The sequence below is a fragment of the Methylobacterium aquaticum genome (genome assembly GCF_016804325.1).
Taxonomy (GTDB): Bacteria; Pseudomonadota; Alphaproteobacteria; order Rhizobiales; family Beijerinckiaceae; genus Methylobacterium; species Methylobacterium aquaticum_C.
In genome coordinates this window covers 5,292,157-5,349,147 of sequence record NZ_CP043627.1, presented here as the reverse complement: position 1 = coordinate 5,349,147, position 56,991 = coordinate 5,292,157, and the positions used below count along the sequence as shown (strand labels likewise).

Below are 56,991 nucleotides of genomic sequence, written 5' to 3'. Positions count from 1 at the left end.
AGCTCCACCGCGACAAGGCGGCCCGCGGCTACTCGACGGAAGCCGTGACCGACGTGATCCTGCATCGGATGCCCGATTACGTCACCACGATCTGCCCGCAATTCACCAACACCGACATCAACTTCCAGCGCATCCCGACGGTCGACACCTCGAACCCGTTCGTCGCCCGCTGGATCCCGACCGCTGACGAATCGATGGTGGTGATCCGGTTCCGCGATCCGCGGGGGATCGACTTCCCCTACCTGATCTCGATGATCGCCGGCAGCTTCATGTCGCGGGCGAACTCGGTGGTGATCCCCGGCGGCAAGCTCGACCTCGCGATGCAGCTGATCCTGACCCCGATGATCCTGCGCCTCGTCGAACGACGGCGCCGCCTGCTCTGACGACGGAGGCGGGATCCTCCTTCGGGCAGGGTCGAGCCTCCTTCGGACAAGGCTCCGGCGCCCGCCGGCTCGGCTTGTGCTCGGGACAGGATGGCGTAAGAGTCCGGCCATCCGACGTGCCTCGGGGGGAAGGCACCCTGGGGGACGAGACCCCGTGTTGCGAGAGTCCGGTGGATGGCGAGTGACGGGTCGAGCCGTGAGGCGCACGAGGCCGGGGGCCGGGCGGAGCTGCCCTACCGGCTGAGGCAGCAGGCGCTGATGGGCGCCTTCGCCCGCATGGCCCTGCAGACCCGCGACCTCGACGGGCTCCTGGCGCGGGCGAGCGAACTCTGCGCCGAGGCCCTGGGCGCCGCGTGCTGCCAGGTGCTGGAATACCGCGCCGGCGACCACGCCTTCGTGATCCGGGCCTGTACCGGCCTCGGCGACGAGCGCGTCGGGACCGGCTTCTCCGCCGCCGACGAGGCCACGCCCGCATCCTACGCCTTCCGCACCGGGGCCGGCGTGCTCGCCAACGGGATCCAGCCCGGGGCCGAACACGACGGCGCGCGCCTCCATCTGCCGGAGGCGCTCGCGCCCGCCGGCTTATGCCACGCGGTCAACGTGCCGATCGCGCTCGGCGACGAGAGCCGGCGCGCCTACGGCGTGCTCGAGGCCTGGGGGACCGAGGGCCACGGCTTCGACCGGGCGGACCAGGAATTCCTCGCGGGCTTCGCCGGCCTGATCGGCATCGCGGTCGAGCGTCACCAGGGCGATGCGCGCCTGCGCGACGCCCTCGACCACCAGGTCCAGCTCACCCGGGAGATGAGCCACCGGGTCAAGAACAGCCTCGGCGTCGTGGCGGGGCTGTTGCGGCTCCAGGCCCGCGACGCCCAGTCCGACGAGGTGCGCCACGCCCTCGAGGATGCGGGGGCGCGCATCGCCACGGTGGCGGAGGTCCACGACCACCTCTGGCGCGGCATCCACCAGCTCGGCATGGTCGAGCTGGCGGATTTCCTGCGCGAACTGGTGGCGAAGCTCCAGGAGGAGGCCCCGGGCCACGGGCTGGCCTGCCAGGCCGACCCGAAGGTGATCAGCGCCGACCAGGCGATCCCGATCGGCCTCGTGGTGAACGAGCTGGTGACCAACGCGGTCAAGCACGCCTATCCGCACGGCACCGGCCCGGTGCGGGTGAGCCTCGCCGTCGAGGCCGAGGGCCTGCGCCTCTCGGTCCGCGACGACGGCATCGGCCTGCCGCCGGGCTTCGACGTGTCGATGCGCCAGCGCTCGCTCGGGCTCAAGATCATCGCCAGCCTGATCCGCCAGCTCGACGGGCGCCTGAGCATCGCGTCGGACGGGCCGGGGGCGCATTTCGTGCTGGATATCCCGCTGGCCTGACGGCCTACGCTCGGCGCCTCACGCCGCTCGCACCGGCCTGACCGGCACCTGCTCCTCCAGCGCCGGCAGCGCGTCCATCACGCGGGTGGCCGGGAAGGTGACGATCACCTCGGTGCCCTCCCGCGGGCGCGACTTCAGCTGGAAGCCGCCGCCATGCAGGTCGACGAGGCCCTTGACGATCGGCAGTCCCAGCCCCGAGCCCTGCTCGGCGGTCTTGATCGCGAGCGAGCCGCGGCCGAAGGACGACATCACCGTCGGGATCTCCTCCTCGGGGATGCCCGGGCCGGTATCCTTCACGCTGACATACTGGCCCCCCGACGAGGTCCAGCCGACCTTGATGGTGATCTCGCCCCCCGGCGGGGTGAACTTGACCGCGTTCGACAGGACGTTGAGCACGATCTGGCGCAACGCCCGCTCGTCGGCCCAGAGCCGAGGCAGGGTCGGGTCGATCAATTCGCGGAAGGTCTGGTTCTTGGCGCGCGCCCGCAGCGCCATCATGTGGCGGCTCTCCTCGACCACGTAGGCGAGGTGCAGGGCCTCCTCGTTCAGCTCGTAGCGCCCGGCCTCGATGCGCGAGAGGTCGAGGATCTCGTTGATGAGGTTGAGCAGGTGCAGGCCGCTGTCGTGGATGTCGGTCGAGTATTCCCGGTACGAGGCCGAGGAATGCGGGCCGAACACCTCGTTCTTCATCACCTCCGAGAAGCCCAGGATGGCGTTGAGCGGCGTGCGCAGCTCGTGGCTCATGGTGGCGAGGAAGCGGGATTTGGCGAGGTTGGCCTCCTCGGCGCGCCGGCGCGCCTCGTCGGAATTGGCCTTGGCCTGTTCCAGCTCGCCGAAGATCGCGTCCTTCTCGGCCCGCGACTGCAGGACCGAGACGGTCGAGGCGTGCAGGTGGTTCGACAGGAACAGGAAGAACAGCTGCGCGCAGACCGCCATGCCGACGAGCAGGACCGATTCCGCCTCGCGCGACAGGACGAGCAGCGCGGCGGTGGCGGCGCTGAGCGGCAGCAGGCCCGCATAGGCGGCGAGCGGCACCGTGGCGGCGAGCATCGTGGTCACGGCGGCCACGATGACGAGGACGACCATCACGAAGGTGCGGGCGTTCGACGGCTCGACCTGGAACAGCATCAGGACGAGGAGCGCCCAGGCGACGCTCTGGATCGCCTCGCCGGCGATCACCCGCCGGCGCGAGGCCGGCAGCGACAGGGAGGCCGGGTCCTGCCGCAGGAAGGAGCGGGCGAGCGCGGTGTTGCCGGCGATCGCCCCGAGCACGCCGGCGCACCAGGCGCCGCTGAGCAGCGCGGGCGCCCAGAACACCGAGGCCGCGGCGATGCAGCAGGTCAGCACCACCAGCGGCAGGAACGCCCCGATCCGGTATTGCGCGTAGACGCGCAGCAGCTCGTAATCGAAGGCGCGCTCGAGCCCGATCGAGGAGGTCAGCCGTTCGCGGACCGAGCGGACGTCGCGGGCGACCTTGCGCCGCCTCGCCGCCTCCTCCGCCGTCGGGCCGCGCCCGCGCTGAACCATTTCCGCCGTGACTTCGGACATCGCGATCGGGTCGAGCCGCTCCCTCGCCACCACAGGGCATGGTCCGAACCCCGGGCGATCGGGCGATGATCGAGACCGGCAGCCGGGCCGGGAGAGGCTGACCGAACTTCGTTAAGGTCCTCCTGCCGAAACCCCACGAATGCGAGGCATCCCCCGTCCCGCCCTGCCGCTGCGGCACACGCGGGCGGGTGCGCCAGCGCACATCGGCCCCGCTTGCCGAGGGTGCAGGAGCGGCCGCACACACGCAGGACTGGAACCATTCCAGCCTCTCGTCGGAAGCGCACGATGACGAAGCTCACCCTCAACGGCCGGACCTACGAGGTCGAGGCCGATCCCGAGATGCCGCTGCTCTGGGCGATCCGCGACCACCTCGACCTCACCGGCACCAAGTACGGCTGCGGCATCGCGCAATGCGGCGCCTGCACGGTCCATCTCGACGGGCAGCCGGTGCGCTCGTGCCAGACCCGGCTCGGTGATGTCGGCGAGGCCAAGATCACCACCATCGAGGGGATCTCCGGCCCGGTGGCCGAGGCGGTGCGGACCGCCTGGCGCCAGCTCGACGTGGTGCAGTGCGGCTATTGCCAGTCGGGCCAGATGATGTCGGCGATCGGCCTTCTCTCGGAGAACAGGAAGCCCTCCGACGCCGACATCGACGCCGCCATGGACGGCAACGTCTGCCGCTGCGGCACCTACCAGCGCATCCGCGCGGCGATCCACGACGCCGCCCGCTCCCTCGCCTGACCGGGACGCCGCCATGCTGAACTCTCGCCTCACGACGCGCGACAGCGCCATTCCGTCCCGCCGCGCCTTCCTGGGCGGCACCGCCGCCGCCCTGGTGATCGGGCTCACCCTGGATCCGAAGGGCGCCCGGGCCGCGGGCGGCCCCGACCTGTCCAAGGCCCCGGCGAAGCCCAACGCCTTCGTGCGCATCGCCGCCGACGACACCGTCTCGGTGGTGATCAAGCACCTCGACATGGGCCAGGGCAACACGACGGGACTCGCCACCATCGTGGCCGAGGAGCTCGACGCCGACTGGGCGCAGATGCGCGCCGTCTTCGCCCCGGCCGATGCCAGCCTCTACAACAACCTCGCCTTCGGGCCGATCCAGGGCACCGGCGGCTCGACCGCGGTGGCGAATTCCTGGATCCAGCTGCGCAAGGCGGGGGCCGCCGCCCGCGCCATGCTGGTCGCGGCCGCCGCCGACGAATGGAAGGTGCCGGCCGGCGAGATCACGATCGAGAAGGGCGTGCTGCGTCACGCCAGCGGCAAGGAGGGCCGGTTCGGCACCTTCGCGGCGAAGGCCGCCATCCAGCCGATTCCCGAGAATCCGGTGCTGAAGGACCCCTCCGCCTTCCGGCTGATCGGCACCAAGCTGCCGCGGCTCGATTCGCACGCGAAGACCGACGGCAGCGCGCAATACGCCCTCGACGTGCGCCGTCCGGGCCAGCTCACGGCGCTGGTCGCCCGCGCCCCCCGCTTCGGCGCGACCCTGAAGAGCGTGGACGACACGGCCGCCAAGGCGGTGCCGGGCGTGGTCCAGGTCGTCAGAATCCCGAGCGGCGTCGCCGTGGTGGCGCGCGACACCTGGTCGGCGATGAAGGGCCGCGAGGCCCTGAAACTGACCTGGGACGATGCCGGCGCCGAGCGCCAATCGACGGAATCGCAAACCGCCGCCTACAAGGCGATGGCCGACAAGCCCGGTCTCGTCGCCTCGAAGCGGGGTGACGCGGCCGGCGCCATCAAGGGCGCGGCCAAGGTGCTGGAGGCGGAATTCTCGTTCCCCTACCTGGCGCATGCCCCGATGGAGCCGCTCAACGCCACGATCGAGCGGGCGGGCGACGGATCCTACGACATCTATGCCGGCTCGCAGTTCCAGACCATCGAGCAGGCGGTGGCCGCGGGCATCCTCGGCACCACCGCCGACAAGGTCCGCATCACCACCCTCTGGGCCGGCGGCTCGTTCGGCCGCCGCGCCACGGCGTCCGCCGACTACATCGCCGAGGCCGCAGCGATCCTGAAGGCCACCGGCGAGACCGCCCCGATCCACCTCGTCTGGACCCGCGAGGACGACATCACCGGCGGCTATTACCGCCCCGCCGCCTATCACCGCATCCGCGCCGGCCTCGATGCCAAGGGGGCGATCACGGGGTGGGAGCACCGCATCGTCGGCAAGTCGATCATCATCGGCACGGCCCTCGAGGCGATGATGGTGAAGGACGGGGTCGACGCGACCACGGTCGAGGGCGCCTCCGACACCCCCTACGCCCTGCCGGCCTACCGGTTCGAGGTCCACAATGCCCGCGAGGGCGTGCCGGTGCTGTGGTGGCGCTCGGTCGGGCACTCGCACACCGCGCAGGCGATGGAGGTGTTCGTCGACGAACTGGCCCATGAAGCGGGCCAGGACCCGGTGGCCTACCGCCTCGGCCTCCTCAAGCAGGCGCCGCGGCTCTCCGCCGCCCTGACGCTGGCGGCCGAGAAGGCGGGCTGGAGCGCCCGCGAGCAAAAACCGGGACGCGGCTACGGCGTCGCCGCGCACGAATCCTTCGGCTCCTACGTGGCGATGGTGGCCGACGTGACGGCGGAGGCCGGCAAGGTGAAGGTCAACCGCATCGTCGCGGCGGTCGATGTCGGCGTGGCGGTGAACCCGGACATCATCCGGGCCCAGGTCGAGGGCGCGGTCGGCTTCGCGCTCTCGGCGGTCCTGCGCAACCGGATCACCTTCAAGGACGGCGAGGTGCAGGAAAAGAACTTCGACGCCTACGAGCCGACCCGGATGAGCGAGATGCCGAAGGTCGAGGTCCATATCGTACCATCGGCCGCCGCCCCCACCGGCATCGGCGAGCCCGGCGTGCCGGTGCTGGCACCCGCGATCTCGAACGCGGTCTTCGCCGCCACAGGCCAGCGCCTGCGCTCGCTGCCCCTCGACCTCACGGCCTTGCGCGGCGTGTGATCGCGCCACGCGGCGCTCCCCGGGGGTGTGGTGCGCGACGTGTGATCGCGCACCACACCCTTAACCCCCGCCCTATATGAAGGGCATGACTTCCAGTTTTGGACCCGAGACGACTTCAGGGTGCGGCGCGAGCCGCACCCTTTTTTCATCCGCGCCGGACTTCGCCGCGACCGCCGAGCGGGTGCGCGCCTGCCGGCTGTGCCGCGAGGCGCCGTTCCACGGCCCTCCGCTCCCGGTCGAGCCGCGGCCGATCGTCCAGGGCACGTCGCGGGCCCGGATCTGCATCGCCAGCCAGGCTCCGGGCAACCGGGCGTTCCAGAGCGGGCGGCCGTTCCAGGACCCGTCCGGCACGCGCCTGCGGGCGTGGCTCGGCCTCGACGAGCCGGCCTTCTACGATCCCGACCTCGTGGCGATCGTGCCGATGGGCGCCTGCTTCCCCGGCCACGATTCCAAGGGCGGCGACCTGCCGCCGCGGCGCGAATGCGCCGAGACTTGGCGGGCGCCCCTGCTCGCCGGGCTGCCGGACCTGGAGCTGATCCTGTTGATCGGGCAATACGCGCAAGGCTGGCATCTCGGCCGCCAGCCTGGTGGCCTCACCGGCACGGTGGCGCGCTGGCGCGAGATTTTTTCGGAAGGCCAAAGCCCCCGCCTGCTGCCGCTGCCTCATCCCTCCTGGCGCAACACGCCGTGGCTGAAGAAGCATCCGTGGTTCGAGGCGGAGCTGCTGCCGGTGTTGCGGGAGGAGGTGGCGCGTCTGGCGGCATTGGTCGGACGGGAGACACCGGGGTGACCGATGGCCTCGTCTGCCGGATGGACGCGACCGTCCCACTCCACAGGGTCATCCCGGGCCGCGTAGCTGAGCCCGGGATCCAGACACTCAGATGGAAAGGAATGAAGCGGTAGGCCGTCCGCTCGGTCCTGAAACACCTGCGGTTCTGGGCGTGCCTTCGGCACTCCGGGCTCCGCTGTGCGGCCCCGGAATGACGGGGAGGGTGTGGCCGGCTGGGCTTGATTCCGAGCCCCACTCCCCCGATGGGAGCGTACGCATCCTACGTACGGAGGGTCCCGTGCCCGAGCCCATCAGCCCCCGCGACCGCCTGATCGTTGCCCTCGACATGGCGAGCACCGACGAGGCCGAGCGCCTGGTCGACCGGATCGGCGACGCCGCGAGCTTCTACAAGATCGGCTACCGCCTCGGCTATGCCGGCGGCCTCGCCCTCGCCGAGCGGCTGGTCCGGGGCGGGCACAAGGTCTTCCTCGACCTCAAGCTCCACGACATCGGCAACACCGTCGAGGAGGGGGTGCGGTCGCTCGCCGGGATCGGCGCCACCTTCCTCACCGTCCACGCCTATCCGCAGACCATGCGGGCGGCGGCGGCGGGGCGCGACAAGGCGGGGAAGGGCCTGAAGATTTTGGGCGTCACGGTGCTCACCTCCTACGACGACGCCGATGCGCGCGAGGCCGGCTACGCCCTCCCGGTCGCCGACCTCGTCGCGGCGCGAGCCGCCGCCGCCGCGGCGATCGGCATCGACGGCCTCGTCTGCTCGGCGGCGGAGGCCGCGCAGGTGCGGGCGGTGGTCGGGCCCGACCGGCTGATCGTCACGCCGGGCATCCGGCCGGCCGGCGCCGAGATCGGCGACCAGAAGCGGGTCGTGACCCCGGCCGAGGCGATGCGCTCGGGCGTCGACCACGTCGTCGTCGGTCGCCCGATCACCGGCGCCGCCGACCCGCGCGACGTGGCCCGCCGCATCGTCGACGAGATGGCGGCGGCGCTCTGAGCGGGCTTACCTCCGGCGCGGGCGGAGCGGTCCGAAGAAGCCGCTCCATTCCATCCCCAAGGCCTGGGCGCGCTCGGCCAGCACGCCGGGCACCGCCAGCAGGCTCGTCACCGGGGAGGCCAGGATGCCCGGGTCGTTCAGGAGACGCCCGACCTGTCGTCCGCGCCACCAGAAAAGCCCGAACAGCAGGGCCAGCATCAGGAGCAGGCCCCAGGTCGCGAGGCTCTGCCCGAAGACGTACAGGCCGTAGGGCGGCGAGAGGGCCGTGCCGAGCCGGGACAGGCCGAGGACGACGACCGGCAACAGGATCAGGAAGCCCAGCAGTTCCAGCGGCAACCGCCGGAACACCCGGAGGGCCGCGTTCAGGTCCTCGACCGACACGTCGTCGAGCGACATCCGTTCATCGTCCACAGCCTGCGTCATGGAGCCTCCTGGCTTTGCGGCACTGCCGTCGACCATGGCGCCACCCCCGTCGAGGAGGCAACAGCCCTCGCGGGCGTCCGGCCTCCCGGAGCCTGTCCACCCGCCATCTCCCTTGTCGCTTTATCGGCGCGGTCACACCCCCTAGAACGAGCGCGACGACAACGGGAGGAACCGCATGGCGCAAGAACATTCGGCGAAGGGATACTGGGTCGGGCGCGTCGATGTCTCGAAGCCGGAGGCCTACAAGAACTACGTCGCGGCCAACGGCGCCGCCTTCGCCCAATTCGGCGGGCGCTTCCTGGTGCGCGGCGGCCAGTTCGAGCCGGTGCTCGGATCGAGCCGCACCCGCAATGTGGTGATCGAATTCCCGAGCTACGACCAGGCGCTGGCCTGCTGGCACTCGCCCGAGTACCAGGCCGCCCGCGCCAAGCAGGAGGGCGGCGCCGAGATCGACCTGATCGTGATCGAGGGCTACGACGGACCGCAGCCGGGCGAGGGCTGACCGGTCGGGCCGCGCTCGGACCGCGTGCCTCACCTGCGCCCGGCGCGGCTTGACCGATGGGGGCCGGCGCGCCACCTCCGCGCCAGCCTTCACGGCGAGCCCCGGAGCGGCGGATGATCGACCTCTATTACTGGACGACCCCGAACGGTCACAAGGTGACGATGTTCCTGGAGGAGGCCGGCCTCCCCTACACCATCAAGCCGGTCAACATCGGCAAGGGCGAGCAGTTTCAGCCCGACTTCCTGAAGATCGCACCCAACAACCGCATCCCGGCGATGGTCGATCACGAGCCCAAGGGCGGCGGCGCTCCGGTCTCGCTGTTCGAATCGGGCGCGATCCTGCTCTACCTCGCCGAGAAGACCGGCCGCTTCATCCCCGCCGACGTGCAGGGCCGGGCCGAGGTGCTGCAATGGCTGTTCTGGCAGATGGGCGGCCTCGGGCCGATGGCCGGGCAGAACCATCACTTCACCCAGTACGCGCCCGAACAGGTGCCCTACGCCATCAACCGCTACGTCAACGAGACCAACCGGCTCTACGGCGTGCTCGACCGGCGCCTCGCCGACCGCCCCTTCGTGGCGGGCGAGGCCTACAGCATCGCCGACATGGCGATCTATCCGTGGATCGTGCCCCACGAGCGCCAGCGCCAGAACCTCGACGACACCCCGAACCTGAAGCGCTGGTTCCAGGCGATCGCCGAGCGCCCGGGCACCAAGGCGGCCTACGACAAGGCGGCGGCCATCAACCAGCAGCCGACGATGTCGGACGAGGCCAAGAAGATCATGTTCGGCCAGACGGCCGCCAACACCAAGCGTTGAGCGGATCGTGGCGGCGGGCGGCGAGGCGGGCTGGGGCTGGCGCAGGACCTTGCGCCTCGTCCTGACGTTCGGGCCGCCCCTCGTCGGGGTGGTGCTGATCGGTCAGGCGGTGGTGGCGTCGATCGGCGGCGACATCCGCCGCTGGGAATTCGCCCTCGGCGCGGTCTGCCTGTGCCTGACCGTCGCCGGGCGGCTGGTGCCGGAGGAGTGACGCTCCCCGGGCTTCGGGCAGGGCTGTTGGTGAAAACACGAAGCGCCGGTCTCCCCCTCCCCCCTCTGCTGGGGCGGGTGGCCCCTGCGTCGGCAGGGGTCGGGAGAGGGGTAGCGCGACGCCGATCCAGATTGCGCCTTTCGGAACGGTTCAGTCTTTTCCGGAAGCGTGGTTCCCCTCTCCCGGCCTGCTCCGCAGGCCACCCTCGCCCGCGGAGGGCAGGGCTGTCCGGGGAAAGGCGAGGCGCAGGAAATCCCCTCTCCCCGCGGGCGGGGAGAGGCTTTCGTCCCCCTTGTCGGGGACGAAAGGAGCGGCGGCGAAAGCCGCAGCGAGGGTGAGGGGGTGTTTCCGGATGAGGCTCCTTCGGAAACACCCCCTCACCCTCGCCCTGCGGGCTTCCTGAGCCCCTTCGGAGCTCAGGCCTCTCCCCGCCCGCGGGGAGAGGGGAAACCCGCGCTTTTTTCTTTCCCCGGACGGCCCTGCCGCAGAGGGGGAGGGAAAACCCGCGCCATTCCCCTCGCCGGACCACCCCCTCAAAAACTCTCCCACCGTTCACCCTGGGCAGATCCCCGCGCCACCCAATCTAGGGAGGCTCGCCCCGCAGCAGGATCACCCGCCCGGCATGACACGCCCCCGCTCCCTCGCCCGCGGCGACCGCGCATGACGCTCGACCAGGGCCTCGCCTTCGGCCTCATCGGGGTCACCGTCCTGCTCTTCATCTGGGGCCGCCTGCCCTACGACCTGGTGGCGCTGCTCTCGCTCATCGCCGGGGTGGCACTGGGGCTGGTGCCGGCGTCGAAGGCCTTCGACGGCTTTGCCGACGACGTGGTGATCATCGTGATGAGCGCGCTCGTGATCTCCGCCGCCATCTCCCGCTCCGGCGTGATCGAGAGCGCGATGCGCCCGCTGCTGCCTTACCTGCGAAAACCCCGCCAGCAGGTGCCGGCGCTCGCCGGCGCGGTGATGGGCCTGTCGATCGTCACCAAGAATATCGGAGCGCTCGCCATCCTGATGCCGGTGGCGCTCCAGCTCGGGCGCAAGACCGGCACGCCGGCCTCGCTGCTGCTGATGCCGATGTCCTTCGCCTCGCTGATCGGCGGCCTCGTCACGCTGGTGGGCTCGTCGAACAACATCATCGTCGCCAAGGTCCGGGCCGACATCGTCGGCGAGCCGTTCGGGATGTTCGACTTCACGCCCGTCGGCCTCGGCCTCGCGGCGGCGGGCCTCGCCTTCCTGTCGGTGGGCTACCGGCTCCTGCCGCGGGACCGGCGCCCGTCGGGCTCGCTCGCCGCCGCCTTCCGGATCGAGGCCTACACCACCGAGGCCTGCCTGCCGGCGGACTCGCCGCTGGTCGGCGCCACGGTCGGCGAGCTGGAGGCCCTCGGCGATGGCGACGTGACGGTGGCGACCGTCATCCGCGAGCGCTTCCGCCGCTACGTGCCGGGGCCCGACTGGCGCCTGCAGGCCGACGACGTCCTGCTCCTCGACGGCGAGCCGGAGGATCTGGAGCGCCTGGTGGCGCGGGCCAAGCTCACCCTCGTCGGCAGCCAGCCGATCGCAGGCGAGGTGACGGTGATCGAGGCGGTGATCCCGGACGGCTCGGCGCTCGCCGGCGCCACGGCGACGGAAGCGGACCTCGCGGCGCGCCACGGCACCGCGCTCCTGGCGGTGAGCCGCTCGGGCTCCGCGATCACCCGGCGGATCGGCAGCGTGCGCCTGCGGGCCGGCGACGTGGTGGTGTTGCGCGCCGAGGCCGACCGGCTGGCCGAGGTGCTGTCCGAGTTCGGCCTGCTGCCGCTCGCCGAGCGCAAGCTGGCGCTCGGCCACAGCCGGCGCAGCTACATCCCGATCGCGGTGCTGGCCGGCGCCATGGCGCTCGTCGCGCTCCACCTCGTGCCGGTGGCGATGGCATTCTTCGGCGCCGCGGTGCTGCTGCTGGTCCTGCGGGTCATGACCATGCACGAGGCCTACGAGACGATCGAGTGGCCGGTGATCGTGCTGCTCGGCGCGCTGATCCCGGTGAGCGACGCGGTGCGGGCCACCGGCGGCACCGACCTCATCGCCGGGGCGCTGTCGCAGGTGATGCAGACGATGCCGCCGACATTGGCGATCGGCCTCCTGCTCATCGCCGCCATGGCGGTGACGCCGTTCCTCAACAACGCCGCGACGGTGCTGGTGATGGGCCCGATCGGCGCCAGCCTCGCCCAGAAGCTCGGGCTCAACCCCGACCCGTTCCTGATGGCGGTGTCGGTCGGCGCGGCCTGCGACTTCCTCACCCCGATCGGCCACCAGTGCAACACCCTGGTGATGGGCCCGGGCGGCTACCGCTTCGGCGATTACGCCCGCCTCGGCCTGCCGCTCTCGATCATGGTGATCGTCGTCGGCACGCTTCTGATCAGCCTGTTCTGGCCGGTGGCGCCGCGCTGACAGCCGGGGACGATTCTCGCGGGATTGCCCGTACGTGACACCGTGTCGCCACGCTGCCGAATCGTGTCGCCCCGGGCGGGGCGATACAGAAGGGCATGACGGCGATCTGGTTCATCTTCGCGCTCATGACCGGCCTGGCGGTGCTCGCCCTGCTCTGGCCCATGTCGCGCCGCCCGGCCCTCGCGGGCCTCCCCGACGGCGAGGCGCGCATCGCCACCGAGACCGGGTTCTATCGCGACCAATTGCGCGAGATCGACCGCGACGCCGCCCGCGGGCTGCTCGCTCCGCCCGAGGCCGAGGCCGCGAAGGCGGAGGCCGCCCGCCGCCTGCTGCGGGCGAGCCGCGAGCCCGGCCGGAATCCGGGCGCCATGGGCGAGCCGGCCCTGCGCCGGCGCCGCGCGGCCTCCGCCTTCGCCCTCTCGACGGTGCCGCTCGTCGCGCTCCTCGTCTACGGCATGTACGGCTCGCCGGACCTGCCGGCCCAGCCCCAGGCCGAGCGCCTGGCCCATGCGCGGGCCGCCGGCAATGACCTCGCGGCGGCGGTGGCGCAGATCGAGGCGCATCTCGCCAAGGCGCCGGAGGACGGCCGCGGCTGGACGGTGCTGGCCCCGGTCTACCTACGCGTCGGCCGCACCGAGGACGCGATCAAGGCCTACGAGAATGCCCTTCGGATCCTCGGCGACGACGCCGGGCGCCTGTCGGATTACGGCGAGGCCCTGGTGGCGGCGGGCGACGGCGTCGTCTCGGCGAAGGCCCGCGACGCCTTCGAGCGGGCGCTCAAGCAGGATCCGAAGGCGGTCAAGCCGCAATTCTACCTCGCCCGCGCCGCCGAGCAGGACGGCGACCGCGCGACGGCCCGCACCCGCTACGCGGCGCTCGCCGCCGCGGCGCCCGCTGATGCGCCCTGGCTGCCGATGGTGCGCGACAGCCTCGCCCGCCTCGACGGCACGGCGCCGTCGCCTGCCGCCGCGGCCGGGAATCCCGGCATGACCGAGGAGCAGCGCGGGATGATCCGCGGCATGGTCGAGGGGCTGGCCCAGCGGCTGGCCGAGAAGGGCGGCTCGCCCGAGGAATGGGGCCGGCTGGTGCGCTCCTACATGGTCCTGGGTGACCGCCCGAAGGCGGAGGCGGTCCTGGCCCAGGCGCGGACCGCGCTCGGGAGCGATGCCGCCAAGGTCGCGCCGGTGGACGAGGTGGCGCGGGAGCTGGGTTTGGGTCCCGCGAAGGCGGCACCGTGAGAACCGCGACGCCTCTTAACCCTCCCCCCTCCGCGGGGGAGGGTGGCCCCCGGAGGGGGCCGGGAGAGGGGCAGCGCGACGCTGATCCAGGTAGCACCCCTCATCGCGGTCGCGACCTCTCCGGAAGCGTGGTTCCCCTCTCCCGGCTCGCCTCGCGCGCCACCCTCCCCCGCAGAGGGGGAGGGTCGAACCCGCGCGAGCACTCGAACGGCAGAGCCGCAGCGATCATCCCGCAGCGGCCCCCCGGCTTTTTTCCGCCTCGCCGCACGCGCCATACCGTAGCACAACACACAGACAGAGCCGGGGCACCGAACCGGCCACCCCCGGGAGACGCCCCTCATGACGCGCCGGCGCCGCCGTTCCGTCCTCATCCTCGTCTGCGGTGCCGTACTGGCGGTGGCGGCGGGGCTCATCCTCTCGGCGATGCGCGACACCATCGTGTTCTTCCGCTCGCCCACCGAGGTGGCGAGCCAGAAGGTCGCGCCCGGCACCCGCTTCCGCCTCGGCGGGCTGGTCGAGTCCGGCTCGCTCAAGCGCGAGGCCGACGGGCACGTGGAATTTGCCGTCACCGATACCGGCTCGACCGTGCCGGTGCGCTACCGCGGCCTGCTGCCCGACCTGTTTCGCGAGGGCCAGGGCGTGGTGACCGAGGGCGTGCTTCAGGCCGACGGCACGTTCCGTGCCGACACGGTGCTGGCCAAGCACGACGAGACCTACATGCCCCGCGAGGTCGCCGACGCCCTCAAGGCACAAGGGCGGTGGCAGGAAGGCGCCGGCAAGCCGGGGCAAAGCTCCTCCGTGCAACCGCAAGCCGAGCCCGTCGCCCGCACCGCCGTCAAGTAGCGCCGTCCCGTGCGGCGGAAGGTCTTGGCGGCGCCGGGGCCGAAGCGGAATAAGGTGACGCCCGCGATCCGCCGCGGCAGGACGCCGGGTCGGGAGAGCCGTCGACCGATCTCCCGTCCCGATGGACCCCCACGCTTACCGAAAGGTCGCCCCGTTGCTGATCGAGGTTGGTCACTTCGCCCTCGCCCTGGCCCTCGCCCTGTCGCTGACGCAGATGGTGATGCCGGTCTGGGCGAGCCGCACCGGCGACCCGGTCCTGCGCAGCGTCGCGGTGCCGGCGGCGCTCGCCACCTTCGCGTGCATCGCCTTCGCGTTCGGGGCGCTGACCTACGCCCACGTCACCTCGGACTTCTCGGTCCAGAACGTCGTCGAGAACTCGCACTCGATGAAGCCGCTGATCTACAAGATCTCCGGCGTCTGGGGGAATCACGAGGGCTCGATGCTGCTCTGGGTGCTGATCCTGGCGCTGTTCGGCGCCGTGGTGGCGCTCGCCCGCAACTCCGTCCCGCCGACCCTGCGGGCCAACACCCTGGGCGTGCAGGCCGCGATCACCGCGGTATTCCTGCTCTTCATCCTGGTGACCTCGAACCCGTTCAACCGGCTCAACCCGGCCCCGGTCGAGGGCCGCGACCTCAACCCGCTGCTCCAGGATCCCGGCCTCGCGATCCATCCGCCGCTGCTCTATCTCGGCTATGTCGGCTTCTCGATCACCTTCGCCTTCGCCATCGCGGCCCTGATCGAGGGCCGGATCGACGCCGCCTGGGCCCGCGCCGTGCGGCCCTGGACGCTGGCCGCCTGGTGCTTCCTCACCGTCGGCATCGCCATGGGGTCGTACTGGGCCTATTACGAGCTCGGCTGGGGCGGCTGGTGGTTCTGGGACCCGGTCGAGAACGCCTCGCTGATGCCCTGGCTCGCCGGCACGGCCCTCGTCCACTCCACCGTCGTCATGGAGAAGCGCGACGCCCTCAAGGTCTGGACGGTGTTGCTCGCCATCCTGACCTTCTCGCTGTCGCTGCTCGGCACCTTCCTGGTGCGCTCCGGCGTGCTCACCTCGGTCCACACCTTCGCCACCGACCCGACCCGGGGCACCTTCATCCTCGGCATCCTGGTCCTGTTCATCGGCGGCTCGCTGGCGCTCTATGCCTGGCGGGCCCCCACCCTGCGCCAGGGCGGCCTGTTCGCGCCGATCTCCCGCGAGGGGGCGCTCGTGATGAACAACCTCTTCCTGTCGGCGGCCTGCGCCACGGTGCTGGTCGGCACGCTCTATCCCCTGGCGCTCGAATCGCTGACCGGCGAAAAGATCTCGGTCGGGGCGCCGTTCTTCAACCTGACCTTCGTGCCGCTCGCGGTGCCGCTGCTCCTCGTCGTGCCGTTCGGCCAGACGCTGGCCTGGAAGCGCGGCGACCTCGCGGCGGCGAGCCAGCGGCTGTTCGCCGGCTTCGCGCTCGCCCTCGTGATCGCGCTCGGGGCCATCGCGGTCACCTGGGGCGGGCCGGTGGGAGCGCCGCTCGGCATCGGGCTCGGCGCCTACCTGGTGGTCGGCGCCGCCCTCGAGATCGTCACCCGGGCGAAGGGCAAGACGCTCGGCCTGTCCTTTCGCCGCGCCGCCGGCCTGCCGCGCTCGGCCTGGGGCACGGCTCTGGCCCATGCCGGCGTCGGCGTCACGGTGATCGGCATCGCCGCCCAGGCCTGGAGCGTCGAGTCGCTCGCCACCGTGCCGCGGGGCGGCGAGCTGCGCGCCGGCCCCTACGTCGCGGTGCTGGAGGGCGTCCTGCCCCGCACCGGGCCGAACTACACCGAGACCGTCGCCCACCTGACCATCCGCGAGGACGGCGTGCCGGTCGGCGTGCTGGAGCCGGGCAAGCGGTTCTACGCCTCGCGCAACATGTCGGTGAGCGAGGCGGGCCTGCTGACCCGCGGGGTGAGCCAGGTCTATGCCAGCGTCGGCGAGACCGGCACCGACGGCAGCGTCGGCATCCGCCTGTACTACAAGCCGCTGGTGCTGCTGATCTGGCTCGGCGCCGTGGTGATGGCGCTCGGCGGCGGCCTCTCCCTCACCGACCGGCGCTTCCGCGTCGGCGCCCCGGCCCTGCGGCCGGCGATCCGCGACGCGGCCGGCCCGGTGCCGCCCCACTCGGTCCCGGCGGAGTGATCCCGATGCGCGCCGTCCGCCGCCCCTTGCGCACCGCGCTCCTCGGCCTCGCGCTGCTGATGCCGGTCGCCGCCGGCGCGGTGCAGCCCGAGGAGGTGATGAAGGATCCGGGCCTGGAATCGCGGGCCCGGTCGATCTCGGCCGGCCTGCGCTGCCTCGTCTGCCAGAACCAGTCGATCGACGATTCCGACGCGCCGCTCGCCCGCGACCTGCGGCTGATCGTGCGCGAGCGCCTGCGCCAGGGCGACAGCGACGGTGCGGTGGTCGATTACGTGGTGCACCGCTACGGCGAGTTCGTGCTGCTGCGCCCGGTCATCGCCTGGCACACCGCCCTTCTCTGGCTGACGCCCGTGCTGGTGGTCGGCCTCGGCGGGCTCGCCCTCTGGGCCGCCGGCCGCCGCCGCAAGGCCACGGCACCGAATGCCCTCTCGGCCGCGGAGGAGGCGGCGGTCGCCGACCTGATGCGCCGGGCCGAGCCGCGGTGAGCGGCAGCCTCACCGACATCGCCGGCATCCGCGTCGGCCACGCCGAGGATGACAGGGCGCTGTCCGGCGTCACCGCGATCGTCTTCGACACCCCCACGGTGGCGGCGGTCGACATCCGCGGCGGCGGCCCGGGCACGCGGGAGACCGACCTCCTCGATCCCGAGCGCACGGTGCCGGGGGTCGATGCGCTGGTGTTGTCCGGCGGCTCGGTCTTCGGCCTGGATGCCGCCTCCGGCGTCACCGCCTGGCTCGCCGAGACCGGCCGCGGCTTCCCGGTCGGCCCGGCCCGGGTGCCGATCGTGCCGGCGGCGATCCTGTTCGATCTCCTCAACGGCGGGGACAAAGCGTGGGGCCGGTATCCGCCCTATCGCGACCTCGGCTTCGCGGCGGCCGCTTGCGCCGGCACCGGTCCGGTGGCGATGGGCTCGGTCGGGGCCGGGCTCGGCGCGCGCACAGCGAATCTCAAGGGGGGCTTGGGCAGCGCCTCGGCCGCGGTCGAGGGCACGGGGGCCCGCGTCGCGGCGCTCGTGGCGGTGAACGCGCTCGGGCGGGTCACGGTCGGGGACGGGCCGCATTTCTGGGCCGGGCCGTTCGAGGAGGGGGCCGAGTTCGGGGGCCTGGGCCCCGCACCGACCATCCCGCCCGACGCCTTCGCCTGGCCGAGGAAGCCGATGCCGGGCGCCAACACCACCATCGCGGTGGTCGCGACCGACGCCCGCCTGACCAAGGCCGAGGCCCGCCGCCTCGCCGTGACGGCGCAGGACGGCCTCGCCCGGGCGATCGTGCCGGCGCACACGCCCCTCGACGGCGACCTGGTCTTCGCCGCGGCGACCGGCGCCGTGCCGCTCGCCGATCCGGTCGGGGATCTCGCGCGCTTGGGTGACACGGCGGCGCGGGTGCTGGCGCGGGCGGTGGCGTTGGGGGTCTACCACGCGAGCGCCCTGCCGGTGGCGGGGGCGCAAGCCGCGTGGCGGGAGCGGTTCGGGAGGTGAAGGATGGCGTTCCCAACGCTGGCGCTTGGCGGGCGGCTTGTTTGTTGTCTCTCCACCTCCGACCCACCGCGTCATTCCGGGGCCGCGTAGCGGAGCCCGGAATCCGGACACTCAGGTGATGCCGAACGAAGCGGAATGCTCTCAGTTCTATCCTGGACCATCCGCGCTTCTGGATTCCGGGCTCCGCTGCGCGGCCCCGGAATGACGTCGTGGGCATGAAGACTGTCGAGAGAGTGAGGCAGTCTCCGAGGCTTCCATTCCTTATTCTCAGAACTGATACCGCAAACCCGCCGTCACCCCGTGTGCCACCCCCGCCCGGGTGCCGATCGCCGCCTGGTAATCCAGGCGCCAGCCGAGATTCTCGGTCAGGCTGCCCTGGAGGCCGGCACCGGCGGTGACGTAGTCCGACTTGAGGAACGGGATCGCCGCGGTCGCGACGGCCATCGAGTTCTGGACGCTGGCGAGACGGAACAGCCCGGCGCTCTGCTGCGGCCCGAGGCCGAGATTGTAGGCCACACGCACCGAGGGGACGATGCCGCCGAAGCCCGTATAGGCCAGTTCGGCACCGAAGCGGGCGGTGGTCTGGAGCACCGTGAGCCCGCCATAGGCGACGTTGTTGCCCGCCGCCCCCGTCTCGGTGAAGCCGCCGACCCGAGCCGAGAGGTGGCTCAGGCCCGCGAAGGGCATGAGGCGGACGGCGTCGCGGTCGAGGATCAGGCCGGCCTCGCCGTCGAGCGCCAGCGCGGTGGCGGAGGTCCTGGCCTCGGCGGTGAGCCCGTAGGCGGCCGGACGGCGGATGCCGGCGAGGTCGATGATCGGCGCGCCGCCGACGATGCCCTGCGCGTAGAAGGTCGGGCCGTAATAGCCGCCATAGGCCGCGACCGTGAAGGCGCTCTGGTCCTGCCGGAACCCTTGCGGCCGCGAGAGCGAGCCGCCGCCCCCGCCGATCGCGAGGCCGGCCCGCCACGGGCCGGTGAGCGGCAGGTCGAAGCCGGCCGAGCCCTGCGCGATGGTGCGGTCGAGGGACAGGCCGCCGTTGCGCGGCTGGTCGGCGAAGACGACATCACCGCCGACCCAGAGCGCCGGGCCGGACGCGCTCCACGCCCCCTGGCCGGGAAGGCCCGCGCTGCGGCGGAGCGCCGAGAGGTGGTCCTGCACGCCCCGCATCGCCGAGGCCGCGACGCCGATCGCGCCGGCCCCGAGACCCTGGAGGACCGTCGGCGCCGTCGCCTTCATCACCGCGAGCGAGAGCGGATCGACGTAGGTCGGCAGGGTCAGCCGGTAGGCGAGCAGGATGTTGTCGTTGTTGATGCCGGCGTCGTAGGGCTGGCCGTTGATGACGCCCTGGCGGGTCAGGAAGTCGTTGTCGTTGCCAACGAGCAGGAAATAATCGTTGGGCGCCCGCTCGCTCAGGACCGGGACGAGGCCCATCGCCTCGATCTTCTCCGGCAGCGTGGTCTGGCTCGCCGGGTTGGTGGAAAGGTTCATCCCGAAGCGGTTGAGCTGCACCGGGTTGAGCAGGTTGACGACCTCCCGGCTCTGCACCGGGGTCAGGCCGGCCCGCAGGGTGCCGTTCGGCGCGATCGGGGTCGTGCCGTCGTAAGCCGTGCCGGCGATGTTGGTCGCGCCCGCGGTGTCGACGAAGAGCACGCTCTTGTAGACGATCGGCGTGGTGTTGCCGGAGCCGAGCCCGTTCGAATCGCGCGACAGAACCAGGAACTGGGTGTCGTTGAGCGCCAGCATCTCGCTCTGGGCGGCGGTGCGGTTGGGCGCCCCGCCATTGCCGCTCTGCTGGTAGGCCGGCAATTGCAGCACGTATTCGCGGCTCGGCGCACCCGGTGTCGGGGTGCCGGAGACGTCGTAGTAGAGGATGCGGGTATTGGTCCGCTGCTGCTGGTTTGCGCCCGAATCCTGGAGCGTCGCGCTCTGCAGGATAGCGACGAGGCCGCGCCCGTCCGGCGTCAGCGCCAGCGCCTCGAGGCCCTGGTTGTTGCGCCGGCCGGTATCGGGCGGGTTGAGCGAGTTGAAGTTGAGCTGGCCGTTCGTCACCGGCTGGAGCGCCGCCGGGATGCCGATCAGGCCCTGGAGCCGGCCGTCGCGGCTGAAATAGTAGATGTTCGGGCCGTACTCGTCGCTGACGTAGAACGAGCCGTCGAGGCGGCGCGCCAGGCCCTCGGCGTCGAGGCTGATGCGCCCGGCGCTCGGGCCGGCGGCGGCGGAGGGCAGCACGGCGCCGAGCTGGCGGGTGGTGCCGGCGCCCGGATCGAGGCCGCTGAACAGCTGGCCCCTGGCATCGGTGAGCACGATGCCGCCCTCCGGCGTCAGGGTGATCTGGCTTTGCGAGCCCGTCGCCTGCGGCAGGGCCGACGTGCCGGCATAGGGGGTGAAGCTCACGTTGAAGCGGTTGAGCCGGCCGGCATAGTCGCTGAACAGCCCGCCATCGGGGTTGTTGTAGCCGCGGTCGGGCAGCGTGTAGAGCGTGCCCGAATAGGTGTCGCCGCTGCGCCGCCAGGTCGAGAGATCGACGGCGAGCGAGGAGAACGAGCCGAGGGAATCGCCGCGGAAGTCCCGGGTGGTGGCCGGCAGCCGCCCCACGCCCTGGAGGCCCTGGTTGACGACCGTCGCGCCGCCGACCTCCACCGAGACCGGCCCGTCGACGGGCTGGAGGTTGGGCACCCGGACCGACTGGGCCTGCGCGAGCCCCGCGCCGGCGATGAGGCCGCCGGCCGCGAGCGCGGTGCGGATGGAAAGAACGGTCACGATTCGCCCCCGGGCTGACTTTGCGGCAGGGATGGGGCGGATCGGTGACAGTCGCATGACGGTGTGTGGCCCATCCGCACCGAATGGAACCCGATGCGGCGCGCGGACCTCAGGTGTGTCGACCCTACGGCTGACCCGATGTCGAACGCATTTTCACAGGAACCACCCTGCACAGCTTGAAAGCCCAGTCGATGACCACCACCTCAGGTAAGGCGGCATCAACTCTAGGAGATTCACATGCCTAATAAGAAGCCTGGCACCAACACCGGAAATGACGGAGGAATTTTTCGTGAGGTCGGCCCTCGCGGTGGTGAACGTAATAATTTTGCAACAGTCCCCGACAACAAGAGATTACCCCCGACCACGACCCCAGGAGGACAGTGGAAACAAGTAAAGAGGACTCCAGATAGCGATAGATGATTATTAATAGATAAATATTAATCAATAAGGATAGATTATATACTAAAAAACTGGCATTACCGGTCTATATGCTCCTCTTAAGACCCCGTGCCCGAGCTATCCCTTGCGGCACGCGGGTCACATCTGCGTAGAGCATCGTGGCGTCACTCGGCGCACCATGGCATGAGCGCAACGACGCAGCCGAAGCTACGTGGGAAGCGCGAAAGGCGATGGGGCAGTGAGCTACCTGGTGGTCTTTCTCGGGGCCGGCCTCGGCGGGGCCCTGCGCCACGGCGTCAATCTCTGGGCCGCGCGGGCGGGCAGCGGCTTCCCGTTCGGCACGATGGTGATCAACATCCTCGGCTCGATCATGATGGGCGTGCTCACCGGCTGGTTCGCCGCCCGGGGCGGGGGGCCGCAGGGCTTGCGGCTCTTCCTCACCACCGGCGTGCTCGGCGGCTTCACCACCTTCTCGACCTTCTCGCTCGAGGCCTTCCTGCTCTGGGAGCGCGGCGCGCACGCGGCGGCTCTCGCCTATGTGGGAGGGTCGGTGGCGGCCGGCCTCGTCGGCGTCGGCGTGAGCCTCCTGGTGCTGCGCCAGCTCGCGTGAGGCGGGTGCCGGACGCACCTCGCGCGCGTCGACCCGGTTGACAAGCGGGGGGATCGGGGGCGGAGTCCGCCTCACGATGAGCGACACCGCCCCCCGCCCAGAGGCCGAGAAGCCCCGCATCGCCATCACCTACTGCACCCAGTGCAACTGGCTGCTGCGGGCCGGCTGGATGGCGCAGGAGCTGCTCTCGACCTTCCGCGACGCCCTCGGCGAGGTGGCGCTGATCCCGGGCACCGGCGGCACCTTCGCGATCACCTGCGGCGACGCCCTGATCTGGGAGCGCAAGCGCGACGGGGGATTTCCCGACATCAAGACCCTCAAGCAGCGGGTGCGCGACCGGATCGAGCCCGGCCGCGACCTCGGCCACGTCGACAGGGCCTGACGCCTTGACCATGCCGCGCCGCCGGCGCGCCGCCAGGACGGAGCGCCGGGACAGAGCCATGAGGAGTGCGCCATGATCCGCCGCCGGCTGAACGCCCTGCGGCGGGACGGGCTGTCGACGCAGGTCTACCTCGTCGCCCTGGCGATCGCGCTGATCGGCCCCGGCCTGATCTTCACCGCCGTGCTGCTCGGCCGCTACGCCGCCCTGGAGCGGGTGCGCTTCGAGCAGGATGCCCGCGAGAGCGTGCGCGGCATCGCGCTCAGCATCGACCGGGACATGGCCGGGCTGGTCTCGGTGCTCCAGACCCTGGCGGCCTCGCCGCGCCTGCGCCAGGAGGGTTTCGGGCATCACGGGCTCGCCGGCTTCGAGATCCAGGCCCAGGCGGTGACCGAGGCGACGGGCTTCCGCCTGTCGCTGCGCCGGCCGGACGGCACCCAGCTCGTCAACACCGCCCTGCCCCACGGCGCGCCGCTGCCGCAGGACCCGCATCCCGAGGATGCCGCCGCCCTGGCGACGCGAAAGCCCGTGATCGGCGACGTCCGGGCCGGGGCGCCCGGCCGGGCGCCGACCTACGACGTGGCGGTGCCGGTGATGGTCGCGGGCGTGCCGGCCTACGTGCTCAGCCTCACGGTGCCGGTGGCGCGGCTGCACCAGATCCTGGTCCAGGACCTCGCGCCGGGCTGGACCACCGCGATCATCGACCGCCGGGGCCTGCTGCTCGCCCGCTCGGAGGACCATGCCACCCTCGCCGGCCAGCCGATGCAGGCGTCCTTGCGCGGCTCCCCGACCGGCGCCGCCGGCATCTGGGAGGGGACCGACCGCCGCAAGCGGCCGGTCCTCTACGTCGAGACCACCGCGACCGCCTCGGGCTGGACCGTCGGCGCCAGCATCCCCAGGCAGCAGGTCGAGGCGCCGTTGCATCACTGGATCCTGGCCTTCGGCGGGTTCGGGCTCCTGGCGCTGGCGGTGTCGTCGATCCTGGCGGTGAAGCTGTGGGCGCGGGTCGCCGAGCCGTTGCGCCACCTCGCCCAGGCCGGCGGCGCGCTCGCCGTCGGCCAGCCGGTGCCCCGGGTCTCGACGCCGATCCGCGAGATCCGCCAGCTCGCCGACGTCCTGGCCGACGCCTCGCAGAGCCTGCGCCGGCGCATCGCCGAGCGCGACCAGGCGCTCGAGCAGCAGAGCCGCAGCCTCGCCGCCCTGCGCGAGAGCGAGGCGCGCTTCCGCCACATGGCCGATTCCGCCCCGGCCCTGATCTGGATGACCGACGAGGCCGGCGAGATCGTGTTCGCCAACCTCCATTACGATTACCTGTTCGGCCGCTCGACCGAGACGCTGGCCGGGGGGCGCTGGCGCGAGGTCGTCCACCCGGACGACCTGCCCGGCTTCGCGGCGGCGTTCGAGGACGCCTTTTCGGCACGCAGGCCTTTCCGCCACGCGATGCGGGTGATCGACCGGCACGGGGCGACGCGCTGGATCCTGTGCGAGGGGGTCGCCCGCCTCGACGATCACGGCCGCTTCCTCGGCTATACCGGCTGCAACGTCGACATCACCGAGGCCAAGGACGCGGAGACGGCGCTCCGCGAGGGCGAGGAGCGCCTGCGGCTGGCGCTCGCCGCCGGCCGGCTCGGCACCTGGGAGATCGATCTCGCCTCCGGGCAGCACCGCCTCTCGGCCCGCTCGTCCGAGATGTTCGGGGCGGCCCCGCTCTCGCACGAGGCCTGGACACGCACCGTTCATCCGGAGGACCGGGCCCGGATCGAGGCGGCGCTCGATGCCCTGCTGGCCGGGGAAGCCGAGTACCGCACCGAGTTCCGGATCCGGCCGGACGAATCCCAGCTGCGCTGGGTCAGCGCCCAGGCGATCGTGCAGCGCGATGCCGGCGGGCGGGCGCGCCGGGTGATCGGCATCCACCAGGAGGTGACCGAGCGCAAGCGGGCCGAGGAGCACCTGCGCCTCCTGGTCCACGAGCTGAACCACCGGGTGAAGAACACGCTCGCCACGGTGCAGTCGATCGCGATGCAGAGCCTGCGCGGCCTCGACGGGCCGGTGGGCGCGAGCGCCAAGACGGCCTTCGAGGCGCGGCTGATCGCGCTCGCCCGCGTCCACGACGTGCTCACCCGCGAGAGCTGGGAGGGGGCGGAGCTGGCCGAGGTGGTCAAGGACGCGCTCGCCCCCCTCGACGGGCCGGGCGGGCGCTTCGTGGTCGGCGGCCCCGGCCTGCGCCTGCCGCCCCGCACCGCCCTGTCGATCGCCATGGCGCTGCACGAGCTCGCCACCAACGCGGTCAAGTACGGCGCCCTGTCGGTGCCGGCGGGCCAGGTCGCCCTGTCGTGGAGCGTCGCGGAGGGGCGGCTGACCTTGCGCTGGCAGGAACGCGGCGGGCCGCCTGTCGTCCCCCCGACCCGCACCGGCTTCGGCTCGCGCCTGATCGAGCGCAGCCTCGCCCGCGAGCTCGACGGCAGCGTGAGCCTGTGCTTCCCGCGCGAGGGCGTGGTCTGCACCATCGTGGCGCCGTTGGGCGAACCCGGCGCGGCGCGGCCGGACTCGCGGGAGGACACCGCGCCGGCCCGGCGCCGGGCGGCGGGGCAATCGTAGCCGGAGCCGGAAGTAGGCCGCCCGGTCGATGGCCGCCGGCGACAAGTCTCCCATATCCCTGGGGAAAGCCGAGGGCCCGTCCCGCGCCCGGCGCCGGACCGACCGATGACCTCAGCCCCGACGCCCGTTCCCGCACCCCGCCGGCCGCTCCGCGCCCGGCTCGGCCCCGTGCGCAGCCGGGCCGGGCTGACCACCGCGGGCGCCGCCCTGCTGCTGTTGGTGGGCGCCGCCAACGGATTGCTGCTGGCCTGGCAGAGCACCGTCCAGCACCGCATCACCCACACCCTGTCGGTCGACCGGACCCTGATGCAGGTGCTGGCCGACCTCCTCGACAGCGAGACCGGGCAGCGCGGCTACCTGCTGACCGGCGATCCCTCGTTCCTGGTGCCCTACACCGCCGGGCAGACCCGGATCGCCGCGGAGCTGCCGGTGCTCGATGCCGAGCTGCGCGGCTCCCCGAGCCAGGCCGCCCGCCTCGACGCGTTGCGCCCCGCCATCGCCCGCAAGTTCGCCGAGCTCGACCGCACGCTCGCCCTCGACCGCGACGGCGACCGCGACGGGGCGCTGGCCCTGGTGCGGGCCGGCGAGGGCAAGGCCGAGATGGACGACATCCGCCGGATCATCGAGGGGATGCGGGCCCAGGAGGACGAGCTGCTGCTGGGCTACCAGCGGCACGCCCACGGGATCGAGGCGATGGTGGGGATCGGCAGCGTCGTGTCGGTCGGCATCATGGCGTTGCTCGCGGTGCTGGCCCTGCGCGAGGCGGGGCGGCGGGCGGCCCTGTCGCGCTTCCTGCCGGCCGAGCTGGCGCCGCTCCTGGAGCGCGGCGGCAGCATGGAGCAGGGCGGCGGCCTGCGGCTCGGCGAGCGGCGCCACGCGGCCATCGCCTTCGTGGACATGCGCGGCTCCACCACCATCGCCGAGCGGGCCGACCCCGAGACGGTGGCGATCCTGGTCACGGGGTTCCGCCGCTGCGTCGCCCAGGCCGCCCGGGAGACCGGGGGCGTGATCGACAAGTTCATGGGCGACGGCGCGCTCGTGGTGTTCGGCGTGCCCGAGGCGGATGCGGAGGCCGCCGCGCAGGCGCTGTCCTTCGCGGAGCGGCTGGAGGACGGGGTGGCCGCGTGGAACGCCGAATCGGGCGAAACCCCGGTGCGGATCGGCATCGGGGTGCATTGCGGCGAGGTGTTCGTCGGCGTGGTCGGCGACGACGACCGGCTGGAATTCACCGTCCTCGGCGACGCGGTCAACGTCGCGGCCCGGCTCGAACAGGCGACCAAGACCTTCGGGACAACCACCCTGGTCTCGCAGGCCGCGCTCGATGCGGCGCGGGCCTCCGGCGCGGGATGGCGCGAGGTCAGCCGCCAGCCCCTGCGCGGCCGGCAGGAGGCCTTCCCGATCTACGGCCGGGCGGCCTGAGCACGATGAGGGGAAAAAGGGCGCGGGACGGGGTAGCGGTCCCGGCCGGCCTCTGCTATCGCAGCCGCCCCGGCCGGGTCGGCTCGAAGACGATCCGGCGGTGGAAGGCGCACCAGCTCTTGCCGTCCTGCACCGGCGCACCGCAACAGACCGCACGGTCGTTCGGTTCGCCGATGATGAACTTGCACACGAAGGCGCCCGATTGGGCGAACGGAACCCGGAGGCTCGGAGAGGGCTCCTCGACGGCGTCTGCGGTCACGATATGCGACATGCGCACGAGCTGGTTCATCGGGTACTGACTCGCTGGCCTTCCGTCACCCTCGACCAGAAGGGCACCGGGCCGGTTCGTTGCGGGCAGATCCGTCACCGGATTCTCCACCCATGAGGTCCGCGTCTCCGACGACCCGCTCACACGCGTCGCAGGGGAAGCGGCGTTCATACGAATTTGGGGTTGCGTCTCGCAGAACGCAAGCCCCCTAAGCATTTACGCATGGTTTTCGACAGCCGGAGCGTGTCGCCGGCGGCTCTTTGACGGCTCCCGGGGGGCTCCCGGCCGGCCCTGCGGCGTCATCGACTTGCCATCCGGGCGCCCTATCCTTGGCGGATCGCCGCTGCCGAGAATCCTCGCACAGGTCCCCCATGTCCGACGCCGCCCTCGCCCCCGACCGCGCCGGCGCGGCGCATGGTCACGCCCGGCCCGGCCGCCGGTTCGATCACCGCGTCCATCCGGCGGCGACGATCGCCTTCCTGGCCGTCCTGGCGGCGGGCCTCGCCTATGGCGGCTACAACCTTCTCGCCGACATGCAGCGGGCCGGTCAGCCGCCGCTCGCCGTCGGGGCCTTCGCGTTCCTCGGCCTCGCGCTCCTGATCGCGCTGGCCTTCGAGTTCGTGAACGGGTTCCACGACACCGCCAACGCGGTGGCGACGGTGATCTACACCCATTCGATGCCGCCGCTCGTCGCGGTGATCTGGTCGGGCGCCTTCAACTTCCTCGGCGTCATGGCCTCGACGGGAGCGGTGGCCTACAGCGTCGTGACCCTGCTGCCGGTCGAGCTGATCCTCCAGGTCGGCTCGGGCGCCGGCTATGCGATGATCTTCGCGCTGCTGATCGCCGCGATCGTGTGGAATCTCGGTACCTGGGCGCTCGGCCTGCCGAACTCCTCCTCGCACGCGCTGATCGGCTCGGTGATCGGCGTCGGGCTCGCCAACCAGCTGATGGCGCCGAACCATGCCGCCTCCGGCGTCGCCTGGGGCCAGGCGGCGAGCGTGCTCGAATCGCTTCTCTTCAGCCCCCTCGTCGGCTTCGTCTGCGCCGCAGGGCTGCTCCTCGTGCTCAAGCGCCTGGTGCGCCGGCCCGACCTCTACCGGGCCCCGGAGGGCGAGGCGCCGCCGCCCCTGTGGATCCGCGGCCTCCTGATCCTCACCTGCACCGGCGTGTCCTTCGCGCATGGCGGCAATGACGGCCAGAAAGGCATGGGGCTGATCATGCTGATCCTGATCGGCGCCGCCCCCACGGCCTATGCGCTCAACCGCACCATGCCGGAATCGAGCACGCCCGCCTTCGTGCAGGGCTCGGAGGGCGCCAGCCGGGTGTTTCGCGACCACGCCGGCGGGACCCCGATCCCGGACGCGGCGCGAGCCCGGGCCGCGGTCGGCGAGGCCCTGAAGGCGGACGCCCCCGCCAAGGCGCTCGCGGCGCCGGACAGCGTCGCGGCGCTCGCCGGCCTCGCGGACGACATCGCCGCGCAGGTCAAGAACTACGGCGCGATCCGGCACGTGCCGGCGGAGGCGACGCCGAACCTGCGCGCCGACATGTATCTCGCGAGCGACGCGGTGCGGCTCCTCACCGGCGAGCACTCGCCCTTCGGTGACGCCGAGAAGGCGACGCTCTCGGCCTACCGCCACACCCTCGACGACGGGACGCGCTTCATCCCGACCTGGGTCAAGGTCGTGGTCGCCCTGGCGCTCGGCCTCGGGACGATGGTGGGCTGGAAGCGGATCGTCGTCACGGTCGGCGAGCGCATCGGCAAGCAGCACCTAACCTACGCGCAAGGCGCCTCGGCCGAGGCGGTCGCCGCCGGCACGATCGGGCTCGCCGAGGCGTACGGCCTGCCGGTCTCGACCACCCACATCCTGTCGAGCGGCGTCGCCGGCACGATGTGGGCCAACGGCACCGGCCTCCAGATGGCGACGGTGCGCAACCTGGCGCTCGCCTGGATCCTGACCCTGCCGGCGGCGATCACCCTGGCGGGCGGGTTGTACTGGGGTTTGCGGCAGGTGTTCTGAGGGCCTGCCTGTTTGACTCACCGTTATTGACGCTCTCCGCGTCATTCCGGGGCCGCGTAGCGGAGCCCGGAATGACGCGGAGGGTTCGAGATCTGTAGAGATCAGTTCGAACAGACTCGAACGGTCGCTCAAACCGCCACGGCCGACTTCCGATAGATCTCCACCAGCGAGCGGCCCGCATGCTCGACATGGATCCGCAGCAGGTTCCCCGCCGCCACGATCTCCCCCGCCTCGCACAGGTCGAGGATGGTGGTGTGCTCCATGTCGGCGCGGGCGACGTCGCCGGTGACGGAGAGCTGCAGGCGGGTCGGGCGGTCGCAATCCTGGAGCAGGCCGGCGACGATCGAGAGCGAGCGCGGCCGGCCGGCATGGCGCAGGAGGCCGAGATGGAAGCGCCGGTTCAGCTCGCCCCAATGCTCGACCTGGCCGGCGGCAAGCGCCGCGCTGTACTCGTCGCGCAAGGCACGCAACTCCGAGAAATCCTCCGGCGTCAGGTGACGGGCCGAGAGGATCAGCAATTGCGGCTCGAGGGAGACGCGAAGCTGGAAGATGTCCTCGATCTCCTCGACCGAGAGCCCCGAGACCACCGCGCCGCGATGCGGCACGATCTTGACGAGGCCGCCGGCTTCCAGTTGCAGCAGCGCCTCGCGGATCGGGATCCGGCTGATGCCGAATTCCTCCGCCAGGGCGTCCTGGCGCAGCTGGAATCCCGGCGCCAGGGTGCCCGACAGGATGCGCTGGCGCAGGGCCTCGGCCACCGCCGCCGAGACGGTGCGGTGCCGCAAGCCCTCGGGGGAGGACAGGCCGGTCGTCCGGCGCGCCGTCACGGCCATGCTCTCGTCCTCACTGGTTCACTTGAACGTATATTGTATACGAAACAGGATTGGCAAGGTGCTCAGAAGGTCGGCGGGGTGCAGGCGCTCACCACCTCGCACGGGTTGGGGCCGACGCAGCGGAAGCGATGCGGCCGGCGGCTGGAGAAGTAATAGGCGTCACCCGGCCCGAGCACCCGGCGCTCGTCGTCCACCGTCACCTCCAGCCGCCCCGCGAGCACGATGCCGCCCTCCTCGCCGTCATGGACCAGCGGCACGCGGCCGGTATCCGCGCCCGGCTCGTAGCGCTCCTTGAGCAGTTGCAGGGCGCGGCCGAACAGGGTGTCGCCGACCTGGCGGTAGGAGATCCGCCCCTTGCCGATCTCGACCAGCTCCTCGCTGGCATAGAACGCCTTCTCGGTCCGCTCCGGCGTCAGGGAGAAGAACTCGGCGAGCCCGATCGGCACCGCGTCGAGGATACGCTTGAGGGCGCCGACCGACGGGTTGGTCTGGCCCGATTCGATCAGCGAGATCGTCGAGTTCACCACCCCGGCGCGCTTGGCCAGCGCCCGCTGCGACAGGCCGTGCAGGAGGCGCACGTGGCGCAGACGCGCGCCCACCTCGTCGTTGGTCACCCCGGCTCCCCTGTTGAGGCTGTTGCGGATCCGGCAACACCTTAACCGGATGATCAATTTCGTCAAAGGGTTGGCCCGGGCTAGAAAAGGACTTGTTGCCTGTCCCGGAACGGTCTTGTCTGGCGGCGAAACCGCCCCACACGAGACCCCGCCGGAGCCCCCCGCCATGAACGCCCATCCGCCGCGCCTCAACCGCCCGAGCCTCGACGCCTACTGGATGCCGTTCACGGCCAACCGCCAGTTCAAGGCGGCGCCCCGCCTGCTCGTGGCGGCCGAGGGCATGCACTACACGGCGGATGACGGGCGCACCGTCCTCGACGGCACCGCCGGCCTGTGGTGCGTCAATGCCGGCCACGGCCGCCGCCGCATCGCCGAGGCCGTCGAGCGCCAGCTCTCGACCCTCGATTACGCGCCCTCGTTCCAGATGGGCCACCCGATCGCCTTCGAGTTCGCCGAGCGCCTGGCCGACATCGCGCCGGCCGGCAGCCTCGACCGGGTGTTCTTCACCGGTTCGGGCTCGGAATCGGTCGATACCGCGCTCAAGATCGCGCTGGCCTACCAGCGCGCCATCGGCCAGGGCACCCGGACCCGGGTGATCGGGCGCGAGCGCGGCTATCACGGCGTCGGCTTCGGCGGCATCTCGGTCGGGGGGCTGGTCAACAACCGCCGGATGTTCCCGCTCCTGCCGGGCGTCGACCACCTGCGCCACACCCACGACCTGTCGCGCAACGCCTTCGTGCAGGGCCAGCCCGAGCACGGCGCGGATCTCGCCGACGACCTCGAGCGGCTGGTGGCGCTCCACGGCGCCGAGACCATCGCGGCGGTAATCGTCGAGCCGGTGGCGGGCTCGACCGGCGTGCTGGTGCCGCCCAAGGGCTATCTGGAGCGCCTGCGCGAGATCGCGACCCGCCACGGCATCCTGTTGATCTTCGACGAGGTCATCACCGGATTCGGCCGCCTCGGCGCGCCCTTCGCCACCGATTATTTCGGGGTCACCCCGGACCTCGTCACCACCGCCAAGGGGCTGACCAACGGCACGATCCCGATGGGCGCGGTCTTCGCCACCCGGGCCGTCCACGACGCGCTGATGCACGGGCCCGAGGGCGCGATCGAGCTCTTCCACGGCTACACCTATTCGGGCCACCCGGTCGCCTGCGCGGCCGGCCTCGCCACCCTGGAGATCTACGAGGAGGAAGGCCTGCTCACCCGCACGACCCAGGTCCAGGCGCAGTGGCACGCGGCGATGCACGCGTTGCGCGACTGCCCGCACGTGATCGACATCCGCACGATCGGCCTCATCGCCGGCATCGAGCTGCAATCCCGGGACGGGGCACCGGGGGCCCGGGCCTACGACGTCTTCACCGACTGCTTCGAGAAGGGCCTGCTCATCCGCGTCACCGGCGACATCATCGCCCTGTCGCCGCCGCTGATCGCGGAAGCCGAGCACATCGACACCATGGCGTCGATGCTGGGCGACGCGCTGCGGCGGGCGGCTTGAGCGGGGGCCTTCCGCCCCATCCATCGGGCCTGTCCGGAGAAGACGATGGCGCGGGTGTCCCCTCCCCCGCGGCCTCCGGGCTCGAAGGACGTGAGTCGCGAGCGATGAGGGCGCCGGCCGCCGTCGCGCCATCCACCCGCTGCCGGATCCGCACGGCGGCTCCCGGCGCCAAGGCGCTCGGGCCAAGACGGTCGGGCCAAGACGGTCGGGCCAAGACGGTCGGGCCAAGACGCTCGGCCGGCCCGGCCCGCAAGCGTCGTTCCTGGCGGTGCGGGACGGTTGCCCGGGGCGGGCGGAAACCTCCACACTGCCCCTGGCCGTCACCGGCAATCGCGGCCTGCCTCCGCTCAGGTTGTTGTTGTGTCGCAGATTTTAGTCGCAAAACCGGCAGCCACTTTTGCGAAACCTGCCTAGACCGACGGCCGCGACACACGCATCCCGCGAGACAGCAGCCCATGGACCAGCCGAAGCCCGACGACATCACCAGGACCGGCGCGGGGATCGCCCGGTCGGGAGCGGGGCGGGCCGGCTTCGTCACGGTCCGGGGGGCGCGGGAGCACAACCTGCGCGACGTGAACGTGGAGATGCCGCGCGACGCCCTCGTGGTGTTCACCGGCGTATCCGGCTCCGGCAAGTCGTCGCTCGCCTTCGGCACCCTCTACGCGGAGGCGCAGCGCCGCTATTTCGAATCGGTGGCGCCCTATGCCCGGCGGATGATCGACCAGGTCGGCGTGCCGGACGTCGATGCCATCGAGGGCCTGCCCCCGGCGGTCGCCCTCCAGCAGCAGCGCGGCACGCCGAGCGCCCGGTCCTCCGTCGGCAGCGTCACCACCCTGTCGAGCCTGGTGCGGATGATGTATTCGCGCGCCGGCACCTATCCGCCGGGCCAGCCGATGCTGTTCGCGGAGGACTTTTCCCCCAACACGCCGCAAGGCGCCTGCCCGTCCTGCGGCGGGCTCGGCCGGGTCTACAGCGCCACCGAGGCCTCGATGGTGCCCGATCCGTCGCTGACCATCCGCGAGCGCGCCGTCGCGGCCTGGCCGCAGGCCTGGGGCGGGCAGAACCTGCGCGACATCCTGGTGAGCCGCGGCGTCGACGTGGATACGCCGTGGCGGGACCTGCCGCGGGCGCTGCGGGACTGGATCCTGTTCACCGACGAGCAGCCGCAGGAGCCGGTCTATGCCGGGCTGACCCCGGAGCAGACGCGAGCGGCCCGCCGGCGCGGCCTGGAGCCGAGCTACACCGGCACCTTCACCAGCGCCCGCCGCCACGTGATGCACGCCTTCACCCACTCGCAGAGCGCGCTCATGCGCCGGCGCGCCGCGAGCTACCTCGTGAGCGAGGATTGCGCCGCCTGCCACGGCAAGCGCCTCAAGCCCGAGGCGCTGTCCGTCACCTTCGCGGGCCTCGACATCGGCGACCTGTCGCGGATGCCGCTCTCCGACCTCGCCGAGGCCCTGGCGCCGGCCATCCAGGACGAGTGGCCCGAGGACGACAGCGCGCCGAACACCCTCGACCGCGAGGCGGGCCGGCGGGACCGGGCCGCGCGGGTCGCCGCCGGCGGCTCGGCCCATGCGGCCGCGCCCGACATGCGGGCGACGCCGAATCTCTCGATCGAGAAGCGGCTCGCCGCCCGCCGCCTGGCCGCCGACCTCGTCGACCGGATCGGCACGCTCACGGATCTCGGCCTCGGCTACCTCTCCCTCGACCGCGTCACCACGACCCTGTCCTCGGGCGAGCTGCAGCGCCTGCGGCTCGCCACCCAGCTGCGCTCGCAGCTCTTCGGCGTGGTCTACGTCCTCGACGAGCCGACCGCGGGCCTGCATCCCGCCGACGGCGACGCGATGCACGAGGCGCTCGCCGGATTGCGGGAATCGGGCAACTCGCTCTTCGTCGTCGAGCACGACATCGGGACGATGCGCCGGGCCGACTGGCTCGTCGATGTCGGTCCCGCCGCGGGCGAGCATGGCGGTACGATTCTCTACAGCGGCCCGCCGGAAGGCCTGCGCGAGGTCGCGGAGTCGCGCACCCGCCTGCACCTGTTCGGCCTCGCCGCGCCGCCCGCCCGGCCCCGGCGCGAGGCGAAAGGGTGGCTGCGCCTCGAAGACATCACCCGCAACAACCTGCGCGGGGTCTCCGCCGCCTTCCCCCTCGGAAGCCTCACGGCGGTGACCGGCATCTCGGGCTCCGGCAAGTCGAGCCTCGTCAGCCAGGCCCTGCTCGACCTCGTCGGCGACCATCTCGGCCGCCCGGCCTCATCCGACGACGAGCCCGAGGACCCGCTCGACGAAGCGCCTGCGCCGACGCGCGGGCGCATCGCGGGCGACATCGAGGCGATCCGGCGCCTGGTGAAGGTCGACCAGAAGCCGATCGGGCGCACGCCGCGCTCGAATCTCGCGACCTATACCGGCCTGTTCGACGCCGTCCGCAAGCTGTTCGCCGCCACCCCGGAGGCACGGCGGCGCCGCTACGATGCCGGCCGCTTCTCCTTCAACGTCGCCAAGGGCCGCTGCCCGGTCTGCGAGGGCGAGGGCTTCGTCAGCGTCGAGCTGCTGTTCATGCCCAGCGTCTACGCCCCCTGCCCGACCTGCCACGGCGCCCGCTACGCGCCCGAGACGCTGGAAGTCGCCTGGAACGGTTTGAGCATCGCCGACGTGCTCGGGCTCACGGTCGAGCGCGCCTGCGCGGCCTTCGCCGACGAGCCCTCGGTGCTGCGGCCGCTCGCCCTCCTGCGCGATCTCGGCCTCGGCTACCTGCGGCTGGGCCAGCCCGCGACCGAACTCTCCGGCGGCGAGGCCCAGCGGATCAAGCTCGCCACCGAATTGCAGCGCGGCCAGCGCGGCGGCACGCTCTACGTCCTCGACGAGCCGACGACCGGTCTGCACCCGACCGACGTGGACCGCCTGCTGCTCCAGCTCGACGGCCTGGTCGATGCGGGCAACACCGTGGTGATGGTCGAGCACGACATGCGCGTGGTGGCCGCCGCCGACCACGTCATCGACATGGGCCCCGGCGCCGGCACGCTGGGCGGCATGGTCGTGGCTGCAGGCCGCCCGGAAGCGGTCGCCGCGACGCCGGAGAGCCGCACCGCGCCGTACTTGCGCGAGGAACTGGCGCTCGATGGACAGCGGAGTCCGGATTGAGAGCCCGATTGCCCCGATCGACAGTTTTGACACCCTCCTCGTCATTCCGGGGCCGCGAAAGCGGAGCCCGGAATCCAGAGCCGCCAACGATTCCGGAAAAGCGGCCAGCGTCCCGCTTCGTTCTTGACCAACTGAGCGTCTGGATTCCGGGCTCCGCTTTCGCGCCCTCGGAATGACGTGGTGAGTATGACATCTGCATGGATTACCCAAACAGGCTCTTTGACTTCGGCTGACGTGAGACGGACGGATTTTCCGTGACCGACGGATACCCCCGTTACGTCATCCGCCGGCGGCGCATGGCGAGCAGCTCGGTTCCCAGCTGGTAGCGACCCTCACCCGCCAGGCGGACGAGGCGCCGGAAATAGCCGCCCGGATTGCGAATCCGGTTCCGGCCCGACCCGACATCCTCGTCGTGCAGCTGCGCCACCACCAGCACCAGGACCGCCGCCTCGTACGGTCCCATCGCCGCGCAGGCCTCGGCCCAGGCGCTGGGGTGGGCGCCGATCGTCGCCCTGAGCGTCCGGCCGGCATCGAGGATCTGGTGCTCGTCCCGGATGTCGCCGCTCACGAGATCCCGCACCACCGGGCAGGCCTCGACGACCAGGGCCGGTGACACACCCGCCATCGGCAGCTCGATCCGGCGGGGCGCATCCGCCTTCCCCGACGAGTCCTTGCTCCAAGCCTCGGTAGGAGATCCTTTCTCTGTTTCTACGTGGGGGCACGTGTTGCCGTCACAGCCGGCTGCGTAGAAGCGATCCTCGACCATCCGGCGCAGTTCTCCCCAGGCCTCCAGCACCAGTTCCGGATCGCCGGCGCCGCGCCGGTCGGGCGTGGTCGCGTCGAGACTCGCTTGCGCCTCCGCGAGGTCGGTCACGGTGGCGTCGGGATAGCGGGTCGCGAAGGCCTGCATGGCTTCCGCCACGGCGCGGCGGTGCATCGTCACGAGGTCGAAGGCCCGGCGGCGGCGCTCCCGCGCCTCGGCCCGCGCCTGGATCGCCAGCGCCCAGTCGCCCCGGCGCGCATAGAGCGGGGTCAGGTCGAAGCCGAAGGCGTCGAGGATCGTTCCGTCGCGCGACCGGATCGCGTAGCGCTTGCCGTTGGCGGAATCCTTCGGCGCGATGATCTCCAGGCCGACGAGGTCGCGCAGCGCGTAGCGCACCGCACGCTCCGACAGCCCGGTGCGCGACACCAGGTACTCGTTCGACGGCCACACGATCAGGCGCGACCACTCCTGCTCGCCCCAGGTGGCGACGAGCTCGGACAGGACCAGCCGCAGCGACGGACGCAGGCCGAGGGCCTTTGCCGCCTCGCGGGCCGATGCCGACAATTCCTTGCGCGTGACCGTACGCCCGTCATCGAGGGCGCGTCTCTTCCCTGCGAGGGCGGCGCGCGTCAGCGGCCGGCCCCCGGTCTGAACCATCTCCACTCCACACCTCCTTGGACGGAGGCAAAGCGGGACCGTTCGCCCGAGAGGGCGTCATTGACGAGAAGGTCGGGAACCGCTAGAAGGAGGATGCCAATCCGGTCTTCAAGCGGCGGCTTCCCCAGCCCCCGTTATGAGATCCCAAAAAGCGCCGAGGTCCCCACCTCGGCGCTTTTTTGCTTTGCTGCGTCTACATCTGTTGTCCCACGAAAACCTGCTGGAGCGCGTGGATGATCGCGAGGCGCCGGTTCGGGAACTTGCCCTCACGCACCGCTGCGTCGATCGCCTGCTGCACCTGCGCCGGCACCCAGACATTCGTCTCCGTCTCCCCGGAGGCCTTGCGGGCCTCGCGGAGCTTCTTGACGCGCTGAGACGGGGTATCGGCCATCGCTCTCGGCTCCACGACTCGTAACGTTACGAGTCGTGTCACGAGTCGGGCCTGCGCCGCAACGCGGAGTCGAGATTCGGCGGTGGATGTTAAATTCGATTCACAGACGAATCGGGCGCGGGCCCGCCGCGAATCCTCCTATCGCGTGATCTGGCCTCCCGGCGCCGCTGCACCGGTCGATTCGTGAAGAGTTCCATGCGGGATTCGGGAGAATTGTCGGCAATAGCCTCGAATCGGCGGGCTGGTCTTGGGGGCGGTGGGTTTCACCGGGGTCAACCGGGGTGGCGAGGGGAGGCGCGCCGCCCGTTCCGGAACCGGGGCTCCGCCACGGCCCGGGGGCGGGATCGTCCATCTTGGCCGCTCGACAGCGCATCGGACGTTCGCTAGCTCTGAACCACAGGGAGATCGACGATCATGCGCCGCTTTATGATTGTATTATTATCGATTTCTGCCGCGATGTGCAGCCCGGCCTGGGCACGCTTGAGTGTGGACGACCTCGCCTCCACCTGGCCGCGGGCCTCGGCGACCGACAAGATCGATTTCGCGACCCGGATGGGCAAGGCGATGGTTTCGCTTTCGCCCGAACTCACCCGCGATTACTTCATGCGCTGCCTGGAGGAGACCGCCAACATCGGCGATACCAAGGCGCTGACGCTGAGCGACATGGTCCGCACCTGCGTGGCGTTGCAGGCCGGCCGGGACGATTAGGGTCGGCACGATCGGAGCCTCCTCCGGCGGAGGGGATGCGGACAATCCGAGGGTCCAGAGATCGGAGAGGCCTGAAATGAGGCGTGGCCCGCTCGCGTCGTTCACCCTCGTCGCCGCGCTCGCCGGTGCGCTGATCACCCAGTCGCGATGGTCCGGGACCGAGCACCCGGCTTCGACTGCGGCGGCGATCCCGGCCGCACCGCGGGAATCGGGGGCGAGCCTGTTCTGCGAGTTCACCGGCGTTGCCGATCCGTCGCCGCTGGTCGGCTTCCATTTCGAGGTCGGGACCCCGCGGCCCTCGCCCACCTTCGCGCTGGTGTTCCGGCGCGAGCGGGACGGCTCGCAGACGGAGTTCGGCGGGGCGGAGGGGCCGTCGCCGGTCTGGACCTTCGACGGGTCCGACAGCCCGGCGGTGATCCGGTCGCCGGAGGACGACACGCAGATCAATCTCTATGGCTACGAGCCCGGACGGACCGGGACGGTCTGGTTCGAGGCCGGGTTGCGCAGCATCCGCGACAAGAATCTCGGCGGCCGCTGCCGCCAGAGCGCATGACCATGCGGATCTCCTCCCTCCTCCGGCCGGCCTTCGCCGGTGCGCTCCTCGTCGCGGCGGCGAACGGGCCGGCCCGCACCCAGAGCGTGGTCGACGGGTCGGACGCCGCGATCGGCCCGGAGAGCACGGCGCGTCTCCTCGTCCTCGTCCGCGAGACCCTGCGCAGCCCGGATGCCAGGGTGACGGCCCTGCGCCAGGGGCGGGACGGGGCGATCTGCGGTGCCGTCGAGCTGCGCAACCGCATGGGCACCTATACGGGGGCCCGTCCCTTCGTGTTCGAGCCTGCCTCGCGCTTCGTCGGCCGGCTGCCCGAGGGCCCGGAACTGCGCAATCCGGCGAGCGTCGCGGATTACGCCGCGATGGAACGGGCGAAGCGGCTGTTCTCGCAGAACTGCGCCGAGTGATGCGAAAGGTCGTTCTCAACGACCGCCGGTATCATTCGTCCAGGCACAGCCGGAAATAGTTCTGGCGAATCGCCTCCTTCTCGGCGAAGCCCGGCGAGCGCGGATCGAGGAGTTCGGGGCCATCCGGGACGCGGCCGAAGGTGCCGGCGGCGAGATCGACCAGGAAGCCGCGCTCGCCCGTATAGAGGCCGTCGCGATTCTTGACGTTCACGGACCCGCAGACATGCGAGGCTCCGCTCCGCCGCAGGACCGTGACCTTGGCGTCCGGGCTGTGCAGGTCCTGCCGGATCAGGGCGAGGACGCGCTGGGTATTGGCCGGGCCGATCGCCGCATCCGAGCCGTCCTCGACCGTCTGGGCGAGCGCGGGCATGGCCAGGATCAGAGCCAGGATCGGCACGCTGCAGCGCAGGGTCCGACCGAGCCGGCCCCGCGAATCCGAGAGGTGTCGCGTTCCGCAATCCGGCACCGGTCCCGCCATCCTTCCCGCGCGCGGACGCACGGTAGGGCGCCCGGCCCCGCCGGGGCAAGGGGCCGGCGGCGGGACGGGGAGAGGTCCATCGCGGGAGGCTTCGTTGACACGCCTCCCCCCGGCCGTAGAACCGACCGCAACGAGTAGACCGGGAGGGAGACGACCATGGCCAAGGGGCTGCGCAAGGGACTGACCAGCTACGGGGATGCGGGCTTCTCGCTGTTCCTGCGCAAGGCCTTCATCAAGGCGGCGGGCTATTCCGACGACGCCCTCGACCGGCCGATCGTCGGCATCACCAACACCGCCTCCGACTACAATCCCTGCCACGGCAACGCCGCGCAGCTGATTGAGGCGGCCAAGCGCGGGGTGATGCTGGCCGGTGCGATGCCGATGGTGTTCCCGACGATCTCGATCCACGAGAGCTTCGCCCACCCGACCTCGATGTACCTGCGCAACCTGATGGCGATGGACACCGAGGAGATGATCCGGGCCCAGCCGATGGACGCGGTGATCGTGATCGGCGGCTGCGACAAGACCCTGCCGGCGCAGGTGATGGCGGCGGCCTCCGTCGACCTCCCGACCGTGGTGATCCCGGTCGGGCCGATGGTGGTCGGTCATCACCGCGGCGAGGTGCTCGGCGCCTGCACCGATTGCCGCCGCCTCTGGGGGGCGCACCGGGCCGGCGAGATCGACGAGCAGGAGATCGAGGTCGTCAACGGGCGCCTCGCACCGTCCGTCGGCACCTGCATGGTGATGGGCACCGCCTCGACCATGGCCTGCATGATCGAGGCGATGGGGCTGGCGCTCCCCATGGCCGGCACGATTCCGGCCCCTCACGCCGAGCGGATCCGCCTCGCCGAGGCGAGCGGCGCCGTTGCCGCCGCGATGGCGAAGACCGGCGGCCCGCGCCCGAGCCAGATCATGACCAAGGCCTCGATCCGCAACGCGCAGGTGGTCATGCAGGCGATCGGCGGCTCGACCAACGGGGTGATCCACCTCACCGCCATGGCGAACCGGGCGGGCATCGACCTCGACCTCGCGAGCCTCGACGCGATCGGCCGGGAGGTGCCGGTGCTCGTCGACCTCAAGCCCTCGGGCGACCATTACATGGAGCATTTCCACCATGCCGGCGGCGTGCCGAAGCTGCTCGCCGAACTCGGCGACCTGATCGATCTCGATGCTCCGACCATCACAGGCCGGACCCTGCGCGAGGTGGTGGCCGATGCCGAGGACGTGCCGGGCCAGACCGTGATCCGCTCGCCCAAGCAGCCGATCAAGCCGGTCGGCGCCATGGCGGTGCTCACCGGCAACCTCGCGCCCCGCGGCGCGCTCATCAAGCATTCGGCGGCGACGCCGCGCCTGCTCCAGCACGAGGGGCGGGCGGTGGTGTTCGACTCGATCCCCGACATGGCGGCGCGGATCGACGATCCCGACCTCGACGTGGCGGCGGACGACGTGCTGGTCCTGCGCAATGCCGGGCCGAAGGGGGCGCCGGGCATGCCGGAGGCCGGCTACCTGCCGATCCCGAAGAAGCTGGCGCGGGCCGGCGTCAAGGACATGGTGCGGATCTCCGATGCCCGGATGAGCGGCACCGCCTTCGGCACCATCGTGCTGCACGTCACGCCCGAGTCGGCGGTGGGCGGGCCCCTCGCCCTGGTTCGCACCGGCGACCGCATCCGGCTCGACGTCGAGGGCCGGCGCATCGACCTCCTGTTGGACGAGGCCGAGCTGGCGGCCCGGGCCGCCGCCCTCGACGCCCCGGCGCGCCCCGACTGGGCGGCCCGCGGCTATGCCCGCCTGTTCCACGACACCGTCACCCAGGCCGACGAAGGCTGCGACTTCGACTTCATGCGGCGGGAGGGGTGATCGCCGGGGCGGATTCCGAAAAAAGGCGGGGCGCGCGAACCTTTCCCCCTCTGCGGGCTACGGCCGTGACGCGGCGGGGGGATGCCCGTCGGGTCGCTCAAGCCACCCGGCCGCCCCCGGGCGCGACCGCCGCCACCCCTCCCGATTCCGGCGCCGCGGCGGGGAGGGACGCGATCAGGTCGTGGGCCTCCTCCGGGCTCTCTGCCGCCGGCGGCGAGCCCCACATCGTCGCGCCGCCGGGCTCGCGGATCGCCAGGATCGACACCGTGCCGACGAGGCCCGCGAGGGCCAGGTAATAGGCCGGCCAGTTCAGGTCGCCGGTCAGCGCCACCAGGGAGCCGACGACCACCGAGGTCGTCCCGGCAAACAGCGAGACCGAGACGTTGAAGGCCACCGACAGGCCGCTGGCGCGCAGCCGCGTCGGAAACAGGGCCGGGAGCGTCGAGGGCATCGTGGCGCTGAAGCAGATCAGCAGGAGGCCCATGATCAGGAGCCCGAGGAAGGCGTGGACCTCGCTCTGGCTGCGGATCAGCAGGATCATCGGGTAGGCGAGCACCACGAGGCCGACCGACCCGGCGAGCACGAAGGGCTTGCGGCCGAAGCGGTCGGACAGCGCGCCGATCAGCGGGATCGACAGGAGCGCGATCACCATCACGACGATCTGAAGGACCTCCGAGGCCGTCGCCGACATCCCGCCGGCCTGCTGCATCATCGGCAGGGTCTGGGTGACGTAGGTCGGCATGTAGGAGGTCAGCATGTAGTTCGGCACGTTCCAGGCCAGCGCCAGGCCCATGCAGACGAGGAGGTAGGGCCACAGGCCGAGCAGATCCTTCATCGTCTGGCCGACGCGCTGCGCCTTCTCGCGCTCGTCGGCCTCCTGTTCGAGGGCCGCGAAGGCGGGCGTCTCGGCGAGCCGGGTCCGCAGGTAGACGCCGACGAGGCCGAGCGGCAGGGCGAGGAAGAACGGGATGCGCCAGCCCCAGGAGAGCAGCTGCTCCTCGGAGAGCGCGCCATGGGCCGCCGTCACCACGATCGCCCCGAGCAGGTACCCGGTGAAGGTGCCGAATTCGAGCCAGCTGCCGAGGAAGCCGCGGCGGCGGTCGGGGGCGTATTCGGCGATGAAGGTCATCGCGTTGCCGTACTCGCCGCCGGTGGAGAAGCCCTGGACGAGGCGGGCGCAGAGCAGCAGCAGCGGCGCCAGGATGCCGATGCTCTCCTGGCTCGGGATGCAGCCGATCGCGCAGGTCCCGACCGCCATCAGGATCATCGTGGCGGCGAGCACCCGGTTGCGGCCGATGCGGTCGGCCAGGAAGCCGAAGAACAGGCCGCCGACCGGCCGGATCAGGAACGAGACCGCGAACAGCCCGAAGGTCGCGATCTGGCCCATCGTGTGCGACAGGTTCGAGAAGAAGACTTTTTGGATCGTCGGCTCGAAATAGGCGTAGACGCCGAAATCATACCATTCGGTGATGTTCCCGACCGACGCCGCCGTGATCGCCCGCTTGATCGTGGATGGCTCGGTGACGACGCAATCCGACGCCTGCCACGACTGTTCGGGCTCGACATGTGTCGACAGCATGCGGTCTCCTCCTTCGCGGGGCGAGGGTTTTTTCGGATTTGTGTTATGGTTTGCGGCTTGTCTTGAGACGTATCCAAATTTGAATAATATTTGAAATCGCACGATAAGATGTCGAAGAATGACAGTATTCGACTGGCATTTCATCGTCAGAATTCCAGATTCTGAGACCCGACATGCACTTTGATTCAGATCAAAAGTGAGACTTGTGAAAAAGCGACACCATCTTGCCGGTCTGCGCCTTCGTGTCGTTTTCGCGGTGCGCCCTGTCGCAGGTCGGCCCAAAGCAAACGGAGGACCGACCGACCACCCACGACGGGGCGGTCCATGGGCGCACCGGACCCCGCGAGCCTGTTCGAGCGGTTGCGCCGATCAATCTGACGGAGACGTCGAGGGTTTCACTCCGGTCGGCCCGCTCGAAGGGCTCTTCACGGCCCAGCCGCCCGCGGCGTCTTCCAGGGCACGAACCGCACGGTCGCGAACTGAAGTCCGAAGAACCCGATCGGCGCCTGCCGGGCGATCCGCATCTCCTGCGGCGTGCCCGTGACGATGTCGTAGACCAGGGTGCAGGACTGGCCGGACCGGTCGAGCCGGGTCTCCGACCAGATCAGGGCGATCTCGATCGTGCCGGGGACATGGGTGACCTCGTAGCCGCCGATCCGGAGGATGGGCCGGGAATCGCTCGACCAGGTCGTGGTCTCGCCCGGCTCCTCCAGTTCCACGTCGCCGTGCCCGGCGGCATGGCCGCGGGATGTCGAGCCCGGGCGGTGCAGGCCGAGATTCAGGGTGAAGCGGCGGGGTGCCCGCGCGGGAAGGAGCGCGATCAGGCGGCGCGCCTCCTCGTCCGGGAAGGTCGGTTCCTCGGCGACGAGGCGGTCGAGGATCGCGTTGGCCTCAAGGCGCTCGGCCAGAGACAGGGAACGAGGATTCACTGGAGCCATCCCGGCGGGCAGAATCTTCGTCAAGAAGCCGATGATGCGTGACGCACGCAAGACCCTGCCTGCGGGCCCGTTTCCTCGGACCCGCTATCCGGCGACGAAGGGAACCGACGATGAAAGTGCTCCTGACGCACACGCCGCGCAGCCGCGGGCCATATTACGGGCCCCGCGCGCTCGCCGCCCTGCGCGACCTCGCCGAGGTCGTCCTGCACGAGGGGGACGACCCGCTCGATGCCGCCGCCCTCGTGGCGGCCGCCCACGGCGTCGATCTCGTGATCGCCGACCGGGCCACCGCCGGCCCCGCCGCGATCTTCGACCGCCTGCCGCAGCTGCGGGCGTTCCTGCGCTGCGCGGTCGACATCCGCACCATCGACGTGGAGGCGGCGAGCCGGGCCGGCGTGCTGGTGACGCAGGCCGCTCCGGGCTTCGTCGAATCGGTGACCGAACTGGCGCTCGGCTTCATGATCGATGCGTCGCGCGGCATCTCGCGGGCGGTGCTGGACTACCGGGCCGGCCGGGCGCCGGAGGTGCGGATGGGGCGCCAGCTCTCGGGCAGCCGGCTCGGCATCATCGGCTACGGGGCGATCGGGCGGCATCTCGCGGCGCTCGCCGGCCCTCTCGGCATGGAGGTGCTGGTCGCCGATCCCCACGTCGCGGTCCCGGCGGGGCGAGTCCGGCAGGTCGGGCTCGAGACGCTGATGGCGGAAGCGGATTTCGTCGTCTGCCTGGCGGTCGCCAATGCTGCGACCGAGAACCTGATCGACGCGGCGGCCCTCGGGCGGATGCGGCGCGACGCGGTGTTCATCAACCTGTCCCGCGGCAACCTCGTCGACGAAGCGGCGCTCGCGGCGGCGCTGCGGGAGGGCCGGATCGCCGGCGCCGCCCTCGATGTCGGCCGCGCCCCCGACCAGATGCCCTCGCCCGACCTCGCCCGGCTGCCGAACGTCGTCGCCACCCCGCATGTCGGCGGCCTCACGCCGCCGGCGGTCGAGGCGCAGGCCTTCGACACGGTGGCGCAGGTCCGGGCCATCCTGGCGGGCGAGGTGCCGCGAGGGGCGGTGAATGCGGAAAACTGGTCGCGGCGGCCGCGGGAGCGAGGCGTGGCCTCGGGCCGCCCCACGGCGCAGGCGGACTAACCCTCCGCCCGTTGTAAGAACTAAGCCCCTCCGCGTACCGTCGCGACGAGGCCGGGCGGATACCGGCGACGGGGGGGACGGGATGCCGACGCGCAGGACGATCGTGCGGGGTGTGGGCGCGGGCCTGCTCCTGAGCCCCCTCCCCCTTCGCCGGGCAAGGGGCGACACGCTGCGGCTGAGCATGGGCTCGCCGATGCCGCAGGCGCATCCGGCCACCACCTGCCTCGTCGAGGCGCTCGACGCGATCCGGGCCGAGAGCGACGGCCGGATCGCCATCACCCTCTATCCCGACAGCCAGCTCGGCAGCGAGCTCAGCATGCAGTCGCAGCTGCGCTCGGGCGCCATCGCCTTCACCCTGACCTCGGCGAGCTCGCTCCAGACCCTGGCGCCGCTGGCCGGGATCCCGGGCCTGGCCTACGCCTTCCCGGATTACGTGCCGCTCTGGGCCGCCCTCGACGGCGGGCCGCTGAGCGAGCGCATCCGGGGGGCCTTGTCGAAGTTCGGGCTCAGGGCCTTCCGGGTCGTCGACAACGGGTTTCGCGACGTGGTCACCGGCGCGCGGCCGGTCGAGGCGGTGGGCGATCTCCAGGGCCTCAAGATAAGGGTGCCGCCGAGCCCGCTCCTGACCTCGCTGTTCCGGGCGCTCGGCGCCGCGCCGACCACCATCAACCTCGCCGAGACCTACGCCGCCCTGCAGACCCGGGTGGCCGACGGGATGGAGAACTCGCTGCCGCAGATCGAGGCGACGCGGGTCTACGAGGTCCAGAAGTATCTCGCGCGGACCGGCCATTCCTGGGACGGGCTGTGGATCCTCGCCCATGGCCGGACCTGGGACGCCCTGCCGGACGAGGCCCGCACCCTGATCGGCCGCCACTTCGACGCCGCGGTCGAGCGCCAGCGGCAGGCCTTCGTCCAGATGAACACGCAAGGAGAGGCGCGGCTGCGCGCCAAGGGCCTCGTGGTCACCAGCCCGGACCGTGCGCCGTTCCGGGCCGCCCTGGAGCGGGCGGGCTACTACGCCGAGTGGAAGAGCCGCTTCGGCGCCGAGGCCTGGCACGCGCTCGAGCGCTATACCGGCCCGCTCGGCGTCTGAGGCGGCCGGAGCGAGCCTGCCCTGCGGGCGGACGCCTTGCCGCGCGGTCGCCCGCAGGGCAGCCTGCGGGACACGAAGCGAGGGGCATGGCGGCGAGGATGAGCGAGCGGGCGGATTTCCTGGTGATCGGCCTCGGGGCCATGGGCAGCGCGGCGCTCTACCAGCTGGCGAAGCGGGGCGCGTCGGTGATCGGCCTCGACCGGTTCGCGCCTCCGCACACGATGGGATCGAGCCACGGCGAGACCCGCATCACCCGGCAGGCGATCGGCGAGGGGCGCGACTACGTGCCGTTCGTCCTCGAGTCGCACCGGATCTGGCGCGAGCTGGAGGCCGAGACCGGGGACAGCCTGCTCGTCGCCTGCGGCGCCCTGGTGATGGCGCCGGGCCGCGGCACCAACTCGCATCACGGCAAGCCGGACTTCGTGCGCAACTCCATCGCGGCGGCCTGCGACTTCGACATCCCGCACGAGGTGCTGGACGGGCGCGAGGTGGCGCGCCGCTTCCCGCAATTCCTCGGCCTCGACGGCGGCGAGATCGCCTATTACGAGCCCGGCGGCGGCTATGTCCGGCCCGAAGCCTGCATCGGCGCGCAGCTCAAACGGGCCGCTGAGCTCGGCGCCGCGATCCGCACCGGAATCGAGGTCCGGTCGATCGTCCAGGACGGCGACGGCGTGCGCGTCGAGACCTCGGCCGGGTCCTTCCTCGCCGGGCAAGCGGTGGTGTCGGCGGGTGCCTGGACCGCGCCGCTCCTCGGCACGCCGTTCGACCGCCTGCTCGGCGTGAAGCGCCAGACCCTGCACTGGTACGCCCTCGACGAGACCGGCGCCTACGGACCCGACGCGCCGGTCTACATCTGGATGCACGGCACGACGGATACCGATTACTTCTACGGCTTCCCGCCGCAAGCCGGCGAGGCCAGCGTCAAGGTCGCGACCGAGCAATACGCGGACGAGACGACCGCCGACGCCGTCGATCGGGCGGTCCACCCCGGGGAATCGGCCGAGATGTACCGGCGCCACATCGCCGGGCGCCTCGCCGGGGCGAGCCCCCGGGTCGTGCGGGCCGCCGCCTGCCTCTACACCGTCACCCCCGACCGGGGCTTCATCATCGACCGGCACCCGGACCGGTCGCGGGTCCTGGTGGTGTCGGCCTGCTCCGGCCACGGCTTCAAGCACTCGGCCGGCATCGGCGCTGCCGCCGCCGAGGTGATGACCGAGGGGCGGAGCCGGATCGACCTCCGGCCCTTCGCCCTCGACCGTTTCGCGGCAGGCTGAAGCCCGGGTTATCCCGGCCGTTCGATGTAGGCCTAACGGCTCAATCTTCCATCAGGCGCGCGATGCGATATCAGGTCGGGCCGCCTTCAGGCTCGACCGACCGCTCACGCATCCCGTTTCGATGATCCCGACCGCGCCGCTGGCTGGCGACCTCGCCCTGCAATTGTTCGATCTCGCGCCGACCTCGCTGTGGCTGCAGGATCTCAGTGCGCTGAAGACCTGCCTCGACGGATGGGCGGCCGAGGGCATGACGGACCTGCGCGACTGGCTGCGCGATCCCGGGCACCTGCTGACCTGCCAGACGCTGATCCGGATCGTCCGGGTCAACCGCCGGACCCTCGTGACCTACGAGGCGCGGGACGAGGCCGAGCTGTTCGCCCAGATTCCGGTGCTGTTCAACGATCCGCAGGCGGCGGCCTTCGTCGAGGTCCTGTGCCAGCTCTGGGGCGGCGCGACCCAGGCGCGGCTCGTCACCCGCAACCGCACCGTCGGCGGGCGGGTGATCGACGTGAGCTATGCCGGCCAGCTGCTGCCGGGCTCCGAGGTCAGCTGGGCCAACTACCTGATCTCGATCGAGGACATCACCGAGCGCGAGGACGAGCGCCGGCGCGAGGAGGCCCGCCTCGAATCCCTGGGCCTCACCGATCCCCTGACCGGCCTCCTCAACCGGGCGGCCTACGAGGCGGATCTCGACCGGTTCGAGGCCGGCGCCGTCGCGCCCGTCTCGGTGATCGTGGCGGACCTCAACGGGCTCAAGGCCACCAACGACCGTCTCGGCCACGAGGCCGGCGACGCCCTGATCCGCACCTTCGCCGCCCTCCTGCTGCGCCACGCCCCGCACCCGGCCGGGACCGCCCGGATCGGCGGCGACGAGTTCGTGATCCTGCTCCCCCGGACCGGGCCGGAGGAGGTCGCGGCGCTGGTGCGGCGGCTCCGGGCGGCGATCGAGGCCCATGTCGAGGCTCATGACGGCCTCGCCGGGCCGGACGGCGTGATTCCCGCCCCGCTGAGCGCCGCCCTCGGCGCCGAGACCTGGACCGGCGACGGGCCGCTCCGGGCCGCCATCGCCCGGGCGGATGCGCGGATGTACGCGGAGAAGCGCCGGCATTACGGCCGCGCGGACGCTCCCTGGACGGCGTCCGACGCGAGCCCCGGCCCGCAGCGCCATCACTGACGTCGTCGTGACCGGGGGGCCGATCTGCGCTCTCCGGCGAAAAGCCCTTCGAAGATCAAGCTCGTAAGGACGAGAAACGCGCTACCTGTAAGAGTCTGGTCGATCGACTCAGGCTCTCTGTCCCACACGCAACCTCATCCTGAGGTGTTGGCGATCAGAGATCGCACGCGATCGCAGATCGACTGACCTCGAAGGAGGGCTCCAGAAGCCTCTGCGATCCCTGGAGCCCTCCTTCGAGGCTCAGCGATCTTCGATCGCCCGCACCTCAGAGCCTGTTTGAGCAGCGTGGTTTGACAAAAATCGAGAAAAATCAGGAGATATCCTACCATTCCACCTCATCCTGAGGTGTTAGTCGATCGCAGATCGACTGACCTCGAAGGAGGGCTCCAGAAGTCTCTGCGATTCCTGGAGCCCTCCTTCGAGGCTCACTTCGTTCGCACCTCAGGATGAGGTTAGCGGGTAGGATGATCCCGTCTGCCTCGAATATTGGGTAGGAATCCTGCTCAAACAGGCTCTCAGGATGAAGTCGCGGGCAGGATGGAACATTCCCTCACGCTTCTCTTTTTGCAAATCGAGGAGAATCCGAGAGGATAAGGCACTCAAGCCGGGATGTGTGAATGCGAAAGCCAGTGTGGGCGGCGCCCTACTTCTTTTCTTCGGACGTCTTCCATTACCCCGCATAGGGCGGCGCCGTCATCGACTGTCGCACCGCCTCGACGAGGTCGAGCGCGACGGGGGACGGGCTGCGCTGGGGCGGGAACACCGCGGCGCACTCGAACTCGATCCGCGGCAGGAAGGGGCGCACCACCACGCCGCGGCCCTCGAATTCCCGGGCGGTGAACGGATCGGAGATCGACACCCCGATGCCCGACGAGACCAGCCCGCACAGGATCTCCGACAGGGCCGTCTCGATGCGCAGGTTCCGGCGCACGCCGTCGCGGTGGAAGGCCTGGTCGACGAGGTGGCGCCCGGTCGAGCCGGCGGTGAGCGACACGAAGGTCTCGCCCTCGAAGTCGCGCGGCCCGAGCACGGCCTTCTCCGCCAGGCGATGGCCCTCCGGCAGCACCGCCACCCGCGCCACCGCCGGCAGGCGCCGGCTCGGCACGCCCTCATGGGCGATCGGCACCTCGGCGAAGCCGACATCGCACTGGTTGTTCGTCACCCAGTCGACCACGATCGGCGAGATGACCCCGAACAGCGACAGGTTCAGGTTCGGCCGGTCCTTGAGGAAGTGCCCGGCGAGCCGCGGCAGGTAGCCGTTGGCGAGCGCCGGCAGGGCCGCGACCCGCAGGAACCCGGTGCGCCGGGAGCGGATTTCTTCCGCCGCCGCGCCGATCCGCTCCAGCCCGACGAAGGAGCGCTCGACCTCCGTATAGAGCGCGGTCGCGGCCGCCGTCGGAACCAGGCCGGTGCCGCGCTTCTCGAACAGCGGCATGTTGAGGACGGCCTGGAGGTCGCGCAGGAGCCGGCTCACCGCCGGCTGCGTCACCCCCATCAGGGTGGCGGCCTCGGTGACGCTGCCGGTCAGCATCGTGGCGCGGAAGGCCTCGACCTGCCGCAGGTTGATTCGTGCCAAACGTGCCTCCCTCGCCGTTGCGAACCATAACATTTCGACATGAAGAGCGCGCCATTTCGCATTGGACGATTCCCGACGGTCCCTGCACCTTTTTGCCTATCGGCGCGCCATGGTAGATTCTTGTGCAGCGCCGCATCGCGTCCGCGAGAGGAGACAGGTTCTTGGTGAAGCAGCTCGGCCTCCTGACCGCCCTCGGCCTCACGGCCCTGGCGACCTCCCTCGCCCCTGCCCGGGCGCAGCAGACGACGCTCTACGTCGCCGGCTATGGCGGCTCGTTCGAGAAGACGATCCGCACCGAGGTGATTCCGGCCTTCGAGAAGGCCAACAACGTCAAGGTCGAGTACGTCGCCGGCAACTCCACCGACACGCTCGCCAAGCTCCAGGCGCAGAAGGGCAACCAGCAGATCGACGTCGCCATCGTCGATGACGGCCCGATGTACCAGGCGATCCAGCTCGGATTCTGCGATAAGGTCGGGGACCTGCCGGCCGACCTCTACGATCTCGCCCGCTTCAAGGACGACCGGGCGGTGGCGACCGGCCTCGTCGCGACGGGCCTGATGTACAACACCAAGGTCTTCGCGGAGAAGGGCTGGGCGCCGCCGACCTCCTGGAACGACCTCAAGGATCCCAAGTACCGCCAGTCCCTCGTCATCCCGCCGATCAACAACACCTACGGGCTCAACGTCCTGGTGATGCTGGCGAAGATGAACGGCGGCAGCGAGAAGAACGTCGATTCCGCGTTCAAGATCTTCAAGTCCGAGATCAACCCGAACGTGCTCGCCTACGAGCCGTCGCCCGGCAAGATGACCGAGCTGTTCCAGTCCGGCCAGGCGGTGATCGCGGTGTGGGGCACCGGCCGGGTGCAGGGGCTGGCCAATACCGGCTTCCCGGTCGATTTCGTCTATCCGAAGGAGGGCGCGGTGGCGCTCCTCACCGCCGCCTGCCCGGTGGCGAAGCCGAAGGCCTCGCCCCTCGCCGGCGCCTTCATCAAGGCTTTGCTCGATCCCAAGGTCCAGCTCACGATGCTGAAGGAATACGGCTACGGCCCGGTCCTGAAATCGGTCGAGGTGCCGCCGGAGATGATCAAGATGGCCCCTGTCGGCGCGCGGGCCGCCGCCCTCTACACCCCGGACTGGAGCGTGGTGAACGAGAAGCGCGAGGAGTGGACGAAACGGTGGAACCGGGAGGTGGAGCGGTGAGGGGTATTCACTCGTTCTCTCGGGTTTCCATGCTCGAAAGTATTTTCAAGTAAATCGCGGGATCCCCTCTCCCGTGTGGGAGAGGGGTAGGGGTGAGGGTGACACGCTTCAGCATAAATCGCTGAGCGTGGTGCTGGCAGCTCGAAGGTCTGAGTTTTGCTCGGAAGCGTAGCACCCTCACCCCCGGCCCCTCTCCCACACGGGAGAGGGGGGACCTGCGCTTCTTCTTCTCCCGGACAGCCCCGGACCCTTCGCATGACCCCACTCCCCCGCTCCGCCCCGCTCCTCGAACTCGATCACGTCGCCAAGGCCTTCGGGCCCCATGTCGCGGTCGAGGACTTTTCCCTCGCGGTGGCGCCGGGCGAGTTCATCTCGTTCCTCGGCCCCTCGGGCTGCGGCAAGACCACGACGCTGCAGATGATCGCCGGCTTCCTCCAGCCCTCCCGCGGCACGATCCGGCTCGAGGGGCGCGACCTGACGAGCGTCCACCCGTCGAAGCGTGGGCTGGGCATCGTCTTCCAGAGCTACGCGCTGTTCCCGCACATGACGGCGGCCGAGAACGTCGCCTTCGGGCTTGAGATGCAGCGGGTGTCGCGCTCCGAGCGCACCGAGCGGGTCCGCGCCGCCCTCGCGATGGTGGGACTCGCCGGGTACGAGGACCGCCATCCGCGCCGGATGTCCGGCGGCCAGCAGCAGCGTGTGGCGCTCGCCCGCGCCCTCGTCATCCGCCCGAGCGTGCTGCTCCTCGACGAGCCGCTGTCGAATCTCGATGCCAAGCTGCGCGAGGAGATGCAGATCGAGCTGCGCCAAATCCAGCGCAACCTCGGCACCACCACCATCCTCGTCACCCACGACCAGGGCGAGGCGCTGTCCCTCTCCGACCGGATCGTGGTGATGAGCAAGGGCCGCATCGAGCAGATCGGCACGCCGCAGGACACCTACGAGCGCCCTAGCTCCGCCTTCGTCGCGCAGTTCCTCGGCAAGACCAACGACTTTGCCGCGAAGGTCGAGGGGGCCGCCCCCGCCCGGATCGTCGCCGGCGGCTGGAGCGCGCCGGCTCCGGTGGGCGTGCGCGGCCCGGTGACGGTCAGCGTGCGCCCCGAGCGGATCGGATTCTCGGATGAAGGCCTGCCGGCCCGGGTCGTCGCCCGCATCTTCCAGGGCAATCACTGGCTGTTCCAGTGCGAGACCGAATGCGGCCCGGCGATCGTGGTGCGCCCCAACGACGGTCTCGCTCAGCCCGGCGAGGGCGAGGCGGTGCGCCTCGCCTGGCGCCCCGAGGACATGAGCGTGAGCACCGGAGCCGCCGCGTGAGCGCCGCCGCGACCACCTCTCTCCCGGCCGCCGCCCCGGCGACGGTGCCTGAGCCCCGCGCCAGCCGCGCGCCGCTCTGGCTGATCCTGCCGGCCCTGATGCTGTTCACCGGTGTCGTGCTGGTGCCGCTGGCGATGACGGTGCTGCTCTCGTTCCACGATTGGGGCCAGTACAAGGGCATCGAACCGGTCCTGATCCTGAAGAACTGGCAGGAGATCGCGACCGATCCGTACTACGCCGAGATGTTCGCGCGCACGCTGCGCATCGCGCTCCTCACCACGCTGGTCACAGCGCTGCTCGGCGCGCCGGAGGCCTACATCCTCAACCGGATGAGCGGGCGCTGGCGCGGGATCTTCCTGCTCCTGATCCTCGGGCCGCTGCTCATCTCGGTGGTGGCGCGCACGCTCGGCTGGGCGCTCCTGTTCGGCGGCTCCAACGGGCTCGCCAACAAGCTGCTGATGTCGCTCGGGGTGATTGCGTCCCCCCTCCCCTTCCTGTTCACCGAGACCGGGGTGGTGATCGCCCTCGTCCACGTGATGATGCCGTTCATGGTGCTGTCGGTCTGGGCCGCGCTCCAGCGCCTCGACCCGCAGGTGGAGCACGCCGCGATGTCCCTCGGCGCGGGTCCCATCACCATCATCCGCCGCATCGTCCTGCCGCAGATCATGCCGGGCGTGCTGTCGGGCGCCATCATCGTGTTCTCGCTCTCGGCCAGCGCCTTCGCGACGCCGGCGATCATCGGCGGGCGCCGGCTCAAGGTCGCGGCGACGCTGGCCTATGACGAGTTCCTCAACACCCTGAACTGGCCGCTCGGCGCCGCGGTGGCGGTGCTGCTGCTGCTCGGCCTGATCCTGATCGTCGTCGGCGCCAACGCGCTGGTCGAACGCCGCTACGCCGAGGTGTCCGCATGAGCCGCAACGGCCCCCTGGCGCTCGCCTTCCACGGCCTGTTCGTCACCTTCATGCTGGCGCCGATCGTCGTCGTCTGCCTCGTCGCCTTCACGCCGGAGGGCTTCCTCTCGCTGCCGACGAACGGATTCTCGCTGCGCTGGTTCAGGGCGATCGCCGACTACCCCGAATTCATCCACGCCTTCTGGGTCAGCCTCGGGCTCGGCGCGCTGTCGTCCCTCGTCGCGGTGCTGGTTGCGGTGCCGGCCGCACTCGCGCTCACCCGCTACCCGGTCCCGGGACGGGGCGCGCTCCAGGCCTTGTTCCTGTCGCCCCTGATGATCCCGCACGTGGTGCTCGGCGTCGCCTTCCTGCGCTTCTTCACGGCGCTGAATCTCGGCGGCACCTTCCTGGCGCTGCTCGCCGCCCACATCGTCGTGGTGTTTCCCTTCGCCTTCCGGCTGACGCTCGCCGCGGCGGCCGGGCTCGATCCGGCGCTCGAGCGGGCGGCGGTCTCGCTCGGAGCCGGCGGGTTCACGCTGTTTCGCCGTGTGACCCTGCCGCTGATCCTGCCGGGCGTCGTGAGCGGCTGGGCGCTCGCCTTCATCCAGTCCTTCGACGACCTGACCATGACGGTCTTCCTCGCCGCGCCCGGCACCGAGACGCTGCCGGTGCGCATGTTCCTCTACATCCAGGACAACATCGACCCGCTCGTCACCTCGGTCTCGGCCTGCGTCATCGCCGTGACCATGGCGTTCCTCGTCGTCCTCGATCGCCTCTACGGCCTCGACCGCGTGCTCGCGGGCAAAGGGACCCACTGAGCGGGCTGCGTACAGGAGTTCACCATGTCCAGGGATTACGACGTCGCCGTGATCGGCGGCGGCCTGCTCGGCTCGGCCATCGCCTGGGGCCTCGGCCGGCTCGGGCAGAGGGTGGCCGTCCTCGACGAGGGCGATGTCGCCAAGCGCGCCTCGCGGGCGAACTTCGCCCTCGTCTGGGTGCAGAGCAAGGGGCTCGGCATGCCGGCCTATACCGACTGGACCGTGCGCGGGGCGAAGAGCTGGGCCAACCTCGCCGCGGCGCTCCGCGAGCAGACCGGTCTCGACGTGTGCCTGCAGCAGAATGGCGGCTTCCATCTCACGCTGGGCGAGGCCGAGTACGGCCGCCGCGCCGACCTCGTCGCCCGGATGCACAACCAGCTCGGCGCCGACGGCTACCGGATGGAGATGGTATCGGCGGCTGAAGCCGGGCGGGCCCTGCCGGGCCTCGGGCCGGAGGTCTCCGGCGGCAGCTTCTGCCCCCTCGACGGCCACGTGAATTCGCTGCGCACCTACCGGGCGCTGCATGCCGGCATGAAGGCCTTCGGCGTCGATTACCTGCCCGAGCGGCCGGTCTCACGCATCGACCGCGAGGGCGGGGAGTTCCGGCTGGCGACGCCGGCCGGCGAGGTGCGCGCCGCCAAGGTCGTGCTCGCCGCCGGCAACGCCAACCAGGACCTCGCCCCGATGGTCGGCCTCTCGGCCCCGATGGGGCCGACCCGGGGCCAGATCCTCGTCACCGAGCGCACCGCGCCGTTCCTGCCCCACACGCTGGCGACCCTGCGCCAGACCGACGAGGGCACGGTGATGATCGGCGACAGCAAGGAGGACATCCTCGACGACCGCTCGATGCGCCAGGGCATCAACGCCGTGATGGCCGACCGGGCCCAGCGCACCTTCCCGCATCTGGCGCGGCTCAACGTGGTGCGGACCTGGTCCGGCATCCGGGTGATGCCGCGGGACGGTTTTCCGATCTACGACCAGTCGCAGACCCATCCGGGCGCCTTCGTCACCTGCTGCCATTCCGGCGTGACGCTCGCCGCCAACCACGCCTTCGAGATCGCCCGGATGGTGGCGGAGGGGGGCCTGGAGCCCGACCTGGTCGGCGCCTTCACGGCCAAGCGCTTCGCGGCGCAGGAGAGCCGGACGGGGAGCGGGTATTACTGAGGACATCTCCGGCGGGACACAGTCGTGAACCCGCAACGGTTCCACCCCACAGGGTCATCCCGGGGCTCGCCGCAGGCGAGAGCCCGGGATCCAGAACCGCAGGTCTGGAAGAATTGGGCAGGATGCGTCCCGCCTCTTCCTGAACGAACTGAGGTTCTGGATTCCGGGCTCCGCTTCGCGGCCCCGGAATGACCCGGAGGGTGAAAGTCCCGTCGGCTCCCACCAGCAACCTTCGCCATCAATCGAGGCCCACAGGGCCCGGAGACGCCCATGTTCAAGCGATCCGACCACGACACCAGACCCATCGTCCGCATCCTCGTCGAGGGCACGGCCGTCGAGGCGCGGGCGGGCGATACCGTCTCGGCGGCGCTCCTCGCCTCCGGCCGCGACGTGCGCCGGCTCACCGCGGTCAGCGGGGCGCCGCGGCTGCCCTACTGCATGATGGGCGTGTGCTTCGACTGCCTCGTCACCATCGACGGCGTCGGCAACCGCCAGGGCTGCCTCGTGCCGGTGGCCGACGGGATGGAAATCGAGATCCAGAAGGGCAAGCGGGAGATCGGCCGGTGAGCAACGCACCCCTGAAGGATTCCTACGACGTCGTGGTGATCGGGGCCGGCCCGGCCGGCCTCGCCGCGGCCGCCACCGCCGCCGGGGCCGGCCTGTCGGTCCTGCTCCTCGACGAGAATGCCGGGCCCGGCGGCCAGGTCTGGCGCGCCATCACCTCGACCCCGCTCGCCGACCGCGGCCAGCTCGGACCCGATTTCTGGAGCGGCGAGGCGCTGGTCCGGTCCTTGCGCGAGAGCGGCGCCGAGGTGATCCACCGCGCCACGGTGTGGAGCCTCGACACGGCGCTGGAGATCGGCGTCTCGGTCGGCGGCGGCTCGGCCTTCGTGACGGCGCGCCGGGTGATCCTGGCGACCGGGGCGCTGGAGCGCCCGTTCCCGATTCCCGGCTGGACCTTGCCGGGCGTGATGACCGCCGGCGCCGCCCAGACGCTGCTCAAATCCTCCGGCCTGGTGCCGGACGAGCCGACGGTGATCGCCGGCCAGGGCCCGCTGCTCTGGCTGCTCTCGGCGCAGATCCTGCGCCTCGGCGGCCGGATCGACCGCATCCTCGACACCACCGACCGGAAGAACATCGTCGGCGCCCTGCCCCACGCGCTCGCCTTCGCGACCTCGCCGTATTTCCGCAAGGGCCTGGCGCTGATGCGCGAGGTGCGGGCGAAGGTGGGTGTCGTCTCCGGCGTCACCGATCTTGCGGCCCACGGCGAGGGAAAGCTGTCGCGCGTCACCTACAAGGTGGGCGCGCGGGAGGAGACCCTGCCGGCCTCGCTGCTGCTGCTGCATCAGGGCGTGGTGCCGAACGTCAACCTGGCGATGGCGGCGGGCGTCGAGCATGCCTGGGACGACGTGCAGCTCGCCTGGTTGCCGGTGCTGGGCCGGGACGGCGCGACCTCGGTCGCGGGCATCGCGGTGGCGGGCGACGGGGCCGGGATCGGCGGTGCCGAGGCCGCGGCCCTGCGCGGCCGCCTCGCCGCGCTCGCGGCCGTCGAGGCCCTGGCGCCCGCATCACGGGCCAAGCTCGACTCGCGGGAGAGCGTGCTGGCCGACCTGGCGCGGGCCGAGCGCGGCCGGCCGTTCCTCGACCTGCTGTTCCGGCCCGGAAAGCAGTTCCGCATCCCCGCGGACGACACGGTCGTCTGCCGCTGCGAGGAGATCACCGCCCGCGACATCCGCGAGGCGGTCGCCATCGGGGCGACGGGGCCGAACCAGCTCAAGGCCTATCGCCGCACCGGCATGGGCCCGTGCCAGGGCCGGCTCTGCGGGCTCACCGTCACCGAGCTGATGGCCGAGGCGCGGGGGAAGACGCCGCAGGAGATCGGCTATTACCGCCTGCGCGCGCCGGTAAAGCCGATCGCGCTGTCCGAGCTCGCTTCCCTGCCGACATCGAAGGCCGAGACCGAGGCGGTGGTGCGCGGATGACGGTGCTCGCCGACGCGATCGTGGTCGGGGGCGGGATCCACGGCTGCTCGACCGCCTTGCATCTCTGCCGGGCCGGGCTCAAGCCCGTCCTGATCGAGAAGGATTATGCCGGCCGCCACGCCTCGGGCGTCAATGCCGGCGGGGTGCGCCAGCTCGCCCGCCACGTCGCCGAGATCCCGCTCTCGATCCGCGCGATGGACCTGTGGGAGCGGATCGGCGACCTCGTCGACGACGATTGCGGCTTCGAGAGCCACGGCCAGGTGCTGGTTGCCGAGGACGATGCGGAACTCGCGGCCTGTACCGAGCGGGTCGCGGAGCTGCACGGGCACGGCTTCACCCACGAGGAACTGATCGACGGACCCGAACTCCGCCGGCTGGTGCCGGCG

General features: G+C 71.1%; 50 protein-coding genes (2 of these 50 cut by a window edge). 38 read left to right on the top strand and 12 right to left on the bottom strand.

Going from position 1 to position 56,991, the window contains the following annotated elements:
* Together F1D61_RS24390 and F1D61_RS24385 are read left to right on the top strand one after the other, a co-directional pair.
* Positions 1-383, top strand: partial view of a phosphoribulokinase gene (locus tag F1D61_RS24390; protein ID WP_203154645.1) — the end only. The gene continues 478 nt to the left of window position 1, outside the view; 383 of the gene's 861 nt are visible here — the last part of the coding sequence; the start codon falls outside the window, past its left edge; the stop codon is at positions 381-383.
* A gap of 174 nt (positions 384-557) precedes the next feature.
* Positions 558-1,757: a sensor histidine kinase gene (locus F1D61_RS24385; protein WP_203154644.1), complete on the top strand. Its 1,200-nt coding sequence runs from the start codon at positions 558-560 to the stop codon at positions 1,755-1,757.
* Positions 1,758-1,775: 18 nt separating this feature from the next.
* Here the strand turns inward: F1D61_RS24385 and F1D61_RS24380 are convergent, their stop codons facing one another.
* Positions 1,776-3,305 (bottom strand): sensor histidine kinase, encoded by a 1,530-nt coding sequence (locus tag F1D61_RS24380; protein WP_203154643.1) that lies wholly within the window; start codon positions 3,303-3,305, stop codon positions 1,776-1,778.
* A 285-nt stretch (positions 3,306-3,590) separates the two neighbouring features.
* Between F1D61_RS24380 and F1D61_RS24375 the strand changes: the two genes are divergently transcribed.
* The 4 genes from F1D61_RS24375 (at position 3,591) to pyrF (ending at position 8,033) form a co-directional block, all read left to right on the top strand.
* Positions 3,591-4,046 carry a (2Fe-2S)-binding protein gene (locus F1D61_RS24375; protein ID WP_203154642.1) on the top strand — a complete coding sequence of 152 codons (456 nt, stop codon included), beginning with the start codon at positions 3,591-3,593 and terminating at the stop codon, positions 4,044-4,046.
* 13 nt (positions 4,047-4,059) lie between these two features.
* The gene (locus F1D61_RS24370; protein WP_203154641.1) at positions 4,060-6,255 is read left to right on the top strand and encodes a xanthine dehydrogenase family protein molybdopterin-binding subunit; all 2,196 of its coding nucleotides are present in this window, start codon (positions 4,060-4,062) and stop codon (positions 6,253-6,255) included.
* 85 nt (positions 6,256-6,340) lie between these two features.
* Entirely contained in the window at positions 6,341-7,045 is a 705-nt protein-coding gene (locus F1D61_RS24365; RefSeq protein ID WP_203154640.1) for a uracil-DNA glycosylase family protein, read from the top strand.
* Between the two features lie 277 nt (positions 7,046-7,322).
* Positions 7,323-8,033, top strand: coding sequence for an orotidine-5'-phosphate decarboxylase (pyrF, locus tag F1D61_RS24360; RefSeq protein ID WP_203154639.1), 711 nt, complete (start codon positions 7,323-7,325; stop codon positions 8,031-8,033).
* A gap of 6 nt (positions 8,034-8,039) precedes the next feature.
* Here pyrF and F1D61_RS24355 read toward each other — a convergent pair whose 3' ends face one another.
* Positions 8,040-8,456, bottom strand: a complete 417-nt coding sequence (locus tag F1D61_RS24355) for an ABC transporter ATP-binding protein (RefSeq protein WP_203154638.1) — start codon at positions 8,454-8,456, stop codon at positions 8,040-8,042.
* Between the two features lie 175 nt (positions 8,457-8,631).
* On the opposite strand from F1D61_RS24355, the gene F1D61_RS24350 reads away from it, so the two are divergent.
* From F1D61_RS24350 to F1D61_RS24310, 9 genes are all read left to right on the top strand, one after another.
* Positions 8,632-8,958 (top strand): DUF1330 domain-containing protein, encoded by a 327-nt coding sequence (locus F1D61_RS24350; protein WP_203154637.1) that lies wholly within the window; start codon positions 8,632-8,634, stop codon positions 8,956-8,958.
* 113 nt (positions 8,959-9,071) lie between these two features.
* On the top strand, positions 9,072-9,773 hold the full coding sequence (locus tag F1D61_RS24345) for a glutathione binding-like protein (protein WP_203154636.1): 702 nt from the start codon (positions 9,072-9,074) through the stop codon (positions 9,771-9,773).
* Between the two features lie 7 nt (positions 9,774-9,780).
* On the top strand, positions 9,781-9,984 hold the full coding sequence (locus tag F1D61_RS24340) for a hypothetical protein (RefSeq protein WP_203154635.1): 204 nt from the start codon (positions 9,781-9,783) through the stop codon (positions 9,982-9,984).
* A 660-nt stretch (positions 9,985-10,644) separates the two neighbouring features.
* Entirely contained in the window at positions 10,645-12,411 is a 1,767-nt protein-coding gene (locus tag F1D61_RS24335) for an SLC13 family permease (RefSeq protein WP_203154634.1), read from the top strand.
* A 95-nt stretch (positions 12,412-12,506) separates the two neighbouring features.
* Positions 12,507-13,649 carry a c-type cytochrome biogenesis protein CcmI gene (gene ccmI, locus F1D61_RS34860; RefSeq protein ID WP_203154633.1) on the top strand — a complete coding sequence of 381 codons (1,143 nt, stop codon included), beginning with the start codon at positions 12,507-12,509 and terminating at the stop codon, positions 13,647-13,649.
* A 339-nt stretch (positions 13,650-13,988) separates the two neighbouring features.
* Complete coding sequence (ccmE, locus tag F1D61_RS24325; protein ID WP_203154632.1) at positions 13,989-14,492, top strand: cytochrome c maturation protein CcmE; 504 nt, start codon at positions 13,989-13,991, stop codon at positions 14,490-14,492.
* 154 nt (positions 14,493-14,646) lie between these two features.
* Positions 14,647-16,644 (top strand): heme lyase CcmF/NrfE family subunit, encoded by a 1,998-nt coding sequence (locus F1D61_RS24320; protein ID WP_203159251.1) that lies wholly within the window; start codon positions 14,647-14,649, stop codon positions 16,642-16,644.
* 5 nt (positions 16,645-16,649) lie between these two features.
* Positions 16,650-17,129 (top strand): cytochrome c-type biogenesis protein, encoded by a 480-nt coding sequence (locus tag F1D61_RS24315; RefSeq protein WP_203154631.1) that lies wholly within the window; start codon positions 16,650-16,652, stop codon positions 17,127-17,129.
* Complete coding sequence (locus F1D61_RS24310; protein ID WP_203154630.1) at positions 17,126-18,121, top strand: P1 family peptidase; 996 nt, start codon at positions 17,126-17,128, stop codon at positions 18,119-18,121. The genes F1D61_RS24315 and F1D61_RS24310 overlap by 4 nt, the downstream gene beginning before the upstream one ends.
* A 267-nt stretch (positions 18,122-18,388) precedes the next feature.
* Here the strand turns inward: F1D61_RS24310 and F1D61_RS24305 are convergent, their stop codons facing one another.
* Positions 18,389-20,881 (bottom strand): esterase-like activity of phytase family protein, encoded by a 2,493-nt coding sequence (locus F1D61_RS24305; protein ID WP_246775503.1) that lies wholly within the window; start codon positions 20,879-20,881, stop codon positions 18,389-18,391.
* A gap of 637 nt (positions 20,882-21,518) precedes the next feature.
* On the opposite strand from F1D61_RS24305, the gene crcB reads away from it, so the two are divergent.
* The 4 genes from crcB (at position 21,519) to F1D61_RS24285 (ending at position 26,286) form a co-directional block, all read left to right on the top strand.
* Entirely contained in the window at positions 21,519-21,890 is a 372-nt protein-coding gene (gene crcB / locus F1D61_RS24300; protein ID WP_203154628.1) for a fluoride efflux transporter CrcB, read from the top strand.
* Between the two features lie 76 nt (positions 21,891-21,966).
* Positions 21,967-22,272, top strand: coding sequence for a SelT/SelW/SelH family protein (locus tag F1D61_RS24295; protein WP_203154627.1), 306 nt, complete (start codon positions 21,967-21,969; stop codon positions 22,270-22,272).
* A gap of 72 nt (positions 22,273-22,344) precedes the next feature.
* Positions 22,345-24,867 (top strand): sensor histidine kinase, encoded by a 2,523-nt coding sequence (locus F1D61_RS24290; protein ID WP_203154626.1) that lies wholly within the window; start codon positions 22,345-22,347, stop codon positions 24,865-24,867.
* A gap of 105 nt (positions 24,868-24,972) precedes the next feature.
* The gene (locus tag F1D61_RS24285; protein ID WP_203154625.1) at positions 24,973-26,286 is read left to right on the top strand and encodes an adenylate/guanylate cyclase domain-containing protein; all 1,314 of its coding nucleotides are present in this window, start codon (positions 24,973-24,975) and stop codon (positions 26,284-26,286) included.
* 55 nt (positions 26,287-26,341) lie between these two features.
* Here F1D61_RS24285 and F1D61_RS24280 read toward each other — a convergent pair whose 3' ends face one another.
* Positions 26,342-26,575 carry a GcrA family cell cycle regulator gene (locus F1D61_RS24280; protein ID WP_048430796.1) on the bottom strand — a complete coding sequence of 78 codons (234 nt, stop codon included), beginning with the start codon at positions 26,573-26,575 and terminating at the stop codon, positions 26,342-26,344.
* Between the two features lie 350 nt (positions 26,576-26,925).
* On the opposite strand from F1D61_RS24280, the gene F1D61_RS24275 reads away from it, so the two are divergent.
* On the top strand, positions 26,926-28,572 hold the full coding sequence (locus tag F1D61_RS24275) for an inorganic phosphate transporter (protein WP_203154624.1): 1,647 nt from the start codon (positions 26,926-26,928) through the stop codon (positions 28,570-28,572).
* Between the two features lie 128 nt (positions 28,573-28,700).
* Here the strand turns inward: F1D61_RS24275 and F1D61_RS24270 are convergent, their stop codons facing one another.
* Entirely contained in the window at positions 28,701-29,405 is a 705-nt protein-coding gene (locus F1D61_RS24270) for a GntR family transcriptional regulator (protein ID WP_203154623.1), read from the bottom strand.
* A gap of 62 nt (positions 29,406-29,467) precedes the next feature.
* Complete coding sequence (locus F1D61_RS24265) at positions 29,468-30,019, bottom strand: cupin domain-containing protein (RefSeq protein ID WP_203154622.1); 552 nt, start codon at positions 30,017-30,019, stop codon at positions 29,468-29,470.
* A gap of 166 nt (positions 30,020-30,185) precedes the next feature.
* Here F1D61_RS24265 and F1D61_RS24260 point away from each other — a divergent pair, with 166 nt between their 5' ends.
* Positions 30,186-31,517: an aspartate aminotransferase family protein gene (locus F1D61_RS24260; RefSeq protein WP_203154621.1), complete on the top strand. Its 1,332-nt coding sequence runs from the start codon at positions 30,186-30,188 to the stop codon at positions 31,515-31,517.
* A 455-nt stretch (positions 31,518-31,972) separates the two neighbouring features.
* Positions 31,973-34,660: an excinuclease ABC subunit UvrA gene (locus F1D61_RS24255; protein ID WP_203154620.1), complete on the top strand. Its 2,688-nt coding sequence runs from the start codon at positions 31,973-31,975 to the stop codon at positions 34,658-34,660.
* Positions 34,661-34,934: 274 nt separating this feature from the next.
* Here the strand turns inward: F1D61_RS24255 and repC are convergent, their stop codons facing one another.
* The gene (repC, locus tag F1D61_RS24250) at positions 34,935-36,080 is read right to left on the bottom strand and encodes a plasmid replication protein RepC (RefSeq protein WP_203159250.1); all 1,146 of its coding nucleotides are present in this window, start codon (positions 36,078-36,080) and stop codon (positions 34,935-34,937) included.
* 193 nt (positions 36,081-36,273) lie between these two features.
* Positions 36,274-36,471 (bottom strand): hypothetical protein, encoded by a 198-nt coding sequence (locus F1D61_RS24245; RefSeq protein ID WP_203154619.1) that lies wholly within the window; start codon positions 36,469-36,471, stop codon positions 36,274-36,276.
* Between the two features lie 414 nt (positions 36,472-36,885).
* On the opposite strand from F1D61_RS24245, the gene F1D61_RS24240 reads away from it, so the two are divergent.
* The 3 genes from F1D61_RS24240 (at position 36,886) to F1D61_RS24230 (ending at position 38,136) form a co-directional block, all read left to right on the top strand.
* Positions 36,886-37,179: a hypothetical protein gene (locus tag F1D61_RS24240; RefSeq protein WP_246775501.1), complete on the top strand. Its 294-nt coding sequence runs from the start codon at positions 36,886-36,888 to the stop codon at positions 37,177-37,179.
* A gap of 76 nt (positions 37,180-37,255) precedes the next feature.
* Complete coding sequence (locus F1D61_RS24235) at positions 37,256-37,732, top strand: hypothetical protein (RefSeq protein WP_203154618.1); 477 nt, start codon at positions 37,256-37,258, stop codon at positions 37,730-37,732.
* 2 nt (positions 37,733-37,734) lie between these two features.
* Entirely contained in the window at positions 37,735-38,136 is a 402-nt protein-coding gene (locus F1D61_RS24230; protein WP_203154617.1) for a hypothetical protein, read from the top strand.
* Between the two features lie 31 nt (positions 38,137-38,167).
* Here the strand turns inward: F1D61_RS24230 and F1D61_RS24225 are convergent, their stop codons facing one another.
* The gene (locus tag F1D61_RS24225; RefSeq protein ID WP_246775500.1) at positions 38,168-38,533 is read right to left on the bottom strand and encodes a hypothetical protein; all 366 of its coding nucleotides are present in this window, start codon (positions 38,531-38,533) and stop codon (positions 38,168-38,170) included.
* A 237-nt stretch (positions 38,534-38,770) separates the two neighbouring features.
* Here F1D61_RS24225 and F1D61_RS24220 point away from each other — a divergent pair, with 237 nt between their 5' ends.
* Positions 38,771-40,471 (top strand): IlvD/Edd family dehydratase, encoded by a 1,701-nt coding sequence (locus tag F1D61_RS24220; protein WP_203154616.1) that lies wholly within the window; start codon positions 38,771-38,773, stop codon positions 40,469-40,471.
* Between the two features lie 97 nt (positions 40,472-40,568).
* Here the strand turns inward: F1D61_RS24220 and F1D61_RS24215 are convergent, their stop codons facing one another.
* Both F1D61_RS24215 and F1D61_RS24210 read right to left on the bottom strand, forming a co-directional pair.
* Positions 40,569-42,050: an MFS transporter gene (locus tag F1D61_RS24215; RefSeq protein WP_203154615.1), complete on the bottom strand. Its 1,482-nt coding sequence runs from the start codon at positions 42,048-42,050 to the stop codon at positions 40,569-40,571.
* 425 nt (positions 42,051-42,475) lie between these two features.
* The gene (locus tag F1D61_RS24210; RefSeq protein WP_203154614.1) at positions 42,476-42,979 is read right to left on the bottom strand and encodes a hypothetical protein; all 504 of its coding nucleotides are present in this window, start codon (positions 42,977-42,979) and stop codon (positions 42,476-42,478) included.
* Between the two features lie 119 nt (positions 42,980-43,098).
* Between F1D61_RS24210 and F1D61_RS24205 the strand changes: the two genes are divergently transcribed.
* From F1D61_RS24205 to F1D61_RS24190, 4 genes are all read left to right on the top strand, one after another.
* Positions 43,099-44,121: a hydroxyacid dehydrogenase gene (locus F1D61_RS24205; RefSeq protein WP_203154613.1), complete on the top strand. Its 1,023-nt coding sequence runs from the start codon at positions 43,099-43,101 to the stop codon at positions 44,119-44,121.
* 82 nt (positions 44,122-44,203) lie between these two features.
* The gene (locus F1D61_RS24200) at positions 44,204-45,214 is read left to right on the top strand and encodes a TRAP transporter substrate-binding protein (RefSeq protein WP_246775499.1); all 1,011 of its coding nucleotides are present in this window, start codon (positions 44,204-44,206) and stop codon (positions 45,212-45,214) included.
* A gap of 98 nt (positions 45,215-45,312) precedes the next feature.
* Entirely contained in the window at positions 45,313-46,488 is a 1,176-nt protein-coding gene (solA, locus tag F1D61_RS24195; RefSeq protein WP_203159246.1) for an N-methyl-L-tryptophan oxidase, read from the top strand.
* Positions 46,489-46,609: 121 nt separating this feature from the next.
* Positions 46,610-47,662: a GGDEF domain-containing protein gene (locus F1D61_RS24190; protein WP_203154612.1), complete on the top strand. Its 1,053-nt coding sequence runs from the start codon at positions 46,610-46,612 to the stop codon at positions 47,660-47,662.
* Between the two features lie 670 nt (positions 47,663-48,332).
* On the opposite strand, the gene F1D61_RS24185 is transcribed toward F1D61_RS24190, so the two are convergent.
* Positions 48,333-49,238 (bottom strand): LysR substrate-binding domain-containing protein, encoded by a 906-nt coding sequence (locus F1D61_RS24185; RefSeq protein ID WP_203154611.1) that lies wholly within the window; start codon positions 49,236-49,238, stop codon positions 48,333-48,335.
* A 164-nt stretch (positions 49,239-49,402) separates the two neighbouring features.
* On the opposite strand from F1D61_RS24185, the gene F1D61_RS24180 reads away from it, so the two are divergent.
* The 8 genes from F1D61_RS24180 to F1D61_RS24145 all read left to right on the top strand — a co-directional run.
* Positions 49,403-50,437: an ABC transporter substrate-binding protein gene (locus F1D61_RS24180; protein WP_203159245.1), complete on the top strand. Its 1,035-nt coding sequence runs from the start codon at positions 49,403-49,405 to the stop codon at positions 50,435-50,437.
* Positions 50,438-50,692: 255 nt separating this feature from the next.
* The gene (locus F1D61_RS24175) at positions 50,693-51,751 is read left to right on the top strand and encodes an ABC transporter ATP-binding protein (RefSeq protein WP_203154610.1); all 1,059 of its coding nucleotides are present in this window, start codon (positions 50,693-50,695) and stop codon (positions 51,749-51,751) included.
* A gap of 44 nt (positions 51,752-51,795) precedes the next feature.
* Positions 51,796-52,662, top strand: coding sequence for an ABC transporter permease (locus tag F1D61_RS24170; RefSeq protein ID WP_246776001.1), 867 nt, complete (start codon positions 51,796-51,798; stop codon positions 52,660-52,662).
* Positions 52,659-53,459: an ABC transporter permease gene (locus F1D61_RS24165; RefSeq protein WP_203154609.1), complete on the top strand. Its 801-nt coding sequence runs from the start codon at positions 52,659-52,661 to the stop codon at positions 53,457-53,459. Before F1D61_RS24170 ends, F1D61_RS24165 begins: the two co-directional genes overlap by 4 nt.
* A gap of 24 nt (positions 53,460-53,483) precedes the next feature.
* A complete protein-coding gene (locus F1D61_RS24160) occupies positions 53,484-54,623 on the top strand; it encodes an NAD(P)/FAD-dependent oxidoreductase (RefSeq protein ID WP_203154608.1) in 1,140 nt (379 codons plus the stop codon).
* A 270-nt stretch (positions 54,624-54,893) separates the two neighbouring features.
* On the top strand, positions 54,894-55,190 hold the full coding sequence (locus F1D61_RS24155) for a (2Fe-2S)-binding protein (protein WP_203154607.1): 297 nt from the start codon (positions 54,894-54,896) through the stop codon (positions 55,188-55,190).
* Positions 55,187-56,605, top strand: a complete 1,419-nt coding sequence (locus F1D61_RS24150) for an NAD(P)/FAD-dependent oxidoreductase (RefSeq protein ID WP_203154606.1) — start codon at positions 55,187-55,189, stop codon at positions 56,603-56,605. Before F1D61_RS24155 ends, F1D61_RS24150 begins: the two co-directional genes overlap by 4 nt.
* On the top strand, positions 56,602-56,991 hold the beginning of the coding sequence (locus F1D61_RS24145; protein ID WP_203154605.1) for an NAD(P)/FAD-dependent oxidoreductase. The gene runs 723 nt beyond the window's last position; 390 of the gene's 1,113 nt are visible here — the first part of the coding sequence; its start codon is at positions 56,602-56,604; its stop codon lies off the right edge, out of view. Before F1D61_RS24150 ends, F1D61_RS24145 begins: the two co-directional genes overlap by 4 nt.

What these genes read in the sequence shown, in the direction of transcription:
- F1D61_RS24385 (WP_203154644.1), top strand. Translation starts at nt 558, where the DNA reads ATGGCGAGTGACGGGTCGAGCCGTGAGGCGCACGAGGCCGGGGGCCGG.
- F1D61_RS24380 (WP_203154643.1), bottom strand. Translation starts at nt 3,305, where the DNA reads ATGTCCGAAGTCACGGCGGAAATGGTTCAGCGCGGGCGCGGCCCGACG.
- F1D61_RS24375 (WP_203154642.1), top strand. Translation starts at nt 3,591, where the DNA reads ATGACGAAGCTCACCCTCAACGGCCGGACCTACGAGGTCGAGGCCGAT.
- F1D61_RS24370 (WP_203154641.1), top strand. Translation starts at nt 4,060, where the DNA reads ATGCTGAACTCTCGCCTCACGACGCGCGACAGCGCCATTCCGTCCCGC.
- F1D61_RS24365 (WP_203154640.1), top strand. Translation starts at nt 6,341, where the DNA reads ATGACTTCCAGTTTTGGACCCGAGACGACTTCAGGGTGCGGCGCGAGC.
- F1D61_RS24355 (WP_203154638.1), bottom strand. Translation starts at nt 8,456, where the DNA reads ATGACGCAGGCTGTGGACGATGAACGGATGTCGCTCGACGACGTGTCG.
- F1D61_RS24350 (WP_203154637.1), top strand. Translation starts at nt 8,632, where the DNA reads ATGGCGCAAGAACATTCGGCGAAGGGATACTGGGTCGGGCGCGTCGAT.
- F1D61_RS24345 (WP_203154636.1), top strand. Translation starts at nt 9,072, where the DNA reads ATGATCGACCTCTATTACTGGACGACCCCGAACGGTCACAAGGTGACG.
- F1D61_RS24335 (WP_203154634.1), top strand. Translation starts at nt 10,645, where the DNA reads ATGACGCTCGACCAGGGCCTCGCCTTCGGCCTCATCGGGGTCACCGTC.
- ccmI (WP_203154633.1), top strand. Translation starts at nt 12,507, where the DNA reads ATGACGGCGATCTGGTTCATCTTCGCGCTCATGACCGGCCTGGCGGTG.
- ccmE (WP_203154632.1), top strand. Translation starts at nt 13,989, where the DNA reads ATGACGCGCCGGCGCCGCCGTTCCGTCCTCATCCTCGTCTGCGGTGCC.
- F1D61_RS24315 (WP_203154631.1), top strand. Translation starts at nt 16,650, where the DNA reads ATGCGCGCCGTCCGCCGCCCCTTGCGCACCGCGCTCCTCGGCCTCGCG.
- F1D61_RS24295 (WP_203154627.1), top strand. Translation starts at nt 21,967, where the DNA reads ATGAGCGACACCGCCCCCCGCCCAGAGGCCGAGAAGCCCCGCATCGCC.
- F1D61_RS24290 (WP_203154626.1), top strand. Translation starts at nt 22,345, where the DNA reads ATGATCCGCCGCCGGCTGAACGCCCTGCGGCGGGACGGGCTGTCGACG.
- F1D61_RS24285 (WP_203154625.1), top strand. Translation starts at nt 24,973, where the DNA reads ATGACCTCAGCCCCGACGCCCGTTCCCGCACCCCGCCGGCCGCTCCGC.
- F1D61_RS24280 (WP_048430796.1), bottom strand. Translation starts at nt 26,575, where the DNA reads ATGAACCAGCTCGTGCGCATGTCGCATATCGTGACCGCAGACGCCGTC.
- F1D61_RS24275 (WP_203154624.1), top strand. Translation starts at nt 26,926, where the DNA reads ATGTCCGACGCCGCCCTCGCCCCCGACCGCGCCGGCGCGGCGCATGGT.
- F1D61_RS24270 (WP_203154623.1), bottom strand. Translation starts at nt 29,405, where the DNA reads ATGGCCGTGACGGCGCGCCGGACGACCGGCCTGTCCTCCCCCGAGGGC.
- F1D61_RS24260 (WP_203154621.1), top strand. Translation starts at nt 30,186, where the DNA reads ATGAACGCCCATCCGCCGCGCCTCAACCGCCCGAGCCTCGACGCCTAC.
- F1D61_RS24255 (WP_203154620.1), top strand. Translation starts at nt 31,973, where the DNA reads ATGGACCAGCCGAAGCCCGACGACATCACCAGGACCGGCGCGGGGATC.
- repC (WP_203159250.1), bottom strand. Translation starts at nt 36,080, where the DNA reads ATGGTTCAGACCGGGGGCCGGCCGCTGACGCGCGCCGCCCTCGCAGGG.
- F1D61_RS24245 (WP_203154619.1), bottom strand. Translation starts at nt 36,471, where the DNA reads ATGGCCGATACCCCGTCTCAGCGCGTCAAGAAGCTCCGCGAGGCCCGC.
- F1D61_RS24240 (WP_246775501.1), top strand. Translation starts at nt 36,886, where the DNA reads ATGCGCCGCTTTATGATTGTATTATTATCGATTTCTGCCGCGATGTGC.
- F1D61_RS24235 (WP_203154618.1), top strand. Translation starts at nt 37,256, where the DNA reads ATGAGGCGTGGCCCGCTCGCGTCGTTCACCCTCGTCGCCGCGCTCGCC.
- F1D61_RS24230 (WP_203154617.1), top strand. Translation starts at nt 37,735, where the DNA reads ATGCGGATCTCCTCCCTCCTCCGGCCGGCCTTCGCCGGTGCGCTCCTC.
- F1D61_RS24220 (WP_203154616.1), top strand. Translation starts at nt 38,771, where the DNA reads ATGGCCAAGGGGCTGCGCAAGGGACTGACCAGCTACGGGGATGCGGGC.
- F1D61_RS24215 (WP_203154615.1), bottom strand. Translation starts at nt 42,050, where the DNA reads ATGCTGTCGACACATGTCGAGCCCGAACAGTCGTGGCAGGCGTCGGAT.
- F1D61_RS24205 (WP_203154613.1), top strand. Translation starts at nt 43,099, where the DNA reads ATGAAAGTGCTCCTGACGCACACGCCGCGCAGCCGCGGGCCATATTAC.
- F1D61_RS24200 (WP_246775499.1), top strand. Translation starts at nt 44,204, where the DNA reads ATGCCGACGCGCAGGACGATCGTGCGGGGTGTGGGCGCGGGCCTGCTC.
- solA (WP_203159246.1), top strand. Translation starts at nt 45,313, where the DNA reads ATGAGCGAGCGGGCGGATTTCCTGGTGATCGGCCTCGGGGCCATGGGC.
- F1D61_RS24190 (WP_203154612.1), top strand. Translation starts at nt 46,610, where the DNA reads ATGATCCCGACCGCGCCGCTGGCTGGCGACCTCGCCCTGCAATTGTTC.
- F1D61_RS24175 (WP_203154610.1), top strand. Translation starts at nt 50,693, where the DNA reads ATGACCCCACTCCCCCGCTCCGCCCCGCTCCTCGAACTCGATCACGTC.
- F1D61_RS24165 (WP_203154609.1), top strand. Translation starts at nt 52,659, where the DNA reads ATGAGCCGCAACGGCCCCCTGGCGCTCGCCTTCCACGGCCTGTTCGTC.
- F1D61_RS24160 (WP_203154608.1), top strand. Translation starts at nt 53,484, where the DNA reads ATGTCCAGGGATTACGACGTCGCCGTGATCGGCGGCGGCCTGCTCGGC.
- F1D61_RS24155 (WP_203154607.1), top strand. Translation starts at nt 54,894, where the DNA reads ATGTTCAAGCGATCCGACCACGACACCAGACCCATCGTCCGCATCCTC.